At 68.3% G+C, this 56505-nt stretch carries 53 protein-coding genes, 1 tRNA gene and 1 other RNA gene (1 of these 55 only partly in view); 23 read left to right on the forward strand and 32 right to left on the reverse strand.

Annotation, left to right across the window (positions count from 1 at the left end):
* The first annotated feature begins 466 nt into the window (after positions 1–466).
* From E3O32_RS01475 to E3O32_RS01490, 4 genes are all read left to right on the forward strand, one after another.
* Positions 467–718: a hypothetical protein gene (locus tag E3O32_RS01475; RefSeq protein ID WP_134506308.1), complete on the forward strand. Its 252-nt coding sequence runs from the start codon at positions 467–469 to the stop codon at positions 716–718.
* 134 nt (positions 719–852) lie between these two features.
* Positions 853–1050 (forward strand): hypothetical protein, encoded by a 198-nt coding sequence (locus E3O32_RS01480; RefSeq protein WP_134506310.1) that lies wholly within the window; start codon positions 853–855, stop codon positions 1048–1050.
* A 119-nt stretch (positions 1051–1169) separates the two neighbouring features.
* Positions 1170–2945: a putative bifunctional diguanylate cyclase/phosphodiesterase gene (locus tag E3O32_RS01485; RefSeq protein WP_134506312.1), complete on the forward strand. Its 1776-nt coding sequence runs from the start codon at positions 1170–1172 to the stop codon at positions 2943–2945.
* A gap of 530 nt (positions 2946–3475) precedes the next feature.
* Positions 3476–5758: a putative bifunctional diguanylate cyclase/phosphodiesterase gene (locus E3O32_RS01490; protein WP_134506314.1), complete on the forward strand. Its 2283-nt coding sequence runs from the start codon at positions 3476–3478 to the stop codon at positions 5756–5758.
* A 90-nt stretch (positions 5759–5848) separates the two neighbouring features.
* Here E3O32_RS01490 and E3O32_RS01495 read toward each other — a convergent pair whose 3' ends face one another.
* From E3O32_RS01495 to E3O32_RS01550, 12 genes are all read right to left on the reverse strand, one after another.
* Positions 5849–6649 (reverse strand): COG4705 family protein, encoded by an 801-nt coding sequence (locus E3O32_RS01495; protein WP_198417507.1) that lies wholly within the window; start codon positions 6647–6649, stop codon positions 5849–5851.
* Between the two features lie 192 nt (positions 6650–6841).
* Positions 6842–7132 carry a hypothetical protein gene (locus E3O32_RS01500; protein ID WP_134506318.1) on the reverse strand — a complete coding sequence of 97 codons (291 nt, stop codon included), beginning with the start codon at positions 7130–7132 and terminating at the stop codon, positions 6842–6844.
* 75 nt (positions 7133–7207) lie between these two features.
* Positions 7208–7504: a putative quinol monooxygenase gene (locus E3O32_RS01505; protein WP_134506320.1), complete on the reverse strand. Its 297-nt coding sequence runs from the start codon at positions 7502–7504 to the stop codon at positions 7208–7210.
* Positions 7505–7622: 118 nt separating this feature from the next.
* Positions 7623–8774 (reverse strand): XdhC family protein, encoded by a 1152-nt coding sequence (locus E3O32_RS01510; RefSeq protein ID WP_134506322.1) that lies wholly within the window; start codon positions 8772–8774, stop codon positions 7623–7625.
* 18 nt (positions 8775–8792) lie between these two features.
* Positions 8793–9518, reverse strand: a complete 726-nt coding sequence (locus E3O32_RS01515; protein ID WP_134506324.1) for an SRPBCC family protein — start codon at positions 9516–9518, stop codon at positions 8793–8795.
* Positions 9518–10765, reverse strand: a complete 1248-nt coding sequence (locus tag E3O32_RS01520; protein WP_134506326.1) for a vWA domain-containing protein — start codon at positions 10763–10765, stop codon at positions 9518–9520. Before E3O32_RS01520 ends, E3O32_RS01515 begins: the two co-directional genes overlap by 1 nt.
* A complete protein-coding gene (locus E3O32_RS01525) occupies positions 10758–11681 on the reverse strand; it encodes an AAA family ATPase (RefSeq protein ID WP_134506328.1) in 924 nt (307 codons plus the stop codon). The genes E3O32_RS01520 and E3O32_RS01525 overlap by 8 nt, the downstream gene beginning before the upstream one ends.
* A gap of 33 nt (positions 11682–11714) precedes the next feature.
* A complete protein-coding gene (locus E3O32_RS01530) occupies positions 11715–12626 on the reverse strand; it encodes an XdhC family protein (protein ID WP_134506330.1) in 912 nt (303 codons plus the stop codon).
* Position 12627: 1 nt separating this feature from the next.
* Positions 12628–15021 carry an aerobic carbon-monoxide dehydrogenase large subunit gene (locus E3O32_RS01535; protein WP_134506332.1) on the reverse strand — a complete coding sequence of 798 codons (2394 nt, stop codon included), beginning with the start codon at positions 15019–15021 and terminating at the stop codon, positions 12628–12630.
* Positions 15018–15512: a (2Fe-2S)-binding protein gene (locus E3O32_RS01540; RefSeq protein ID WP_134506334.1), complete on the reverse strand. Its 495-nt coding sequence runs from the start codon at positions 15510–15512 to the stop codon at positions 15018–15020. Before E3O32_RS01540 ends, E3O32_RS01535 begins: the two co-directional genes overlap by 4 nt.
* Positions 15513–15517: 5 nt before the next feature.
* Positions 15518–16411: an FAD binding domain-containing protein gene (locus E3O32_RS01545; RefSeq protein WP_134506336.1), complete on the reverse strand. Its 894-nt coding sequence runs from the start codon at positions 16409–16411 to the stop codon at positions 15518–15520.
* Positions 16412–16491: 80 nt separating this feature from the next.
* Positions 16492–16728, reverse strand: coding sequence for a hypothetical protein (locus E3O32_RS01550; protein ID WP_134506338.1), 237 nt, complete (start codon positions 16726–16728; stop codon positions 16492–16494).
* On the opposite strand from E3O32_RS01550, the gene E3O32_RS01555 reads away from it, so the two are divergent.
* Positions 16718–17425 carry a ScyD/ScyE family protein gene (locus E3O32_RS01555; RefSeq protein ID WP_166790746.1) on the forward strand — a complete coding sequence of 236 codons (708 nt, stop codon included), beginning with the start codon at positions 16718–16720 and terminating at the stop codon, positions 17423–17425. The two genes, E3O32_RS01550 and E3O32_RS01555, sit on opposite strands and share 11 nt — an antisense overlap.
* Positions 17426–17446: 21 nt before the next feature.
* Here E3O32_RS01555 and E3O32_RS01560 read toward each other — a convergent pair whose 3' ends face one another.
* From E3O32_RS01560 to E3O32_RS17140, 7 genes are read right to left on the reverse strand one after another with little or no spacing between them, the layout of a single operon-like run.
* Positions 17447–18136 (reverse strand): response regulator, encoded by a 690-nt coding sequence (locus E3O32_RS01560; RefSeq protein WP_134506341.1) that lies wholly within the window; start codon positions 18134–18136, stop codon positions 17447–17449.
* Complete coding sequence (locus E3O32_RS01565; protein WP_134506343.1) at positions 18133–20634, reverse strand: ATP-binding protein; 2502 nt, start codon at positions 20632–20634, stop codon at positions 18133–18135. Before E3O32_RS01565 ends, E3O32_RS01560 begins: the two co-directional genes overlap by 4 nt.
* A gap of 2 nt (positions 20635–20636) precedes the next feature.
* Positions 20637–21245, reverse strand: a complete 609-nt coding sequence (kdpC, locus tag E3O32_RS01570; RefSeq protein ID WP_134506345.1) for a potassium-transporting ATPase subunit KdpC — start codon at positions 21243–21245, stop codon at positions 20637–20639.
* A 43-nt stretch (positions 21246–21288) separates the two neighbouring features.
* Complete coding sequence (gene kdpB, locus E3O32_RS01575) at positions 21289–23451, reverse strand: potassium-transporting ATPase subunit KdpB (protein WP_134506347.1); 2163 nt, start codon at positions 23449–23451, stop codon at positions 21289–21291.
* A 5-nt stretch (positions 23452–23456) separates the two neighbouring features.
* The gene (kdpA, locus tag E3O32_RS01580) at positions 23457–25130 is read right to left on the reverse strand and encodes a potassium-transporting ATPase subunit KdpA (protein ID WP_134506349.1); all 1674 of its coding nucleotides are present in this window, start codon (positions 25128–25130) and stop codon (positions 23457–23459) included.
* Complete coding sequence (gene kdpF / locus E3O32_RS01585; protein WP_134506350.1) at positions 25130–25219, reverse strand: K(+)-transporting ATPase subunit F; 90 nt, start codon at positions 25217–25219, stop codon at positions 25130–25132. The genes kdpA and kdpF overlap by 1 nt, the downstream gene beginning before the upstream one ends.
* Entirely contained in the window at positions 25216–25362 is a 147-nt protein-coding gene (locus E3O32_RS17140; protein ID WP_166790747.1) for a hypothetical protein, read from the reverse strand. The genes kdpF and E3O32_RS17140 overlap by 4 nt, the downstream gene beginning before the upstream one ends.
* A 185-nt stretch (positions 25363–25547) precedes the next feature.
* On the opposite strand from E3O32_RS17140, the gene E3O32_RS01590 reads away from it, so the two are divergent.
* Complete coding sequence (locus E3O32_RS01590) at positions 25548–26084, forward strand: phosphoribosyltransferase (protein WP_134506352.1); 537 nt, start codon at positions 25548–25550, stop codon at positions 26082–26084.
* Between the two features lie 66 nt (positions 26085–26150).
* Positions 26151–27869, forward strand: a complete 1719-nt coding sequence (locus tag E3O32_RS01595; RefSeq protein WP_134506354.1) for a bifunctional 3'-5' exonuclease/DNA polymerase — start codon at positions 26151–26153, stop codon at positions 27867–27869.
* Positions 27870–27902: 33 nt separating this feature from the next.
* Here the strand turns inward: E3O32_RS01595 and E3O32_RS01600 are convergent, their stop codons facing one another.
* Positions 27903–28472, reverse strand: a complete 570-nt coding sequence (locus E3O32_RS01600) for a PadR family transcriptional regulator (RefSeq protein WP_166788601.1) — start codon at positions 28470–28472, stop codon at positions 27903–27905.
* 221 nt (positions 28473–28693) lie between these two features.
* Here E3O32_RS01600 and E3O32_RS01605 point away from each other — a divergent pair, with 221 nt between their 5' ends.
* Positions 28694–29224 (forward strand): DUF3145 domain-containing protein, encoded by a 531-nt coding sequence (locus E3O32_RS01605; RefSeq protein WP_134506357.1) that lies wholly within the window; start codon positions 28694–28696, stop codon positions 29222–29224.
* A 146-nt stretch (positions 29225–29370) separates the two neighbouring features.
* Here the strand turns inward: E3O32_RS01605 and E3O32_RS01610 are convergent, their stop codons facing one another.
* From E3O32_RS01610 to aceE, 6 genes are all read right to left on the reverse strand, one after another.
* The gene (locus E3O32_RS01610; protein WP_134506359.1) at positions 29371–30606 is read right to left on the reverse strand and encodes a beta-ketoacyl-[acyl-carrier-protein] synthase family protein; all 1236 of its coding nucleotides are present in this window, start codon (positions 30604–30606) and stop codon (positions 29371–29373) included.
* Positions 30607–30696: 90 nt separating this feature from the next.
* The gene (locus tag E3O32_RS01615; RefSeq protein WP_134506361.1) at positions 30697–30945 is read right to left on the reverse strand and encodes an acyl carrier protein; all 249 of its coding nucleotides are present in this window, start codon (positions 30943–30945) and stop codon (positions 30697–30699) included.
* A gap of 63 nt (positions 30946–31008) precedes the next feature.
* A complete protein-coding gene (locus tag E3O32_RS01620) occupies positions 31009–32013 on the reverse strand; it encodes a beta-ketoacyl-ACP synthase III (RefSeq protein ID WP_134506363.1) in 1005 nt (334 codons plus the stop codon).
* Between the two features lie 12 nt (positions 32014–32025).
* Complete coding sequence (locus E3O32_RS01625; RefSeq protein ID WP_134506365.1) at positions 32026–32952, reverse strand: ACP S-malonyltransferase; 927 nt, start codon at positions 32950–32952, stop codon at positions 32026–32028.
* Positions 32953–33049: 97 nt separating this feature from the next.
* The gene (locus tag E3O32_RS01630; RefSeq protein WP_134506367.1) at positions 33050–34255 is read right to left on the reverse strand and encodes a PucR family transcriptional regulator; all 1206 of its coding nucleotides are present in this window, start codon (positions 34253–34255) and stop codon (positions 33050–33052) included.
* A 6-nt stretch (positions 34256–34261) separates the two neighbouring features.
* Positions 34262–36988, reverse strand: a complete 2727-nt coding sequence (gene aceE / locus E3O32_RS01635) for a pyruvate dehydrogenase (acetyl-transferring), homodimeric type (RefSeq protein ID WP_134506369.1) — start codon at positions 36986–36988, stop codon at positions 34262–34264.
* A gap of 241 nt (positions 36989–37229) precedes the next feature.
* Between aceE and E3O32_RS01640 the strand changes: the two genes are divergently transcribed.
* The 6 genes from E3O32_RS01640 to E3O32_RS01665 all read left to right on the forward strand — a co-directional run bounded on the left by E3O32_RS01640 (position 37230) and on the right by E3O32_RS01665 (position 41146).
* The gene (locus E3O32_RS01640; protein WP_134506371.1) at positions 37230–37697 is read left to right on the forward strand and encodes a peroxiredoxin; all 468 of its coding nucleotides are present in this window, start codon (positions 37230–37232) and stop codon (positions 37695–37697) included.
* Between the two features lie 91 nt (positions 37698–37788).
* Positions 37789–37861 (forward strand) — tRNA-Val (locus tag E3O32_RS01645).
* 255 nt (positions 37862–38116) lie between these two features.
* Positions 38117–38824, forward strand: coding sequence for a GAF and ANTAR domain-containing protein (locus E3O32_RS01650; protein ID WP_241974505.1), 708 nt, complete (start codon positions 38117–38119; stop codon positions 38822–38824).
* Between the two features lie 29 nt (positions 38825–38853).
* A complete protein-coding gene (locus E3O32_RS01655; protein ID WP_166790748.1) occupies positions 38854–39567 on the forward strand; it encodes an ANTAR domain-containing protein in 714 nt (237 codons plus the stop codon).
* 185 nt (positions 39568–39752) lie between these two features.
* Complete coding sequence (locus tag E3O32_RS01660) at positions 39753–40091, forward strand: hypothetical protein (protein WP_134506377.1); 339 nt, start codon at positions 39753–39755, stop codon at positions 40089–40091.
* Between the two features lie 113 nt (positions 40092–40204).
* The gene (locus E3O32_RS01665; protein ID WP_134506379.1) at positions 40205–41146 is read left to right on the forward strand and encodes a universal stress protein; all 942 of its coding nucleotides are present in this window, start codon (positions 40205–40207) and stop codon (positions 41144–41146) included.
* A gap of 14 nt (positions 41147–41160) precedes the next feature.
* Here the strand turns inward: E3O32_RS01665 and E3O32_RS01670 are convergent, their stop codons facing one another.
* Together E3O32_RS01670 and E3O32_RS01675 are read right to left on the reverse strand one after the other, a co-directional pair.
* Positions 41161–41982 carry a universal stress protein gene (locus tag E3O32_RS01670; RefSeq protein WP_134506381.1) on the reverse strand — a complete coding sequence of 274 codons (822 nt, stop codon included), beginning with the start codon at positions 41980–41982 and terminating at the stop codon, positions 41161–41163.
* Positions 41979–42848 (reverse strand): universal stress protein, encoded by an 870-nt coding sequence (locus E3O32_RS01675; protein ID WP_166790749.1) that lies wholly within the window; start codon positions 42846–42848, stop codon positions 41979–41981. The genes E3O32_RS01670 and E3O32_RS01675 overlap by 4 nt, the downstream gene beginning before the upstream one ends.
* Positions 42849–42981: 133 nt before the next feature.
* On the opposite strand from E3O32_RS01675, the gene E3O32_RS01680 reads away from it, so the two are divergent.
* The 6 genes from E3O32_RS01680 (at position 42982) to rnpB (ending at position 48383) form a co-directional block, all read left to right on the forward strand.
* Positions 42982–44655 carry a sensor histidine kinase gene (locus E3O32_RS01680; RefSeq protein ID WP_166790750.1) on the forward strand — a complete coding sequence of 558 codons (1674 nt, stop codon included), beginning with the start codon at positions 42982–42984 and terminating at the stop codon, positions 44653–44655.
* Positions 44652–45332: a response regulator gene (locus E3O32_RS01685; RefSeq protein ID WP_134506387.1), complete on the forward strand. Its 681-nt coding sequence runs from the start codon at positions 44652–44654 to the stop codon at positions 45330–45332. Before E3O32_RS01680 ends, E3O32_RS01685 begins: the two co-directional genes overlap by 4 nt.
* Positions 45329–45832 (forward strand): DUF427 domain-containing protein, encoded by a 504-nt coding sequence (locus tag E3O32_RS01690; protein ID WP_134506389.1) that lies wholly within the window; start codon positions 45329–45331, stop codon positions 45830–45832. Before E3O32_RS01685 ends, E3O32_RS01690 begins: the two co-directional genes overlap by 4 nt.
* 509 nt (positions 45833–46341) lie before the next feature.
* A complete protein-coding gene (locus E3O32_RS01695; RefSeq protein WP_134506391.1) occupies positions 46342–47163 on the forward strand; it encodes a Nif3-like dinuclear metal center hexameric protein in 822 nt (273 codons plus the stop codon).
* Positions 47164–47233: 70 nt separating this feature from the next.
* Positions 47234–47971: a zinc ribbon domain-containing protein gene (locus E3O32_RS01700; protein ID WP_134506393.1), complete on the forward strand. Its 738-nt coding sequence runs from the start codon at positions 47234–47236 to the stop codon at positions 47969–47971.
* Between the two features lie 35 nt (positions 47972–48006).
* An RNA gene (gene rnpB, locus E3O32_RS01705) (RNase P RNA component class A) lies at positions 48007–48383 on the forward strand.
* Positions 48384–48446: 63 nt separating this feature from the next.
* Here rnpB and ppgK read toward each other — a convergent pair.
* Positions 48447–49211, reverse strand: a complete 765-nt coding sequence (gene ppgK, locus E3O32_RS01710) for a polyphosphate--glucose phosphotransferase (RefSeq protein WP_134506395.1) — start codon at positions 49209–49211, stop codon at positions 48447–48449.
* 16 nt (positions 49212–49227) lie between these two features.
* Positions 49228–50094 (reverse strand): type I methionyl aminopeptidase, encoded by an 867-nt coding sequence (gene map, locus E3O32_RS01715; protein ID WP_134506397.1) that lies wholly within the window; start codon positions 50092–50094, stop codon positions 49228–49230.
* 12 nt (positions 50095–50106) lie between these two features.
* On the opposite strand from map, the gene E3O32_RS01720 reads away from it, so the two are divergent.
* Positions 50107–50295 (forward strand): SPOR domain-containing protein, encoded by a 189-nt coding sequence (locus E3O32_RS01720; protein WP_134506399.1) that lies wholly within the window; start codon positions 50107–50109, stop codon positions 50293–50295.
* Positions 50296–50298: 3 nt separating this feature from the next.
* Here E3O32_RS01720 and panB read toward each other — a convergent pair whose 3' ends face one another.
* Positions 50299–51171 (reverse strand): 3-methyl-2-oxobutanoate hydroxymethyltransferase, encoded by an 873-nt coding sequence (gene panB / locus E3O32_RS01725; protein WP_134506401.1) that lies wholly within the window; start codon positions 51169–51171, stop codon positions 50299–50301.
* A 101-nt stretch (positions 51172–51272) separates the two neighbouring features.
* Between panB and E3O32_RS01730 the strand changes: the two genes are divergently transcribed.
* Entirely contained in the window at positions 51273–52610 is a 1338-nt protein-coding gene (locus E3O32_RS01730) for a glutamine synthetase family protein (protein WP_134506403.1), read from the forward strand.
* A gap of 23 nt (positions 52611–52633) precedes the next feature.
* Entirely contained in the window at positions 52634–55666 is a 3033-nt protein-coding gene (locus tag E3O32_RS01735) for a bifunctional [glutamine synthetase] adenylyltransferase/[glutamine synthetase]-adenylyl-L-tyrosine phosphorylase (protein WP_134506405.1), read from the forward strand.
* Between the two features lie 128 nt (positions 55667–55794).
* Here the strand turns inward: E3O32_RS01735 and glnA are convergent, their stop codons facing one another.
* Positions 55795–56505 carry the end of a type I glutamate--ammonia ligase gene (gene glnA, locus E3O32_RS01740; protein WP_134506407.1) on the reverse strand. It continues 714 nt past the right edge of the window, so 711 of the gene's 1425 nt are visible here — the last part of the coding sequence; its start codon lies off the right edge, out of view; it ends in the stop codon at positions 55795–55797.

Raw genomic sequence — 56505 nt, forward strand, 5'->3', positions numbered from 1 at the left:
CTCGACTACGCCACACCCGCCGAGAAACTGGCCGAACTCACCCTCACAGCCGCATAAAGTGAAACTCCAATAGCTGTCCTGAACAAACGGGTCACCGCAGACCGCAAGCCGAACCCTTGCCGGCGACTATCGAGACTGCGCGGACGTGCTCGGCAACGGCTCCTACCGCGCGTCCGTCACAGCCATTTCGCGAGGACTGGCAACTCCGCCCGATGGCCACGGGCGTTGGTTGTGCGCGGTGGCCACTCACGCGGAAGGCGAGCCCTGTGTGTGGTCTCATTGAGTCGCTCGGACTCGGCCTGGACGTGGAATCCCTGTGGGTGGTGATTTCCCCGGGCGAGATCCAGGAGTCGCTCTGAAGCGAGCACCGACTCGGTGCTGCATTCCAACGAGACCGCCATGGCGCACAACAGATCGTCGGAATGCGAATGTATCCTGCGAGGGGACTTGCAAGAGAGGAATCATCATGATCACTGGTCGATCGCGAACTCGCACCCGAGACGACCTTCACGTGGTCGCTTTGTCCGAGCACGAGTGGAGGATCGGCGACCGCAGGATCGCGACCGACAATGCGCTGTCCCTCGTGGGCTTCATCGACAAGAATCGCGGCGCGTACGAGGTCATGGAATTCGTGGATCCCGTCGAATACGCCCGGTTCACGAGCCTGGAGGCGGCCATCTCGTATTTCGTCACTGCAACTCCGGACGCCCCGTATTGAGCGCATCGCCTTCAACCGTGGTTGCGCACTCTTCATCGTGTGTTCTCCGAATGGACTCTCGTCGCCGGGCTTGAGGGGGATCAGGATTGTGGTGCGGAAGACATCCGCAGGCGCACGGGAGCTGAGGGACATCGATGGATCACGGACAGCTGTTCTCAGTCGTCATGGCGGGCCCTGCCCTGTGGGAAGTCCGTCATGAGGTCACGAATGAATTTGCGGGCATGATCCAGCGCACGCCGCGAGGATTCCTGCTACGGAATGACCAAACGCAGGCGATCGGCAGTTTCGGCTCGATCAGCAGCGCACTCGAGGGCCTGTACGAGGTGGCGTGATTCGTCGACGGCGCGGTGGGGGCTGCCGACGGCGCTGCCCAGGGGTAAGGCGGCTGAACAGTCGGCGAACTCCGGCGCGGGGAATTGGGCCAGGGACCTGAATCGGGTATCGATGAAGCATGAGCACCATTCTTGGCACCGATGTGGGCCGCGACAATCGGGTCGTCTGTCTGGCGGACCTGGCGACGGGCGTCCAGGTGATTTCCGCGGCGACGCCGGTGACTGAGATCGACCGGGTGTTTCGCGCGGACCGTCAGCTTCGTTCGCTCGTCGTGCATGACGACGGCGTTCATTTCCTCTTGTCTCGGGAGCAGGTGGAGTTCACCTTGACCGGGCGGCTGGGCTACGGGCGCGGCCTGCATGCCCGGTCCACGGCCAGGCAGATGGTGCCGGAGAACTCCTTCTTCCTGCCCGGCACGATGTCCCTGGCCACCGCGGCGCAGCGCGTGCTGGAACTGCCCGAGGGCAACCGCTATCGTGACGTGCTCGTGCTGACCGACGATGGCCCACGGGTCGTCTCGGTGTCCCAGATCTTCGAACGGTTGTCGGCGGATTTCCGGTATGCCGCGTTGCACGATTCGCTGACCGGGCTGCCCAATCGACGGCAGTTGGAGGAGCGTGGCAGCACATCGATCGAGGATGCCGGGGACATCACCCGACTCGGGGTGCTCTACATCGACCTCGACGGTTTCAAAGCTATCAACGACACCTTCGGACATCAGACCGGGGACGAGATCCTGGTCGGCTTCGCCGAACGGCTGCGCCACGTCATCCGCCCGACGGATGTGCTCGCCCGCCTGGGCGGCGACGAGTTCGCGGTTCTGCTGGTTGACGTGGATGAAGGGCAGCTTCGCGCCATCGCCGACCGGGTCGTGCTCGGTGCATCGGTCCCGTTCGTCTGCGACGGACACCTGCTGCACGTGTCGGCGTCGGTCGGCATCGCGATGGCCGGTGATGTCGCCGCGGAACAGGAGTTGAGCCCGCTTGATGCGCTGCTGCGCCACGCTGACGGGGCGATGCTCAAGGCCAAGCAGGCCGGCAAGCGCCAGGTCGCGCGTCTCGATGGGCATGGCGAGGCCGCGCCGATCGTGCGGAATGCGCTGATCCGACGTCGGCTGCCGGAGGCGTTCGAGACTCGCGCGTTCAGCTTGCACTATCAGCCCCAGTTGGACCTGGCCAGCGGCGACTGCTCAGCCGTGGAGGCGCTGCTGCGCTGGACCGACCCGGTGCTGGGCGCGGTGTCGCCTGCGGAGTTCATCCCGATCATGGAACTGTCGGGCGACATCCACCGCATCGGACAGCGAGTCATCAACGAGGTCTGCGCCCAGGCCCGGACCTGGCTGGATGCAGGGACCTCGCGCCGGGTCGCGGTCAATGTGTCTCCCCTTCAACTCGCGGCGCGCACCATCGTTCCCGAGCTTTTGGAGGCCCTGACCCGGCATGGTGTTCCCCCCGCACTGATCCAGGTGGAGATCACCGAGGGCGCCGCGATCACCGACCTGCCCCGGGCGATCGGGCAACTTGAACAGCTCCGGGGGGCCGGGATCAGCATCGCCCTGGACGACTACGGCACCGGCTTCTCCTCCCTCGCCCTGCTGCGCAGCCTGCCGCTGACGACGGTGAAGATCGACAAGACCTTCATCGACCACATCGATTCCTCGCCCGCGGACGCCCTGCTCGTTGGCGGGATCATCGACACCGCACACGCCCTCGGGCTCACGGTCACGGCCGAAGGCGTCGAACGCCCCTGCCAACTCCAGTTGTTGCGCGATCTGCGTTGTGACGCGGTGCAGGGCTATCTCATTTCGCGGCCTGTTGCACCGGACGATCTGCCTCCCACCCAGATCTCCGACGCAGCCGCACCGAATGACTTCGGCGGACCGAGACCGGCCTGATCGCCTGAGTCAACCGTCGAATCAGGATGTGCGCAGGAGCATCTGAACCGTTTGGCCGTGAGGCGCGTACTCCGCGTGGATGGCCGCGTATGGAACAGCCATCGTCGGGTATCCCTGCAGGACCTGGCTCAACGGTTGCATCACCAAACCGAGCGTGCGGGCGTGGAGGGAGAACTGCGCGTAGAGAATGCCGGCCCCAGCCGCCCTCGTAGGTCGATCCCTCGTGGAAGGCGCCCGTCCATTCGCGGTGGGTGTCGAGGTCGAGCATGACGTTCCAGACGTGGAACGCTCAACGGCCACTGCAGACCGCCAGGTCTCGGAAAGATCGAGAACGAACGGGGCAAGGATGCTGAGCCGTTCCCCCACTTAGGGGCGATCGCCTCCGATAGACCATTCCTCTTAGCAATCTGCCTCAACGGGCGGGTAGATTATGGGCAGATCTGGGGGGAGAGGGCTATGTTCACGACGCAGTGTGCGTGCGTTAGCGGTGACGCGACTCTCGCCCGGCCCGTCAGTGTCACCCTGGGATTGTGGGTGATGAGGCCATGATGCGTGCGCGGGTTGATGCCGTCCTGGTCTGGACAATGGGCCTGTGTGCGGCGGCCTACCTGGGCGGAGTGGTCTGGCAGGGCGGCGAATCTCATCCGGCGGTGGATCTCTGGTTGTCGTTGTCGACGTCCTGGTTGCCCGCGGTGGTGTGTTGGCTGGCGGTCGCCCGGGCCGTGTCTCGTCGCAGGGAAGTCCTGCTCGCTGCTCTGGCGATGACCTTCCTGGCTGTCGGGGACACCTATTACGCCCCATTGACCAGCGACTGGTCACCCTCGTTCCCCAACCCGGGTGACCTCGGCTACATGCTTTTCTATCTGCTGATGCTGGTCATGCTGGTCCTGCTGGTGCGCCGCGACGTTCGCGGGCAGTCGCGGTCGGTGTGGCTGGATTGTGCCGTGGGCTCGCTCGGGGCGGCCGCAGTGTTGGCAGTTGTGCTCAACCCCGTGATGGCCTCAGCCTTGGCGGGTTCCTGGTCGTTGGCCACGGCCGTGGCGGTCGCCTACCCGCTGATGGACATGTTCCTGATGGCAGCCGTCACGGGGATAGTGGTCGTGCGTGGTTTCCGTGGGGGCGATCGGCTGGTCGTGCTGATCCTAGGGCTGATGCTTTACACACTGGCGGACATTGTCTACGCGTTGCAGGTGACCACGGACACCTACGTGCTCGGAACTCCACTCGACGCCCTCTGGGCGATCGGGATCGCCCTGATCGCGCTGTATGTGCACGGTTCGGCGCACCGAACCGTGTCGAAAGTTTCAGATCTGCCTGCCCCGACCCGTGCGGCGGCCCTGATCATGTCGGGGCTCGCCACCCTCGCTGGGCTCGGGGTACTGGTGATGGGCACTCGGACTTATGTGTCTTCTCTGGCCGTTGTGTTGGCCGGGGCCACGGTTTTCGCGGCGGCAGCTCGCACTCAGGTGGCCTTTCGTCAGATTCTGCGGATGGCGGACTTGCGCCGTCAGGCGACGAGCGACCATCTGACCGGTCTGCCGAACCGGCGGGCGCTGTATGCACAAGCGGGCGCTCGGATGGGGGATCCGGTTAGTGAGCGCTACGCTTTGCTGTTGATGGACCTGGACAGGTTCAAGGAGGTCAACGACAGCCTGGGCCACCAGGCCGGAGACAGGCTGCTGATCCAGGTGGGTGGCCGCCTGAGCGAGCAGTTGCGTTCGGGAGACCTCCTGGTGCGTCTGGGCGGTGATGAGTTCGCGCTCCTGCTCGACGGCGCGGGCGCCGAGCAGGCCACCGCGGTGGCAGCCAAGCTCTGCGCGGCACTGGCCGAGCCGTTCGCCCTGGATGACGTCGCAGTCCATAGCGCGGTGAGCATCGGCTTCGCCTTATTCCCCGGCGACGGCCATGACCTTGACACCCTGCTGCGCAAAGCCGACGTGGCCATGTACAAGGCCAAAGCCTCTGGCGACGGCTTTCACGCCTACGGCGGTGGCGACGACACCGACTTCACCACGCAACTGCGCACGGTCGATGAGCTGCGAGCCGCCCTGACGAGTGGCCAGTTCGTCTTGCACTACCAGCCCAAGATCAACCTGCCCGCCGGCGACGTCCACGATGTGGAAGCCCTGGTGCGCTGGAACCACCCCACACGTGGCCTGCTCTACCCGGACGCTTTCCTGACTCTGGTCGAAGAAGCCGGACTCATGCGGGCCCTGACCCGAGTAGTGCTCCACATCGCCCTGGACCAGGCCGCCGTCTGGCTCGCGGAAGGCCGAAACCTTACGGTTGCTGTGAATCTCTCGGCCAGTTCCATGATCGACACTGACCTGCCCGATGAGGTGGCCGCCATGCTCACCGCCCGGCATCTCCCACCGGGCGTCCTGAAGTTCGAGATCACTGAGGAGTTCCTCATGGCCGACCGTGACCGGGCCCGGGACATCCTGACGCGGCTCCGCCTGCACGGTGTTCAGATCTCCATTGATGACTTCGGCACCGGGTACAGTTCGTTGTCTTACTTGCGGGACCTGCCCATTGACGAACTCAAGCTGGACCGTTCTTTCGTGACCCCCATGGTCGATGATGCCCGCGCCGCAGCCCTGGTCGCCTCGACCATCGGGCTGGCCCACAGTCTGGGCATGCGCATGGTCGCCGAAGGCGTCGAGAGCGCTGGGGCGTACGACGAGCTCGTCTCCCTCGGCTGCGACCAAGCCCAGGGCTATCACATGTCCAGGCCAGTGCCCGCGGACGAATTGAACGTCTGGCTCAACGCCCGGGGCTCCATCGGCGAACTCACCGCCCCCGCCCGCTTCTGAGGATCACGATCGCGAGGGTGAATCCGGCGAACGCGTTGCACGCTTCGCACGCTGAACAGTTGTAGTCCCACGCCGATTTCCCGTGTCCGGCTACTCGCCGCTTGCTGCCTCGGCGGACGCCGGGCGCTTCTGGACTGTCAAGTAGACGACGAGCGCGAGGATCGCGGTGAGGAAGACGGCGCTCGTTCCGACGGTTCCGATCCCGAGGCCGCCATCGTGACGAGGCTGGGAGAGGTAATCGCCCAGGGACGCGCCAAGCGGGCGGGTCAGGATGTAGGCGATCCAGAACGCGAACACGGCGCCGCGCCGGGCGATGATGTGGGAGCCGGCCACGAGCGCGATGGCTCCGGCGAAGATGAGTGCCGACACCCAGTAGCCCAGGTTCAGGCCTTCCGCGATGAGGTCACCGGCAGCGGTGCCCAGGGCGAAGGTGAACAGGATCGTCAGCCAGTAGAAGGCTTCCCGCCTCGTGGAGGTGATGGTGTGGATGGAGAGGGTCTTCTCGCTGGCATACCAGGCGATGAAGGTTGCCAGGAGGGCGGCGGCGAAGACGATGGTCGTGGTTTCGAGGCTGACACCGAAGTTGTCGGTCAGGTTGTCGGTGATCAGGGTGCCGACGACGCTGATCAGCACCACGGCGAGCCAGTAGATGCTCGGCGCGTGCCGGACGGAACGGAACTGGACGACCAGGGCGATGGCGAGGAGGGCGCCCATCACATAGGTCGTGTTGGTCAGGCCCAGGTTCAGGTTGGTGGCGAGGAAATCGGCGAAGGTCTCACCGACCGTGGTCGCCAGGATCTTGATGATCCAGAAGACGAGGGTCGGTTCGGGAACCTTGCTCATGCTCGATGGGCCGCGTGTGGCGACGGTTTCGGCCGTGCTGGTTGTCATGGACATCCTCAGGTCGTTTCGCGAAAGCGCCACCGGAACAGGGCGTGGAGAACAACCGTATGGGGGCGAAGCTGGCAGCAGCCCCGGCAAGTGCCGTGGAAGACGAGAGCATTCACAGAGTCGGGCACCGGCTCGCTGAGCCGGGCGCTGTACTGGCACCTGTGCGGCTCTGTCCGGCTCCGCCGGCGGGCTTCAGTCGCGCGGCTTGGGCATGCCGAACTCGTTGACCGGCCCGTCTGGTGGCTGCGGTTTGTGCTCCGCCGGGCAGTTGAGGACCGCGTTCTGGGTGGAATGGTCAATGGTGTGCTCGGCCATCGGACGGCCGCAGACCGGACACACCGCCTCACCGACACGTTTCACAACCGCGTCGTAGGGGCCCAGGGGAGCCGGACCCATCGCCCGCACGAGTTTTTGATCCAACCAGTCGATGAAGTGCACGTATCGTTCGCTCAGGCCCTGCCCGTGAGTACCGGTGTCATTCATGCCGCCAGCGTAACGCCGCTCCCAGTGCACGGATAGGCGCCGGCCCCGGTCCTCAGGTCAGAGCTCCCGGCAATGTCATTTCACGGCAACGATCTCGATCAATCGGATGTCCGGGTCCTTGGCGAGGAGGGTCGGACCGTGCTCGGCCAGGGCCTTGGGAATCGCGCCGGCGAGGTGCGCCTGCCGGCCCTCTTCGGTCTCGAACGTGTCGAAGATCCCGCAGGTGGCGTTGTCCACCCGGAACGCGTACCAGGTGCGGGTCTCCGGCTCGCCGAGCACGATGTCCCGGCCTCCGTTGAGGAAGTCCCACACGTCCTGTTCCTTGCCGGGCTTCGCTTCGACGAGAGCCAAAACTCCGAATTCAAGTGCCATCGCGGTCTCCTCGCTTTTCGCTTTCGAATGGGCCGACCGCCGGTCATGCCCAGATTCGGTTCTGGCCAGTGTCGGTTCTGCCCCGAGTCTAGGAAGGTGTCCCTGCCGCGGCAAGGGGTCACAATGTCGCGTGCTCGGCCGGCTCGTCGAGGTCGTCGTGGTGGATGCGCTCGTCGAGGGTGCCGAGCGGCTGCCCGGTGCCGCCCCACTGCCCGGCGATGATCTCGGCGGCGATCGACACAGCCGTCTCCTCGGGGGTCCGCGAGCCGAGGTCGAGGCCGATCGGGCTGTGCAGCCGGACCAGGTCGGCGTCGTCGAGTCCGGCCTCCCGGAGCCGGGCCAGACGGTCCAGGTGCGTGCGGCGCGAGCCCATCGCCCCGATGTAGGCCACCTGAGGCGCGCGGAGGGCCAGCTCGAGCAGGGGAACGTCGAACTTGGGGTCATGGGTGAGCACGCAGATGACCGAGCGTGAGTCCACGAGGCCGGCCGCGAACTGCTCGGCCAGGTAGCGGTGCGGCCACGCGACGATCACCTCGTCGGCGTCCGGGAAACGGGCGGGCGTCGCGAACACCTCCCGCGCGTCGCAGACGGTGACGCGGTAGCCGAGGAACGCGGCCAGGCGGGTCAGGGCGGCGGCGAAGTCGATGGCGCCGAACACGAACATCCGTGGCCGGGGCGCCTGACTGTTGACGAACACCCGCATCCCCTCACCCTGCCGTTCACCGTCGGGGCCGTAGGTCAGAGTCGTGTTGCGGCCGGCGGCCAGCAGACCCTGGGTGTCGTCGCTCACGGCTCGGTTCGCCCGGTCAGACCCAAGGTCACCCTCGAACCCGTTCGGCCTGACCACGAGGTGCCGGCCGATCAGGTCGACATCCGGATGCCCGATCACCGTCGCCACCGCCACCGGACGGGAGGCAGCGATATCGGCGCAGACGTCGTCCAGCTGGGCGAATGTGTGCTGCGAGACAGGCTCGACGAACACGTCGAGGATTCCGCCACAGGTCAGCCCGACCGAGAACGCGTCATCGTCGCTGATCCCGTACCGGACGAGGACAGGCCGGCCGTCCGCCGCGACCTGGGTCGCGACGTCGTACACCGCACCCTCCACACACCCGCCCGAGACCGAGCCGGTGACCGCTCCGTCGGGGGTGACCAGCATCGAAGCACCTGCCGGGCGCGGGGCGGACTCAAAGGTGCGCACCACTGTCGCGAGGCCGGCGGTGCCTCCGCTCCGCCAGCCGGGCATCAGGGCGTCGATGATGTCACGCATGGTCGACGGGGGAACGCATCATCGGGAGCTCCTGCGGCCGACCGCGCGGCCGATCCGGTAGGCGAGGAAGGCCACCCCGGTGAGGAGGCCGATCAGTTTCCCCGGGTTGCTGAGCTGGTCGGCCAGCATCCCCTTGGCGAGGTCCAGGGCGTTCAGGCTCGTGGCGGCCGTGCGCGGGGCCTGGTGCTGGAGCGGACGGGACACGGGAGGCGGCGACGTCTGCGACCCGGCCGGCGCCGTGTCCGCCGGGGCCGCGGCCGGTTCGCCGGCGGCCGGAGGCGCGGTGGGTTCCGTTCCGGAACCGGTGACCATGGCCTGCAGGTTGTCTGCGAAGAGCGCCATCATCTGGTCGGTCACGCTGCCGATGATGCTCTTCCCCATGGCAGCGACCTTACCGGAGAGGTCCACCTCTGCGCTGACCGTGCCAGTGGTCGTGCCGTCCGTCTCGACGAGGCACAGGGTGGCGGTGCCCTGGGCTGTGCCCTGCCCGCGGGCCTCCTGGGCGCGGCCCTGGAATACTGCACGGTGCGCGGTCGCATCGCGCTCGATCACGTTCATCAAACCCTTGTACTGCATGGACACGGGGCCGAGTTTCACCTTCATTCCCACCTGGTAGGCGTCGTCGGAGAGTTTGTTGAGCACCTCGGCGCCGGGAACACAGCCGGCGACGCGCTCGAAATCCATCAGGGTCTCCCACACCGTGTCGATCGGGGCCACAACGGTGAATGTGCTGTCGAGTTGCATTATTTCGTCCCTCTGTTCGCGGATTGTGGAATGCGGTCGGCGCGGATCGCCGCCGCCACTTCCGCCAGGGCCGTGTGGCTGTGACCGCTGACGAAGGCGTCGATGTAGGGCAGGGCGGCGGCCATGCCGCCCGCGAGTGGCTGGTAATCCGGCGCCACCTTCCGAGGGTTGACCCAGACGATCCGGAAGGCCAGCCGCCTGAGCCTCGCCATCTGGGCGTCGACCTCTGCCGGGTCGTCCTGAGCCCAACCGTCCGAGATCAGCACGATCACCGCTCCGCGGGCGAGTCCGCGTCGGCCGTGGTCGTCGATGAACCGTCGGATGCTGTCGGCCAGGCGGGTGCCTCCGGCCCAGTCCTCTGTGCCCGCAGCGGCCTGCGCGAGAGCCTGGTCCGGATCCCGCAGTGCCAGCTGCCTGGTGAGCCGGGTCAGCCTGGTTGAGAACACGAACGCCTCGGCCTGCGCGCCGGACACCGCGCCCTGGAGCAGGGACAGGAAGACCCTGGTGTAGGGCTCCATCGAGCCGGAGACGTCGCAGAGCAACACGAGGCGGCGCAGCCGGGGGCGGCGCCGGGCGTAGACGAGACGGGCCGGGTCCCCGCCCGTGCGGCCTGCGGCCCGCACGGTGCGCCGGAGGTCCAGCCGGGCGGTGCTCGTCGCGGAGGCCCGGGTGCGGCGACTCAGGCGCGTCGGCGTTGACAGGGAGATCCGCCGCACGAGGTGGCGCATCCGGGTGATCTCGTCGACGGTCAACTCGGCGAAAGACATGTCGTGCAGCCGTTCCTCGGCCGAGGCCATCATCAGAACCGTCTCCCGCTCCGGGGCGTCCAAGCCGGACGAGTCGCCGCCCGGCACGAGGGCGGGCGGCTGCGGCGCGCGTTCGGCGCTGTCGGCTCCGAGCGGGCGGTCATCAGGCGGGGCCGGCCGGGAGCGGGGTTCGGCGCCGATCGACGGCGGGGCCGTGGTGTCGCCCCGGCTGTCGGCGGGGTCGAGAAGCCCGCCGAAGACCGCCGTGAACACGCCGTCGAAGACGGGCAGCTGGTCCTGGGAGGTGACCAGGACCACCCGGCTCGTCCAGTACAGCGGACCGAGGGCATACGGCGGGACGAGCCGGAGCGCCTCCGCCAGCCGGGCGGCTCGGTCCAGGGACACCGGGAGCCCTGCCCGGCGCAGAGCGGTGCTGAACCCGGCCGCAAGGGCGGCGGCCTCCACCCGGGGTTCACCCCGGACTGCCTGGGTCTCAGCCATGGTCCGCACCGATCAGCCACGCGGTCCCGCGCGAGCGGGCCAGGTCGAGATCGTCGCGATTCTTGAGAATCGATCCCCAGGTGTGGTCGATGCTCGCCGGGCCGAGCCGGTCGACGCCCAGCACGGCCAGCGCCGACACCCAGTCGATCGCCTCCGCGATGCCGGGCGGCTTCGCCAGGTCGAGCGAGCGGAGCGCCGTGATGGCGGTCGCAGCCTGCAGGGCGAGCGGCTCCGCGCTGGACGGCACGCGTCGCCGCACGATCTCCGCGATGCGTTCGGGTGCCGGGTAGTCGATCCAGTGGTACAGGCAGCGCCGGGTGAGCGCGTCGTGCAGGTCGCGGGTGCGATTCGAGGTGAGGATGACGATCGGCGGGTGGCTGGCCCGCACGGTGCCGAGCTCCGGGATGGTCACGGCGGCCTCGGCGAGCAGCTCGAACGTGAACGCCTCGAACTCGGCATCGGCACGGTCGATCTCGTCGAGCAGCAGCACGGCCGGGCGCGGCCCCGGATGCTCGATGGCCGCCAGCAGCGGGCGTCGCAGCAGGTACTCCGGACCGAACAGCTCCGTCTCGGCGAGGGTCAAGTTGCGCGCCTCGGCCAGCCTGATCCCGAGCAACTGGCGAGGATAGTTCCACTCGTAGAGGGCCTCGCCGGCGTCGATTCCCTCGTAGCACTGCAGGCGGAACAGCGGCGTGTCGAGCACGCGGGCGAGCGCCTTCGCGGCCTCGGTCTTGCCGACGCCCGGCTCACCCTCGAGCAGGATCGGCTGCGGCATCCGCACGGCCAGGAACAGCGCGGTGGCCAGTCCGGAGTCCGCCAGATAGTCGATCTCGTCGAGCCTCGCCAACAGGGAATCCACGTCGGGAATGAGCGCCTTCACCTCGTCTTCGGCGCCTGCGCGGGCCGACTGGGTCATCGTGTCCGCCCGAGTGCGTCGGCGACCCTCGCCTCAGGCTGGGCTGGCATACCGCTCCGGATCGGCGAGGAAGGCAGCGCGGCAGCCCGTTGAACAGAAGTAGGTCGTGAGTCCGTCGAGTTCCACGTGGGGGGTGGCATCGACGGCGGCGACGCTCATGCCGCAGACGGGGTCGATCGCGGTCGCCGGAACGGCCACGGCTGCCGCGGTTCCGGGCGATCGCTGCCCGGCACGCTCGGCGACCAGCTGGGCCAGGATCGACAGCGCGACCTCGGCCGGGGTCCTGGCGCCGAGGTCCAGCCCGGCCGGGCTGAACACGCGGGAGCGCAGCCCGTCCTCGACAGTGAGGGAGGCAACCACGGCGGAACCCCGCTTCGCGCTGGCGACGAGGGCCACGTAGGGGACACCCGCACGGAGCGCGGCCTCGAGGGAGGCTTCCTCGTCGTGGCCGTGCGATGCCACGATCAGGGCAGCGTCGTCGGGGTGGGGTTCCGTCGCCGCGCCGTCCGCCAGCTCCATCTCGAACCCGAGCCCGGTGCCCAGCACCGCCAGGGCCCGCGCGACGGGGGTCGCCCCGACCACGACGACGCGGGGCGCCGGCACGGACGGTTCGAGGAAGATCTCGACGGCGCCTCCGCTCAGGCAGGGGTTCGACACCTCGACGGCGCCGTCCTCCCTGCTGTGCGACGGTTCCCCGGCGACGACCCGGAGCAGGAGCGGTTCGCGGGCGGACAGCGCCTGCAAGCCGTATTCCCGGACGGAGGCCTCCACGCAGGCGCCGCCGACGAATCCGTCCAGGTGCCCGTCGGCGTGAAGGAGCGCCGTGTCACCCGCGTGGGCGCTCGTGGGCCGCTGGGCGCGCACCACCGTGGCGCGCACGAACGCTTCGCGCCGACCGGCGAGTTCCTGGGCACGCTGTTCCAGTGCCCCGCCCACGACCGGCATCCTAGATCGGCGGCGTCGCGCGGCCCTGCATGGCGGCCCAGACCCTGGCCGGGGTGCACGGCATGTCCATGTGCGTGACGCCGAGTGGCGAGATGGCGTCCACCACGGCATTCAGGATGGCGGGCGGTGAGCCGACCGTTGCCGACTCGCCCACTCCTTTCGCCCCGATGGGGTGGTGCGGCGACGGAGTCACGGTGAACCCGGTCTCCCAGTTCGGAACCTCCATCGATGTGGGGATGAGGTAGTCCATGAACGACCCGCCGAGGTTGTTTCCGGCCTCGTCGAAGCCGATGAACTGCATCAGCGCCATCCCGACGCCGTCGGTCAGGCCGCCGTGCACCTGGCCTTCGATGATCATCGGGTTGATCCGGGTGCCGCAGTCGTCGACGGCGATGAACCGGCGCACCTTGACGTGGCCGGTTCCCGGGTCGACGTCGACGACGCAGATGTAGGCGCCGAACGGGAAGGTGAGGTTGGGCGGGTCGTAGGTCACCTCGGCGTCCAGGTTGCCGTCGATGCCTTCCGGCAGGGCCACGGTGCCGTGCGCGCCCATGGCTATCTCGGCCATGGTCTTGCCGACGCTCGGGTCACCCTTGACGAACCAGCGTCCCTTCTCCCATTCGAGGTCTTCCGGCCGGGTTTCGAGCATCGCGGCGGCGATGAACTTCGCCTTCTCCCGCACCTTCCGGGCGACGAGGGCGACCGCAGCGCCGCTGACCGGGGTCGACCGGCTCCCGTAGGTGCCCAGGCCGAAGGGGGTCTGGTCGGTGTCGCCGTGCACCACGTCGATGTCCTCCGGGGGGATACCGATCTCCTCGGCCACGATCTGCGCGAATGTGGTCTCGTGGCCCTGGCCCTGGCTCTGCACGGAGATCCGCACGACGGCCTTCCCGGTCGGGTGGATGCGCAACTCGGCGCCGTCCGCCATGCCGAGGCCCACGATGTCCATGTGCTTGCGCGGGCCGGCTCCGACGGTCTCGGTGAAGAACGAGACGCCGATCCCCATCAGCTCGCCGCGGGCACGTTTCTCCTTCTGCTCCCGTCGCAGGTCGTCGTAGCCGGCGATCTCCATCGACAGTCGCAGCGCCCGCTCGTAGTTGCCGGAGTCGTACTCCCAGCCCGTCTTGTTCTTGTACGGGAACTGCTCGGGTTTGATCAGGTTCTTCAGGCGGAGCTCCGCCGGGTCCATCTCCAGTTTCCGGGCGAGCATGTCGACCATCCGCTCCACAAGGAGAACGGCTTCGGTGACCCGGAACGAGCAGGCGTAGGCGACCCCGCCCGGCGCCTTGTTCGTGTACACGCCGGTGACCTTGCAGTGCGCGGCCTGGAGGTCGTAGCTGCCGGTGAAGATGTGGAAGAAGCCGGCCGGGTACTTCGAGGGCTGCGCCGTCGCGTTGAACGCCCCGTGGTCGGCAAGCACGTTCGTGCGGAGGGCGAGGATCTTGCCGTCCTTCGTGGCCGCGATCTCTCCCTGCATGATGTAGTCGCGAGCGAACGACGTCGACATGAGGTTCTCCGAGCGGTCCTCGACCCATTTGACCGGGCGGCCGGTGACGATCGACCCGACGACGGCCAGGATGTAGCCGGGGTAGATGCCGACCTTGTTTCCGAACCCGCCGCCGATGTCGGGGGACACGATCCGGATCTTGTGCTCGGGGATTCCGGACACGATCGCGAACAGGGTGCGGTGCGCGTGCGGGGCCTGGCTGGTCTCGTACAGGGTGAGGGCGCCTTCGATCGGTTCGAAGTCGGCGACCGCCCCGCAGGTTTCCATCGGGGCCGGGTGCGACCGCGGATAGACGATCTCCTGTTTGACGATGACGTCGGCGGAAGCGAAGACCGCGTCGGTCTCGGCGGCGTTGCCGGCCTCCCAGTCGAAGATGTGGTTGTCGGTGCGCCCCTCGATGTCATCCCGGATGACCGGGGCCCCTGGGTCGAGGGCGTGGCGGGCGTCGATCACAGGCGGGAGAACGTCGTAGTCGACGTCGATGAGTTCGAGGGCGTCGCGGGCGGCATACCGGTCCTCGGCGATCACGAACGCGACCTCCTGGCCCTGGAAGCGCACCTTGTCGGTGACGAGCACAGCCTGCACGTCGGCCGACAGGGTCGGCGCCCAGGCCAGCTTGAGCCCGAGCAGGTCCTGGCCCGTGATCACCGCGACGACACCGGGGTGGGCGAGGGCCCGGGTGGTGTCGATGGAGACGAGCCGGGCGTGCGCCACCGGCGACCTGAGGATGGCGCCGTGCAGCATCCCGGGAAGCACGATGTCGTCGACGTAGTGGCCCTTGCCGCGCACGAAACGGGGGTCTTCCTTGCGCTGGATGCGGCCGTAGCCGATCGGGCGATCCGCGTCGCCGGCTGCAGGGTTCGGGGCGTGGGCCTCTGTGATGGTCATGCCGGGACCTCTTCTCCAGCGTTCTCTGTGACTACGGGGTGTTCGGCGGCCCATTTCACCGACCGCACGATCGTGGCGTACCCGGTACAGCGGCAGATCTGCCCGGAGATGGCCTCGCGGATCTCGGTGTCATCCGGGTGCGGATTCCGGTCGAGCAGTGCCCGCGCCGTGAGCATCATTCCCGGCGTGCAAAAGCCGCACTGCAGCCCGTGTTCCTCCATGAAACCCTGCTGCACCGGGTCGAGGGTCGCCCCCGTCGCCAAACCCTCCACCGTCGTGATGGCATGGCCGTCCGCCATCGCCGCGAGCACGGTGCAGGATTTCACCGGGACGCCGTCCATCAGGACCACGCAGGTGCCGCAGTTCGACGTGTCGCAACCCCAATGGGTGCCGGTGAGTCTCAGCTCATCGCGGATGAAGTGGACGAGGAGCACTCGAGGCTCAATCTCACGGGTGATCTCATCGCCGTTCATGGTCATGCTGATCTGCATCGACTTCAGCCTTCCTGCGTTGTCGTGGTCTGGGTTTCGAGAGCTCGCGCACACGCACGACGCAGGACCCTGCGGGTGAGTTCATCGGCAAGGTGCCGTTTGTAGTCGACCGGCCCGCGCTGGTCGGCGACGGGCATCGAGGCCAGTGCGGCGATCCTCCCGGCCTCCTCGAACAGCTCCTCAGAGGGCCGCCGGCCGCGGAGCACTGCCTCCGCCTCCGCGATGGTGCCGTCGAGGCCCACCGCGGTGAGGCCGATGGCCACATCGTCCACGGACCCGTCCTCGGCGAGGTTGACGGCTGCGCCGGCCGCCACGACGGCCCAGTCGCCGACCCGGCGTTCGACCTTCTCGTACGCGCTCCCCGCACGCGGACGGATCGGGAACCGGATCTCGACCAGCAACTCGTTCTGCGCGACCGCCGTCTCGTAGGGCCCCTTGTGGAATTCGTCCATCGTGAGGATGCGCTCGCCCCCGGGGCCGCGCACGACGGCCTGGGCGCGCAGCACGTCGCACACCGTGGCCAGGTCCTCGGCAGGGTCGGCCTGGCAGAGCGACCCGCCGATGGTGCCGCGGTTGCGCACGATGGGATCCGCGATCACCCGCTCGGCATCGATCACGATCGGAAAGAGCCTGGCCACGTCGGCTGATTCCAGGAGCGTCGAGTGACGGGTCAGGGCGCCGATTCGTAGTTGGGTCGCCTCGGGGAGGATGAAATCGAGTTCGTACAGGTCGTTGATATCGATCAGCCACTCCGGCCTGGCAAGCCGCAGTTTCATCATCGGCAGGAGGCTGTGCCCCCCGGCGACGACGCGGGATTCCGGGCCGTGGCGGTCGAGCAGGGCGAGGGCGTCTTCGATCGTGCTCGCCCGTACATAGTCGAATTGAGCCGGAATTTGCACAATGCCTCCCGATCGCGGCGCGCCCGGTCTGATCGATGGGGCGGATTTGAGACTCATAGTGCTCCCGGGGCCACGGGATGTCAATAAGGTGGCAGCGGTTCACAGGTCAGGATCACCGCCAGGAATTCGCACTTCTGCCGGGGTTTTAACTGCGCCGTGCGCAGACTGTCGAACCCACGGGACGGGTCATCGGGTTCGGCGCCGTGATGATTCTCCGCAATCCTCTGGACACCGGCATCCGACGGGCTCGACTCGACCTGTGCTGCCCAGTTCGACCCGGCAGGACCGCCCGCCGAATACTCCGGCGTGGTCGACACCCACTCCTACGCGAGCCTGGCGCTGTCTGATGCCGTGTACGTGGCCGATGCGGGCGGCAACGCCATCCTGCGCGTCGACTACGACGGAACCGTGTCCGCCGTGGCAGTGCTGCCGACCGGAGACCCGATCCTGATCACCGCTGAGATCGCCGCCGCCGCCGGCTTGCCCGCCTGCGCTGCGGACCACGAGTACCGGTTCGAGCCGGTGCCGACGGACGTCGAACTCGGCCCCGACGGCTGGCTCTACGTCACGACGTTGCCGGGCGGGCCTGAGGACGCGAGCCTGGGCGCGCGCGGATCCGTGCACCGGGTCGACCCGGACTCCGGAGACGTCGAACTGGTCGCGACCGGGTTCGTCGGTGCGACCGGGCTGGCGGTGTCCCGCGGGTCCGGCAGGATCTACGTCGCCGAGCACTTCGGCGGGTCGGATGGCACGGGGCAGGTGTCCGTGTTGGAGAGCGGATCGGACACGCCGAGAGTGCTGACCGCGATCTCGTCGCCGGCCGCGATCGAACTGCGGAAGGGTGACCTGTACCTGACCACCGATTCGGTGGTGCCGGATGCGACCGGGGCGCCGCAGCCGATCGGCAAGGTGACCCGAATCGCGCTGGCCGGCGACCGCCACAGCGACGATTCGAGCCAGGACTGGAACCGGGACTCGCGCCACCACTCGACCGATTCCTCCGACGAGGAGTGAGCGCCGGGTTCACGTCATATCTCAGGGGTCGGGGCTGAACCGATAGCCCATTCCGGCCTCGGTCAACAGGTACCGGGGCCGGGAAGGGTCCGGCTCGAGTTTCTTGCGCAGTTGGGCGAGGTACAGCCGCAGGTAGCCGGAATCGGTGCTGTGGTGCGGACCCCAGATGTCGGTGAGCAGGGACTGCCGAGGCACCAGCTTTCCAGGGTTCCGCAGCAGGAACTCGAGGATGCGCCACTCCGTGGGAGTCAGACGAACGGGCTCCGGCCGCCCGAGCCTCTGACGGCTGACGCTCCTGGCCGACAGGTCGACGGTGACGTCGCCGAAGACGATGACGGGTTCGTCGTCGGCCGAGGACACGCGCCGGGTGAGCGCACGGATCCGGGCGAGCAGCTCGTCGATCGAGAAGGGCTTGGTGACGTAGTCGTCGGCCCCGGCGTCCAGGGCGTCGACCTTGTCGGCCGCGCCGCTGCGGCCGGAAACGACGAGGATCGGCACCTGCGTCCAGCCGCGGAGCCCCGCGATCACCCCCAGCCCGTCGAGGTGGGGCATCCCGAGGTCGAGCATCACCAGGTCGGGGTGGTGCTCAATTGCTGCGTTGAGTGCCGCAGTGCCGTCCTGGGCGGTGACGATGTCGTAGCCGCGGGCCGTCAGGGTGATCCGGAGGGCGCGGAGGATCTGCGGGTCGTCGTCCGCGATCAGGATTCTCATTCGGTTCCCTTCGGGGTCGGCGCGCGGTCGAACGCGGGGAGGGACAGCACCATGGTGAGGCCTCCGCCGGGAGTGTCCTCGGCGGAGAGCCTGCCGCCCATCCCCTCGGTGAACCCCTTGGCCAGGGCCAGTCCGAGGCCCAGCCCGGTGAGGTTGTCGGTGTCGCCGAGCCGTTGGAACGGCACGAAGACCTCGTCGCGCCGGTCGACGGGGATGCCGGGGCCCCGATCCACGACTCGGAGCTCGACGCTGCCCGCGAACTGGCTGGCGGAGACCAGCACCCGGGTACCGGGCGGGGAGAACCGGATGGCGTTGGCCAGGAGGTTGACGATCACCCGCTGGAGCAGGCCGGCATCCGCCAGCACCGGCGGGAGGTCGGCGGGAAGGTCAAGTTCGACGCCGGCCGGACCCAGGCCGAGTTCGTCGAGGGCCGGCAGGATGACCTCGGGGGCGTCCACCGGGCCGAGGGAGACGGCGAGAACCCCGGCCTGGAGCCGGCTCACATCGAGCAGGTTCGTGACGAGGGCGGACAGCGCGGCGAGGCTCTCCTCGGCGGTCTCGAAGAGCTCGTCCCGGTCGGAGGGGGACAGGGTGACGTCGGTGGAGCGGAGCCCGCTCACCGCAGCGGTTGCCGCGGCCAACGGCCGACGGAGGTCGTGGCCGACGGCAGCCAGCAGGGCGCTGCGCATCCGGTCCGCTTCGGCCAGGGGGCCGATCGCGCTGGCCGTGCGGGCCAGGTCGCGATGCTCCAGCGCGGCGTCGAGCTGGCTCACGATCACCGCCAGCAGCCGCCGCTCGGAGGCGTCGAGTTCGGCGCCGCGCAGCTCGAGCACCGCCCGGCTGCCCACCGGAACAGTCGAGACCTGATCCTCGTCCCCGGCAGTACCCGCTGCGGCGAGCACCTCGGGGCCGTCGAGGAGCCTCACCCCGGTGAGGTGGAACGCCTCCCTGGTGCGCGTGAGCAACGCCTTGAGCGCGTCTTCGCCACGGAGGACACTCCCGGCGACGGTCGCCAGGAGCTCCGATTCGGCGGCGGCGCGCAGAGCGCTGCGGTTGCGCCTGGCCGCCTGGTCGACGACGTAGCTGACCAGGCCCGCATTGACGAGATAGAGCACGAGGGCGACCGCGTGCAGTGGCTCGGCGATCGTGATCGTGTACAGCGGCGCGACGAAGAAGAAGTCAAGCGTGATCCCTGAAAGGAGGGCCGCGAAAAGCGCCGGCCAGAGACCGCCGACCAGCGCGACCAGGACGACCAGGAGCTGGTAGCTCAGCACCTCGCTCGTGATGGATTCCTCCGTGCGCAGCGCCACGAGCATCCAGGTGATCAGCGGGCCGCCGACAAGCGCCAGGGCGAGCCCGGCCAGGCGACGCTTCGGCGTGAGGGCCCCGCCCAGCCGGGGCAGGGTGATCGTGCCGCCGGCGGCAGAGTGGGTGACGACGTGAACGTCGATGTCCCCGGATTCGCGCACCACGGTCGCCCCGATGCCTGGGCCGCTGAACGCCGCACGCAGGCGGCTGCGGCGACTGGCCCCGACCACGAGCTGGGTGGCGTTCGCCGCGCGCGCGAAGGCGACGAGCGCGGTCGGGATGTCATCGCCGACGAGCTGGTGATAGGTTCCACCGAGCTTCTCGACCAGTGCGCGCTGGGCGGCGAGGGCGCCCGGGTGCGGCGACCGGAGGCCGTCCTGGCTGATCACGTGCACCGCGATCAGTTCGCCGCCCGCGGCGCGACCGGCGATCCTGGCCCCACGCCGAAGGAGGGTCTCACCCTCCGGGCCGCCGGTGAGCGCCACGACGACTCGTTCCCTCGCTTCCCACTTGCTGTCGATCCCGTGTTCGGCGCGATACGCCTGGAGCGCGGTGTCGACCTCATCGGCGAGCCAGAGCAGGGCGAGCTCGCGCAGTGCCGTCAGGTTGCCGAGCCGGAAGTAGTTGGACAGGGCCGCGTCGATCCGCGCCGCCGGGTAGACGTTGCCCTCGGCCAACCTGTCGCGGAGCGCCTGGGGCGCCAGATCGATCACCTCGACCTGGTCCGCGGCACGCAGCACGGCGTCGGGCAGGGTCTCTCGTTGGGGCACGCCGGTGATCTGGTGCACGACGTCGTTGAGGGACTCGATGTGCTGGATGTTCACCGTGGAGATCACATCGATTCCGGCCTCGAGCAGGGCCTGAACGTCCTGCCAGCGTTTCTCGTGGGCCAGGCCGGGCGCGTTGGTGTGGGCAAGTTCGTCCACCAGTGCGATCTGGGGGTTGCGGCGGATGACCGCATCCAGGTCCAGGTCGGTCAACTCGACGTCCCGGTGCCGTACCGTGACCCGGGGCACGATCCCGAGCCCCTCGAGCATCCCGGCGGTGGCCGCGCGGTCGTGGGTCTCCACGACCGCGACCACCACGTCTTTGCCTTCGCCCTGCAGCCGGCGCCCCTCCTCGAGCATGGCGTAGGTCTTGCCGACCCCGGGGGCCGCGCCCAGCAGCACACGAAGCCGACCGCGTTTCATCGTCAGCCTTTCAGCCCCGCCAGGGCGAGATTCAGTTCGAGCACGTTCACCGTCGGTTCGCCCAGATAACCGAGTTCCCGTGCCGCAATCCTAGACTCGACCAGCCGCCGAACCTCCGCCACGGCCACGTGGCGGGCAGCGGCGACCCGGGTCACCTGCAGCCACGCATAGGCCGGGCTGATGTCGGGGTCTAGGCCGGAGGCCGACCGGGTCAGGGCATCGGCCGGGATCCGATCGGGCGCCACCGCGTTGAAGTCGGCGATCGCACGTTTCTGGCGGACGATCTCGGACACCAGGGCGGGATTTTCCGGACCCTGGTTGCTGCCGCCCGACGCCGCGGCGTCATAGCCGGTGCCGGCCGCGGAGGGTCGTGGCTGGAACCATCCGGGGTGTGGCGCGCCGGTTGAATCGGTAAAGGATTGCCCGATCAGCGCAGAACCGACGACGTGCCCTCCCTGCCGGAGCAGAGATCCGTTCGCCTGGCCAGGAATGGCGGTCTGGCCGATCGCGGTCACGACCAGGGGGTAGGCCAGGCCGAGCGCGACGGTCAGAACGATCATGGCGCGGAGGGCGACTCCGAAGTGGCGGGTGTTCGTACGAGGTGAGGCCATGGTGCTGCTATCCGTTTCTTTGGGGCTCAGAACTCGTCGGGCTTCAGAACCCGGGAGCCAGGGCCACGACGAGGTCGACGAGTTTGATGCCGATGAAGGGGGCGATCACTCCGCCGAGGCCGTAGACCAGCAGGTTCCGGCTGAGGATCTGGGACGCGGCCAGGGGCCGGTAGGCGACGCCGCGGAGTGCGAGCGGGATCAACACGATGATGATGACCGCGTTGAAGATGATCGCGGACATGATCGCCGACGCCGGCGAGTGAAGTTGCATCACATTGAGCACCGCGAGGCCGGGGAACACCCCCGCGAACATGGCCGGGATGATTGCGAAGTACTTCGCGAGGTCGTTGGCGATGGAGAACGTGGTCAGGGCGCCGCGGGTGATCAGGAGCTGTTTGCCGATTCGTACGATATCGATCAGTTTGGTCGGATCCGAGTCGAGGTCGACCATGTTGCCTGCCTCTTTTGCGGCGCTGGTCCCGGTGTTCATGGCCACGCCGACGTCGGCCTGGGCCAGAGCGGGTGCGTCATTGGTGCCGTCACCGGTCATGGCGACGAGATTGCCGCCCTCCTGTTCCCGGCGGATCAGGGCGAGCTTCTGCTCCGGCGTCGCCTCCGCCAGGAAATCGTCGACCCCGGCCTCGGCGGCGATGGTCTTCGCGGTGAGTGGGTTGTCCCCGGTCACCATGATGGTCCGGATGCCCATGGCCCGAAGCTCTGCGAAACGCTCGGCGATGCCTTCCTTGACGATGTCCTTGAGGTAGACCACGCCGAGGATGCGCCGGGCTCCGTGGCCGTCGGCCGCCGCCACGACCAGCGGTGTTCCGCCGACCCGGGAGATCCGGGCCACGGCATCATCCAGCTCACGGGACACGGCCGGGTCGAGCTCGGAGGTCTCCTGCACCCACGCGAGCACCGCCGAACCGGCGCCCTTCCTGATCGACGATCCGTCGGCCAGGTCGATTCCGCTCATCCGGGTCTGCGCGGTGAAGGGCACGATCTCACCCTCCAGGCTGCCCTGGTGCCGGAACCCGGTCGTGGCCGCGAGATCCACGATCGACTTCCCCTCCGGGGTCGGGTCGCTGAGCGAGGACAGGGCTCCGGCCCGCACCAGCTCCGACTCGACCACCCCGGCCAGCGGCGAGAACTCGCGCGCCTGCCGGTTGCCGTAGGTGATGGTGCCGGTCTTGTCGAGCAACAGGATGGTCACGTCGCCGGCGGCCTCCACCGCCCGCCCTGACATGGCGAGCACGTTGCGCTGCACAAGCCGGTCCATTCCCGCGATTCCGATAGCCGACAGAAGCGCGCCGATGGTGGTGGGGATGAGGCAGACGAGCAGGGCGACCAGCACAGGCACGCTGACGGCCGCGGCCGAGTACCCGGCGATCGGATTGAGGGTGAGCGTGACGACGAGGAAGACGATGGACAGGCCTGCCAGGAGGATGCCGAGGGCCGTCTCGTTGGGAGTCTTCTGACGAGACGCCCCCTCGACGAGCGCGATCATCCGGTCGACGAACGTCTCGCCGGGGTTGCTGGTGATCCGCACCACGATCCGGTCGGAGAGCACCCGGGTGCCACCGGTGACCGCACTGCGGTCGCCGCCGGACTCCCGCACCACCGGGGCGGACTCGCCCGTGATGGCCGACTCGTCGATGGTGGCGATTCCCCAGACGATGTCGCCGTCGCCGGGGATGAGTTCGCCGGCTACGACGACCACGGTGTCGCCGACCCTGAGGTCGGCGGAGGACAGTGTCACGAGGTCCTGTCCCTCCGCGCCGCCGTGAACGGCGGGGTCGTAGCCGGTCACCCGGTGGGCGCTCGTGCTGGTCCGGGTCTGGCGGAGGCTGTCGGCCTGGGCCTTGCCTCGGCCCTCCGCCACGGATTCGGCCAGGTTGGCGAAAACGACGGTGAGCCAGAGCCAGGCCGCGATGCCCGCGGTGAAGCTCGGCGGCACGGCCGCGCCCCCGGATCGGGCGGGGCCGCCGAGGAACGGTTCGGCGACGGCGAGCACCGTCGTCAGTGCGGCGCCGACCTCGACGATGAACATGACGGGATTGCGCCACATCCGGCGCGGATCGAGCTTGCTGAGGGCGCCGGGGAGGGCCGCGACCAGCTGCCGGGAGCCGATGGCGCCCGGCTTGGCGGTTCGCTTCCGCTCCGGGCCTGACCTCCCGTTCACGTCGGTGGAATCCGTGAGTGTCGTCATGGTGTTCACTGCAGCCCTTCCGCCAGGGGACCCAGCGCGAGTACGGGGAAATAGGTCAGGGCGGTGATGATGATCGTGACTCCGATCAGCAGACCGACGAACTGGGGCCTGTTGGTGGGCAGGGTGCCGCTGGTCTCCGGGACCGGTACCTGGCCGGCCAGCGCGCCGGCCAGGGCGAGGACGAAGACGATCGGGAGGAAACGGCCGAGCAGCATCGCCACGCCGAGCGCGGCGTTGAACCACGGGGTGTCTGCGGTGAGGCCCGCGAACGCGGAGCCGTTGTTGTTCGACGCGGACGTGAAAGCATAGAGAACCTCGGACAGGCCGTGGAGGCCCGGATTCGCGATCGAGGTTGCCTCGACATCCGTTCTCACCGCGGGGATGGCGAAGCTCAGCGCCGTCCCGGCCAGCACCAGGCTCGGCGTGACCAGGATGTAGAGGCTGGCGAGTTTGATCTCGCGCGGTCCGATCTTCTTGCCGAGGTACTCCGGCGTGCGGCCGACGAGGAGGCCGGCGATGAACACGGTGATCACCGCGAGGATGAGCATGCCGTAGAGTCCGCTTCCCACGCCGCCAGGGGCAACCTCGCCCAGCATCATGTTCAGCATCGGCATCATCCCGCCCAGGGCGGTGAATGAGTCGTGCATCGAGTTCACTGCCCCGGTTGAGCTGAGCGTGCTCGCGGTGGCGTAGAGCGCGGAGCCGGCGATCCCGAAACGGGTCTCCTTGCCCTCCATCGCGCCGCCGGCCGATTGCGGGGCCGTGCCGGATCCGGACGACTCGAACACCGTCAGCAGGGTGAGCGAGACGGCGAAGATCGCGGCCATGGCGCCCAGGATCGCGTATCCCTGCCGCCTGTCGCCGACGATGGCGCCGAAGGTGCGCGGCAGGCTGAACGGGATGACCAGCATCAGGAACACCTGGAACAGGCTCGTCCAGGCCGACGGGTTCTCGAACGGGTGGGACGAATTCGCATTGAAGAAGCCGCCCCCGTTCGTGCCGAGTTCCTTGATCGCCTCCTGCGACGCGACCGGCCCGCCCGGAATCGTCTGGGTCCCTCCGCTGAGCGTGGTCAGGTCCGTGAAGCCGTTGAAGTTCTGGATGACCCCGCCGACCATGAGCACGATGGCCGCCACGATCGACAGCGGCAACAGCAGCCGCAGGATGCCGCGGGTCAGGTCGACCCAGAAGTTGCCGATCGTTCCGGTCCGGTGCGCCGCGAAGCCGCGGACCAGGGCGATCGCGACCGCGATGCCCACCGCGGCGGAGACGAAGTTCTGCACGGCGAGTCCCAGGATCTGGATGCTGTAGCCGAGGGTGACCTCAGGCGAGTAGGACTGCCAGTTCGTGTTGGTCACGAACGACGCTGCGGTGTTGAAGGACAGTCCCGCCGGGACGGCAGGCAGGCCGAGCGAGTAGGGCAGGATCGCCTGGGCGCGCTGCAGCGCGTAGAGCGACAGCACCCCGACCAGGGAGAACGCGAGGACGCTGCGCAGGTAGGACTGCCAGGTTTGAGAGGATCGAGGATCCACCCCGATCAGCCGGTAGAAGCCACGCTCGACGCGGAGGTCTTTCTGCGACAGGTAGAGCCTCGCCAGGTAGTCGCCGAGGGGCCGGTGCACCACCGCGAGGAGGAGGGCCAGGGTCAGCGCCTGGAGCACGGCCAGCCACACGACCATCAGAACCGCTCCGGCTTCACGAGGGCGAAGACAAGGTAGCCGACGGCGGCGACGGCAAGAACCGCCGCGATGACGTCGAAGACGATCACAGCCGCTCCACCCCCCGGGCGACGACCCAGAGCAGGGCGAACACGGCGATCACGCCGAGCAGGTAGACGAGGTCCAACACAAGAAATCTCCATCCGGGGCGAACCGTGCCCCTGGTCGGGGCCGGATACGAGTGGTACAGCACGAGTAGACACCGGCACTGACCCAAGAGTCGGAGTCCTTACGATTCCCATGCGCCGCGGGCCGTGAACCTAACGGTTCCCGCTCAGGGACGAACCCCGCCGGCATCGACAAACGGCTCCGCACACGGCAGGATCGACGACGCAGGGCTGCAACCCCGTTGCGAGGGGGAAACCGAGCGGGAGAGCCATGTTCGAGGACAGGAGCGATGCCGGCCGGAGACTGGCCGATCGGCTGGCGGTGCTGGACCTTCACGACCCGGTGGTCTACGCGCTGCCCAGGGGAGGTGTTCCGGTCGCCGTCAGGATCGCCGAACGGCTGCACGCCCCCCTCGACCTCCTCTTCGTCGGCGGTTCCGGAGCCGGCCGGTCAGCACGCCGCGAATCGACCGAACTGGAGCGCCGCCGCATCCGCTACCGCGGCGCCCGGCCGCCGGTGCCCGCGACGGGCCGGGTCGCGCTGGTCGTCGACGACGGCATCGCGACCGGGGCCACGATCAGGAAGGCGCTGGCGGAGCTTCGGAGCCAGGGGGCCGCCCTGGCGGTGGTCGCGGTGCCTGTCGCACCGGCCCGGGTCATCGCCGAGCTCGGGGAGGTCGCGGACCGGGTCGTCGTCCTGGAGTCACCCGAGGACTTCTGGGCGATCGGCCCGTTCTACCAGGATTTCCACCAGCTCTCCGATGACGAGACCGTCGATCTTCTGCGCGAGTTCTGGGCCGGTGCGTGACACCGCCGGCGAAAACACCGGCGCACGCGCGCACACCGCCGTCGGCGGCACCGGGCAGAATGGAACGTGTACCTATTGGCCGGACGGACCGGCAACGGGGAGTTCCTCGTCGTTCCCCTCGACTCCACGGGGCTCGAGATCGCGCCCGCGCGCCGGCTCTCGTTCGCCGAGTTCCTGGGCGAGGTCATCGCGGCCGAAGAGGGGTCGCCCCGCTGGGTCTGGGAAGACACGTCGCGGCTCTACCCGTTGCTCCTCGCCGCGGGGGTGCGGGTGCAACGCGGCCACGACCTGCGCCTCTGCCACGCCATCCTCCGCCAATCGTCCCTGACGGCGACGAGCGACCTTGCCACGGCGGCCCCGAGCCGCTGGGACAACGGGCTCGTCGTTCTGCCGGAGGAACCGTCACCCGGCTCGACCCTGTTCGACCTCGGCTTCGCCGAGGATGGGACCGCTGAGGCCTCATCGGACTCCGACGCGCAGGCAGAGTTCCGGCTGCAGCTCGCCGCAGTGGCCGCCTGCGCGGAGCCCGGTCGGCTCCGCCTCCTCCTGGCCGCCGAATCGGCCGGTGCCCTGATTGCGGCCGAGATGCAGTTCGCCGGGCTGCCCTGGCGCACCGAGGTGCACGACCGGCTCCTCACCCGAGAGCTCGGCCCGCGCGTGGCTCCCGGCCTGCGGCCGGAAAAGCTCGAGAGCCTGGCCCGCCGCATCCGAACCGAACTCGGCGACCCCCAGGTGAACCCGGATTCCCAGCAGGACCTGCTGCGCGCCCTCCAGCGGGTCGGCCTGTCGATGAGTTCCACCCGCGCCTGGGAGCTGCAGAAGCTCGAGCACCCGGTCATCGCGCCGCTGCTCGAGTACAAGAAGCTCGCCCGGCTTCTCAGCGCCAACGGCTGGTTTTGGATGGACACCTGGATCGTCAACGGCCGGTTCCACCCGGAGTACCTTCCCGGCGGGGTGGTGACGGGCCGCTGGGCCACCCGCGGTGGCGGAGCGTTGCAGTTGCCCAAACAGGTGCGCGGAGCCGTCATCGCCGACGACGGCTGGAAACTCGTCGTGGCGGATGCCGCGCAACTGGAACCGCGCATCCTGGCCGCGCTGTCGGCCGACACCGCCATGGCAACGGCGGGCCGGGGCACCGACCTCTATGCCGGGATCGTCGCCAGCGGCGTCGTCGAAACCCGCGACCACGCCAAGGTGGCCATGCTCGGCGCGATGTACGGCGCGACCACGGGGGAGAGCGGGCGCCTGCTGCCCCGCCTGGCCAGGGCCTACCCTCGCGCTCTCGCCCTGACCGAGACGGCCGCCCGGGCCGGCGAACGCGGTGAGACGGTGACGACCAGGCTGGGCCGTTCCTCACCCCGTCCGGGCGAGAGCTGGCTGGCAACGCAGGCGCAGGCCTACCACCCCGGGGCGACGGATGCCGACGAGGGCCGGGCGCGCAGCCAGGCGAGGGACTGGGGCCGATTCACCCGCAACTTCATCGTGCAGGGCAGCGCCGCGGAGTGGGCGCTCTGCTGGATGGCCGAGATCCGCCGGGAACTCCGCCTGCTGCGGGCACCGGAGGGAACCGTTCCGGGAGCCTCCCCGGTCTTCTCCGACGCCCCCCACCTTGTCTTCTTCCTGCACGACGAGGTCATCGTGCACACCCCCACGGGTCTGGTGGAGGAGGTCGAGCGGATCGTGACCCGGGCGGCGGCCACGGCCGGCCGGCACTTGTTCGGCGATTTCCCGGTCGATTTCCTGCTCACCGTCGCCACCGTCGACAGCTACGACCAGGCGAAATGAGCCGGTCCGCCTGAACCGAACCTGCCGAGGGGATCAGGCGACGGGCACGGGGCGCCGGCCGCGGCGCGGCCTCACGGCGCTCAGTCCGCGCTGGAAGGTGGCGGCGCGCGGATCCAGCAGCGACTCCCCGACGGAGTCCAGCCAGGCGACCGCGGCGGAGGCGAGGGCGGTGCGCGCACCGGCCTCCAGCAGCTCCTGTCCGATCGGGGACGCCTGGTTCCCGGAGGGCTCGGCGCTGGCGAGCCAATGCTCGCGGTAGCGCCCGATCAGGGCGAGGGAGTCGACGTGGGGGAGCGAGGAGGCGAGCAGCACCCGGTCGACGAGATCGTTCCACTCCTCGCCGCGCGGGCTCTCGACCGATATGAGCCAGTCCAGCGCCTCCGCCCGGCCCGAGGTCGTGATGCGATACAACGGCAGGCCGTCGGCTGTCGCCCCTCCCGACTCGACGGCCCCCTGCTTGACCAACCGCTCTAGGGTGCCGTAGATCTGGCCGACATTGACCGCGCGGCGACCGGCCGTTCGCGACTCCAGTTCGCCGTGCAATTGGAAACCGTAGGCCGGTCCAATGGTGAGGATCGCCAGCAGGGTGGTGCGAACGGACACAGGGCCTCCGATAGATTCCTCGATAACCATACCGAGTATGCCCAAGGCGATCAGGCAACGCCGCGCAGATCCTTGTGATTTCACGGTCGGCTGAGGCATAATTGCGCTAGCGGCCCAAGGGCCGTACAAGTTCACAGCTTCGCTGCAGTGCGCATCGTTTCAGCAGTGTTTCGTTCAGAGGTCGTTGGGGAAGACGCATCTCACAGAACGGAGAAGAAACGATGGCGGCAACAACGGCAACACAGACTCGCCAGGCACCGTCTGCGCGAGGAGTACTTTTTGTGCACTCATCGCCTCGTGCGCTGAGCCCCCACGTCGAGTGGGCGGTCGGTCGCGCGCTCGGTGAGGCGGTGAACTTCGACTGGTCAGACCAGCCGGTGCTCAAGGGCGCCCAGCGGGCCGAGTTCTACTGGGAGGGCGAGCCGGGAACCGGCGCGACCCTGGCCTCGGCGCTGCGCGGCTGGGAACACCTGCGCTTCGAGGTGACCGAGGATGCCGGGCTCGGCACCGATGGCGGGCGCTGGCTGCACACACCCGACCTGGGCATCTTCTTCAGCCAGACGGATACCGCCGGCAATGTGGTGATCCCGGAGGACCGGGTGCGCAGCGCCATGGAACGCGCCGGGGCGAACGCCCTCGAACTGCACCGGGAACTCCGCCTGGCGCTCGGGCAGGCCTGGGACGACGAACTCGAACCGTTCCGCCACGCAAGCGATTTCAACTCCGTCGTCTGGCTGCACAAGGTCGGCTGAACGACATCGACTCCCCGAGGATGGCGCATGGCGCGTTGACCGGTTGACTCTTCCCGGTGGCGCGTGAGCGAAATACGAGGGATCTCAAAGAAATGACCCCGACCGGAACCCGGTCGGGGTCATTCTGTGCCACAGGGCCGGCGCGGCTACACCGAGCGGAACCCGACGACGGCGTTGTGGCCGCCGAATCCGAACGAGTTGCTGATGGCGAGGAGATCCCCGGCCGGAAGCGCCCGCGGCGTGGTCACCACGTCGAGGGGGATGTTCGGGTCCTGGTTGGCCAGGTTGATGGTCGGCGGCGCGATGCGGTCGGCGAGGGCGAGCACGGTGAACAGCGCTTCGATCGCGCCGGCGCCGCCGAGCAGGTGGCCGGTGGACGCCTTGGTCGCCGAGACGGGGATGCCCTCGAGCAGGTCACCGAAGACGCGGCGCAGCGCGTTGTATTCGGCGATGTCGCCGACCGGGGTGCTGGTGGCGTGCGCGTTTATGTGCGAGACATCCGACAAGGAGGCCCCGGCGTTGTGGATGGCCGTGATCATGGCGCGGGCGGCCGCCGAGCCCTCGGGGTCGGGGGCGGTGATGTGGTACGCGTCGCTGGTGACGGCGCCGCCGACGAGCTCGGCGTAGATGCGTGCCCCACGTGCCTTGGCGTGCTCCTCGGTCTCGACGACGAGCGCGGCGGCGCCCTCGCCCAGCACGAAGCCGTCCCGGGTGATGTCGTAGGGGCGGGACGCGGTCGCCGGGTCGTCGTTGCGCTTGGACAGCGCCTGCATGGCGGCGAAGGACGCAATCGGCAGCGGGTGGATCGCGGCCTCGGACCCGCCGGCGATGACGATGTCGGCGAGCCCGGCCTGAAGCCGGTTGTAGGCGTTGACGAGTGATTCAGTGCTCGAGGCGCACGCGGACACGACAGTGGTGATGCCGGCGCGGGCGTGCAGGTCCATCCCGATCGCCGCTCCGGGGCCGTTCGGCATGAGCATGGGGACGGTCATCGGGAGGACGCGGCGGGGGCCGCGCTCGCGCAGCGTGTCCCAGGCGTCGAGGAGGGTCCAGACCCCGCCGATTCCGGTGGCCCAGTCGACGGCAAGTCGTTCGGGGTCTGCCTCGGGGGAGCCGGCATCCGCCCATGCCTCGCGCCCGGCGATCAGGGCGAACTGGCTGGAGGGGTCGAGGCGTTTGGTCTCGTGGCGGGCGAGCACCTCGCTGGAGGGGACCTTCGCCTGGGCCGCGAACGTCACGGGAAGCTGGGTGCGCTCCACCCATTCATGGTCCAGCGTGCTGGCACCGGATTCGCCATTGAGCAGGGCCGCCCAGCTTTCGGCGGCCGTGCCGCCGAGCGGGGAGGTCGCCCCGATGCCGGTGATAACGATCTTTTTGGTCATGACGAGACTCTCTATCAGCGTGGAAACGGTGGGCCTGACCCACAGATCAGGCCGGACGGCAGCTGCCGGCCGGCCTGTTCCTTGGTGGGGTTAGTCCTGTGCCTTGACGATGAAGTCGACGGCGTCGCCGACGGTCTTGAGGTTCTTGACCTCTTCGTCGGGGATCTTCACGTCGAACTTCTCTTCCGCGTTGACGACGATGGTCATCATCGAGATCGAGTCGATGTCCAGGTCGTCGGTGAACGACTTCCCCAGCTCGACCGTGTCGGCAGCGATGCCCGTCTCGTCATTAATGAGCTCGGCCAGGCCGGCAAGAACTTCTTCGGTGGACAATGCCATTTTTTTCTCCTTGGGGGTGTCTCTCGTATGACCGAGATTCAGTTTAGAGGTCTTGCGGGGGATCTACGGGAGGACGACGACCTGCGCGCCGAAGACCAGGCCGGCTCCGAAGCCGATCTGGAGGGCGAGGCCGCCGCTCAGTTCCGGGTGCTCCTGGAGCAGCCGGTGGGTGGCCAGCGGGATCGACGCCGAGGAGGTGTTGCCGGTGGTGGCCACGTCCCGGGCGATCACGACGGACGCCGGGAGCTTCAGCTGCTTGGCGAATTCGTCGATGATGCGCATGTTGGCCTGGTGCGGGATGAACGCGGCGAGCTGGTCGCTCTCGATTCCGGCGGCCTCGAGGGCCTTCTTGGCGACCTTGGCCATGTCCCACACGGCCCAGCGGAAGACGGTCTGGCCTTCCTGGCGGAGAGTCGGCCACTCGGTCTCGCCCCTGCGGTACTCCTGCAGGGTGCTGTTCATGGTGATCGCGTCGGCTTTCGACCCGTCCGAACCCCAGACCGTGCTGGAGATCCCCGGGTAGTCACTCGGGCCGATGACGACGGCGCCGGCGCCGTCGCCGAGCAGGAACGAGATGCTGCGGTCGGTCGGGTCGACCAGATCAGACAGCTTCTCAGCGCCGACGACGAGGGCGTAGTGCGCCACGCCGGTGCGGATCAGGGCGTCGGCCTGGGCGATCGCGTAGGTGTAGCCGGCGCAGGCGGCGTTCACGTCGTAGGCGGCGGCCGGGTTCGCGCCGACCCGGTCGGCCAGAACGGCGGCCATCGACGGCGTCTGGCGGCCGTTGCTGATGGTCGCCACGATGACGGCGTCGATCAGCTTCGGGTCGATGCCCGACTTCTCGATGGCCTCCCGGGCGGCCTCCGTGGCCAGGTCGACGGCCTGGATGTCCTGGCCGGCCCGGGTACGGCTGATGATCCCGGTGCGCTGCTGGATCCACTCGTCAGAGGAATCGATCGGCCCGATGAGGTCAGCATTGGGAACCGACAGGTCGCCGCGGGCGGCGCCGACGGAGAGAATACGGGTGTACTGGGGACCGTGCGACTGCTGGAGTGTTGGCTTGGTCATGATCTCTTTCGGTCAGGCTTGGTTCTGCTGGTCGATCAGGTCGAACGCTGCGGACAGATCGTCCGGCGTCTTGATCGCGACGCTGGGCACGCCCTTGAGCGCACGCTTGGCAAGGCCGACGAGGGCTCCCGCCGGTGCGACCTCGATGATGCCGGTCACTCCCGCAGCGGCAAAGGACGCCATGCACAGGTCCCACCGTACCGGCGAAGAGACCTGGGCCACCAGCAGCTCGACGAAGCCGGCCCCGCTGGAGACGAGGCTTCCGTCCCGGTTCGACCAGATCGGCAGAGTGGGGTCGTGGGGGGTCAGCCCGGCAGCGACCTGGGCGAGTTGCTCGACCGCAGGCTGCATGTACCGGGTGTGGAAGGCCCCCGCAACCTGGAGCGGGATGACCCTGGCTCGGGCCGGAGGGGAAGCGGCGAGGGCAGCGAGGGCGTCGGGCGAGCCGGCCACGACGATCTGGCCGCCTCCGTTGAAATTCGCCGGTTCGAGCCCGAGTTCGTCGAGGCGGGCCAACAGCTCCGTCTCGTCGGCGCCGATCACGGCGCTCATCCCCGACGGCTCGATGGACGCCGCCCGGGCCATGGCGCTGCCACGGTCGCGCACGAAGCCGACCGCCTCGGCGGGGCTCAGGATGCCGGCTCCGGCGGCGGCCGTGATCTCACCGACGGAGTGACCGGCAATACCGGCGATCTGGCCGCGGCGTCCACCGGCGAGGAGGGCATCGAGGGTCAGCAGTCCCGCCGCGACGATCAGGGGCTGCGCGATCTTCGTGTCGCGGATCGTGTCGGCGTCGCTGATCGTGCCGTGCCGGACGAGGTCGATCCCACAGGCATCCGAGATCTCGTCCAGACCGGCGGCGAAGCCTGCGTCGCGGAGCCACGGCTCGAGGAATCCGGGGGTTTGCGAGCCCTGGCCGGGGCAGACGACAACAATCATGTGACCAGTCTCCCAAGCTCATTTCCTGAACGGGTGTCGAGTGCGCACCAAGTATTCGCGAAACGTTTGTTGATAGTCACCAGATCGGATGTCTCGGTCACCGGCGTCGGGTGGAACCGTCGTGATCGCTGATCGACCCGATAATCAGGGCCGCTTGGAGGATGAGGGCCTCCCGCGCCCCGGTGGCGTCGTAGCCGATCACCTCGGACACCCGCTTGAGCCGGTAGCGCACGGTGTTGGGATGCACGAAGAGTTCTCGGGCCGTCGCCTCCAGCGACCGGCCGTTGTCGAGGTAGCACCAGAGGGTGGTCAGCAGTTCGGTGGAGTGCGCCTGGAGCGGGCGGTAGATGCGGTGGATGAGCGTCGCCCGGGCGAGGGGGTCGCCGGCCAGGGCTCGTTCGGGCAGGAGATCGTCGGCCTGCACGGGGCGCGGGGCATTCCGCCAGGAGCGGGCGACGGCGAACCCGGCCAGCGCTGCCTTGGCGCTCTTCGACGCGTCGACGAGGTTGGGAACCTCGTGGCCGAGCACCAGGTGCCCGGCGCCGAAGCTCGGTTCCAGCTGAACGGCGATCTCCATGAAGCTCAGGGCTGATGCCGTGCCGATGGCCTCCTCGGCTTCGGTCGGTTTCGGGTGGGCCCGGCCGATGACCAGGACCAGCCGGTTGCCCTGCACCCCGATCAGCACGTCCGCGGCCATGTGCCTGGCCGAACGCCGCAGCTGGTCCACGTCGAGCATCTTCGGCGTCGTGCCGACGAGGACGCACACCTCGCCGTGACCGTGCCAACCGAGCGCGGCGATGCGGCTGGGCAGTTCGTCGTCGTACTCGCCGCTGAGGATCGAGTCGACGACGAGGGCCTCGAGGCGCACGTCCCAGAGGCCGCGCGCCTCCGCGGCCCTGGCGTAGACATCCGCGGCCCCGAAGGCGATCTCCCGGGAGTACAGCAGAATGGCCTCCCGGAGGAGTTCGCTGCCGTCCTTCACCCGTTCCTCGACCACCTCGACGGTGACCCGGATCAGCTGCAGTGTCTGCTGAAGGCTGATCGAGCGGAGGAGTTCCCGGGGGGCCGCGCCGAAGACATCCGCCGCGATCCATGGCGTGGACCGCGGGTCGTCGAACCAGGAGATGAATGACGTGATGCCTGCCTGGGCGACCAGCCCGACGGCTGACCGCCGCCCCGGCGGCATGTCGCCGTACCAGGGCAGCGTGTCCTCGAGCCGTTTCAGGGTCGCCGTGGACAGCTCGCCGGAAATCGTGCGCAACCAGCTGAGCGTCTGTTCCTTTGTCTTCGGAGCGGGTGCCACGGGGCCTTAGCTCTCGCCCCCGGCCGAGCCCGTGGTGCCCGCGGTCACATCGTACAGACGGTACTTCGCGATCGCCTGGCCGACGAGACTGCGGTCCACCTCTCCGCGGCGGGAGAGCAGTTCGAGGGTGCGAACGACCATGGAAGGTCCGTCGATCTTGAAGAAGCGCCTCGCGGCCGGCCGGGTGTCGGAGAATCCGAACCCGTCCGCACCGAGCGTTGCGAAGTCGCCGGGCACGAACTGGCGGATCTGGTCGGGTACGGCGTGCATGAAGTCGGTCACGGCGACGAACGGTCCGGCTGCGCCGGCGAGCTTCTCCGTGACGTACGGGGTACGGGGCGTCTCATCGGGGTAGAGGAAGTTGTGCTCCTCCGCGGCGATGCCGTCTCGGCGGAGTTCCGCCCAGGACGTCACCGACCAGACGTCGGCCGACACACCCCAGTCGGCGGCGAGCAGCGCCTGCGCCTCGAGTGCCCACGGCACCGCCACGCCGGAGGCGAGGAGCTGGGCCTTGGGCCCGGTGATCGGCGAGTGGTTGATGCGGTGGATGCCGCGGACGATACCGTCCACGTCCACCTCTTCCGGCTCGGCCGGCTGCACGGCCGGCTCGTTGTACACCGTGACGTAGTACATGACGTTCGGGTCGGGGTGCTGCCCGCCGTACATGCGCTCGAGGCCGGACCGCACGATGTGCCCGATCTCGTAGCCGTAGGCCGGGTCGTAGGACACGACCGCGGGATTGGTCGAGGCCAGCAGGGGAGAGTGGCCGTCGGCGTGCTGGAGACCCTCGCCGGTGAGGGTGGTGCGGCCGGCGGTCGCACCGATCATGAACCCGCGGGCCATCTGGTCACCCGCCGCCCACATGGCATCGCCCGTGCGCTGGAAGCCGAACATCGAGTAAAACACGTAGATCGGGATCAGCGGCTCACCCTGGGTGGCGTAGGAGGTTCCCACGTTGGTGAAGGCTGCCATGGCGCCCGCCTCGTTGATGCCCACGTGCAGGATCTGGCCCTGCGGGCTCTCCTTGTAGGCGAGCAGCTGGGCGTGGTCGACCGAGGTGTACTGCTGGCCGTTCGGGTTGTAGATCTTCGCGTTCGGGAAGAATGCGTCGATGCCGAAGGTGCGGGCCTCGTCGGGGATGATCGGCACGATCCGGTTGCCGAAGTCCTTCGCCCGGAGAAGCTCCTTGAGCAGCCGGACGAAGGCCATCGTGGTCGCGATCTCCTGCGTGCCGGAGCCCTTCTTGGTCGGCGCGTAGGTGGCGTCGCCCGGAAGGTTGATCTGGGTGTACTTGCTGCGGCGTTCCGGCAGGTAGCCGCCGAGCGCGCGGCGGCGCTCGTGCAGGTACTGGATCGCCTCGTCGTTGTCGTCCGGCCGGTAGTACGGCGGAAGGTACGGGTTCTCCTCGAGCTGGGCATCCGTGATCGGGATGCGGGTGCTGTCGCGGAAGGTCTTCAGGTTGTCGAGGGTGAACTTCTTCATCTGGTGGGTCGCGTTCCGGCCCTCGAAGCTCGGGCCGAGCGCGTAGCCCTTGACGGTCTTCGCCAGGATGACGGTGGGCTGGCCCTTGTGTTCGGATGCCGCCTTGAACGCCGCGTACACCTTGCGGTAGTCATGGCCGCCGCGCTTGAGGTTCCAGAGTTCGTCGTCGGTGTAGCCCTCGACGAGCTTGAGCGCGCGCGGGTCGCGACCGAAGAAGTGCTCGCGGACGTACGCGCCACTCTCGGCCTTGTACGTCTGGTAGTCGCCGTCCGGGGTGACGTTCATCAGGTTCAGCAGGGCGCCGTCGACGTCACGCGTGAGCAGGTCGTCCCACTCGCGGCCCCAGACCACCTTGATGACATTCCAGCCGGCGCCGCGGAAGAAGCTCTCCAGTTCCTGGATGATCTTGCCGTTGCCGCGCACGGGTCCGTCGAGGCGCTGCAGGTTGCAGTTGATGATGAAGTTGAGGTTGTCGAGACCCTCGTTCGCGGCAACCTGGAGCTGGCCGCGGCTTTCGACCTCGTCCATTTCGCCGTCGCCGAGGAACGCCCAGACCTGCTGGTCACTGGCGTCCTTGATACCGCGGTTGGTCAGGTACCGGTTGGTCTGCGCCTGGTAGATCGCGTTGATCGGCCCGAGGCCCATCGACACCGTCGGGAACTGCCAGAATTCGGGCATCAGGCGAGGGTGCGGGTAGGAGGAGATGCCGTTCGGGCCGTGGGACTTCTCCTGGCGGAAGCCGTCGAGCTGGTCGTGGGAGAGGCGGCCCTCGAGGAAGGCCCTGGCGTAGGTGCCGGGGGAGGCGTGTCCCTGGATGAAGACCTGGTCGCCGCCGCCCGGGTGGTCCTGGCCGCGGAAGAAGTGGTTGAAACCGACCTCGTACAGGGCGGCGGAGGACGCGTAGGTCGAAATGTGGCCGCCGACGGAGATGCCGGGGCGCTGGGCGCGGTGGACGAGGACCGCGGCGTTCCAGCGGATCCAGGCACGATAGCGGCGCTCGATGTCCTCGTCGCCCGGGAAGTCCGGTTCGTTCCCGGCGGCGATCGTGTTGATGTAGTCGGTTGTCGGCACCATGGGCACGCCCAAGTGCAGTTCCTTGGACCGCTTGAGCAGGCTCAGCATGATCTCCCGGCCGCGCTGGTGTCCCTGCGCGGCGACAAGCGAATCCAGCGATTCAGACCACTCCGCGGTCTCCTGCGGGTCCGCATCCGTGCTGTTCACCGAGTACGGGTCCTGGTCGTTGACAGTCACAATCGACCTCTCTGTCCTGGGCAGACCGTTGTTCTGTTCTGCCGAATTAGGCGTGCCGGATTGCGGTCGGGTGGGACCAATGGCACTTCGCAAGCCTACAGATTCCGGCTGTGGTCCGCGCACGCCGCTCTGCGGGCTCTTCGCGGGGTGCAAGGAGGCATTCTTGGTTCCCACAACCGGCGGGGCTAGGCTGTGTCGCTGCGCTCCACTTCACCGGTGGGCGAGGGAAAGGAAGCGCTCCATGGCTTTGGAAAACGACACGCAGGCACCCGACTTCGAACTGGTCAACCAGTTCGGGCAGCGCATCCAGCTCAGCCAGTTCCGGGGAGAGAAGTCGGTGGCGCTGGTCTTCTTCCCGCTGGCCTTCTCCGGAATCTGCAGCGGTGAGTTGTGCGAGCTGCGCGACAACATCGGGCTCTTCGCCGATAGTGCGGTGGAAGTGATCGGCATCTCGGTCGACTCGAAGCACACCCTGCGCGCCTGGGGCGAGCAGGAGAAGTACACGTTCAACCTCCTCGCTGATTTCTGGCCGCACGGTGCCGTCGCCAAGGAATACGGGGTGTTCCTCGAGGACAAGGGGTTCGCCAATCGGGCAACGTTCCTCGTTGATCGACAGGGCATCATCCGGGCGAGCTTCATCACCGCCCCGGGCGAGCCCCGTTCCCTGGGGGCGTATTGGGCGGCGATCGAGGAACTACAGCCCGCCTGACAGTCGGGTAGGGCCCGTCCTGGAACCGGCACGCGGCATCCGTGCGCGGAATCTGTATAGTGGTGAGCGACCCATCAGGGTCGAAGCGCAGGGGCCTTTAGCTCAGTTGGTAGAGCGCCACGTTTACACCGTGGATGTCATCGGTTCGAGCCCGGTAGGGCCCACCCCTGGACGCCGAATCTCTGCCCCGTTCGCCGGGCGGAACGGGGCTCATGATCGAATGTCCGGCAGCACCACGTTCACTGGCGCTGAGTGCCGCGATACGATGTGAGGAGTGCGGCGATTCGCGTCGCTCCCAGCCAGTACGGAAGCCATTCGCTCCATTGAGGAGCTGAGAGGTCGTGACGGCCCATGTTTCCCTGGCTCCCAGCCTGGATCCTCCACGCGCGTCGTCAGGTCGACGCCGGGGCGGGGGCGTGATGGCGTCCTCTGACCGTCGAGCCTTTGCCGCGGCCGCCCTGGAGCTTTCCGAGGCGGCGGAGGGCAACCCCGATCTCTGCCGGCCGTTCCTCCGTGCCCTCCCGATCACGGGCGCTGCGATTTCGACCCTCGGCGCTCCTTTCGGGACCGAAACCGTCTGCGCGAGCGACGACCGGGCCGCTCAGATCGACGAGTTCCAGTTCGACCTCGGCGAGGGTCCGTGCTGGGAGGCCCTGACGACCCGGCGGCCGGTACTCAGCGCCGACATCCGGCATACGTCGGGTTCCTGGCCGATTTTCGCCCGGGCCATCGCGACAACGGATGTCGGCGGTCTCTTCGCCTTCCCCATGTTCATCGGCTCGCTCAACATCGGCGCGGTAGACCTCTACTCCACCCGGCCCGGCAGCCTGTCCACGTCGCAGATCGACGACGCGACCGTGCTCGTGGACCTGGTCGCACGCCAAGTCCTCCGGCGAGCGTTGCCGGCTCGTCCGGAAGTGCCCGATGTGATCGAGGAAGAGGGATATTCGCGGCGGGTGGTGCACCAGGCAACCGGGATGCTGTTGGCGCAACTTGACCTCCCGGCGGCGGATGCATTGCTCGTGCTTCGCGGCTATGCTTTTTCTCACGGTAGGACGGTGCGTGACGTTGCAACTGATGTAGTGGCACGGAAGATCACTTTTCCGGCAGAATACGACGGCTCCTAGTGCGACGTCCTTCTTAGAATGGGTTCATTGTGACCAAGACACGTGAAGGTCAGCTGGTTGAGACCTTCGTCACTTTGGCGGACACACTCGTCGTCGGCTACGACATCGTCGACCTGTTGCACACGCTCGTCGACAAGTGCGCCCTTTTGTTCGAGGCGTCCGCCGTCGGCATCATCCTCTCCGCCGGCGAAAACGACGAACTCGAGGTTGTCGCCTCGACCAACGAGCGTAGCCGCCTCGTCGAAATCCTTCAGCTTCGGGCCGGGAACGGACCGTGCGTAGAGTGCTACACGACGGGCAGGCCCGTTGCGATCCCCGACCTCGACGTCGTGGCACCCCAATGGCCCAGATTCCGTGCCGGGGCGCTCGAATTGGGCTTCAAATCGATGCATTCCGTTCCCCTCCGCCTGCGTCAGACGACGATCGGCTCCCTCAACCTCTTCTGGGACCGCCTCGGTGGCCTGGGAGCGGACGATCTCCTCACCGTCCAGGCCCTCGCGGACACGGCCACGATCGGCATCCTGCAGGAGCGGGCCCTGCGCGAGAGCGGCGTCGTGCGGGCGCAGTTGCAGCATGCGCTCAACAGCCGGGTACTCATCGAACAGGCCAAGGGCGTCGTGGCGTACACCCGCAACTCGAACATGGAGGAGGCCTTCGACGTGCTGAGGTCCTACGCCCGGGACAAGGGCCTGCCCCTCGTCGAGGTGGCCGAAAGCGTCGTCAATCGCAGGCTGTCGCTCTGAGCCCGCCCGGGTGCCCGATTCCCGGGTGGCCGATTCCCGGGTGGCCGGTGCGAGGTGACTGGTCCTCGCGACTTGCCCCTGAAATGCCCCGGGAACGCTCGCTCGCCGGCAGGGATCGCTTTATACTGAAAGCGCGCCCCAGACCCCGGCAGCACCGCCATTTGGTGAGCTTCGGAGGGACGACCATGAAACGCATTTTTCACCCGGGGGGTTCAGTCGTCACGGGCAGCGATCTTGCTGACGCGGTGATGGAATACGCCGAATCGCTGAGCGGTCGGAGCCAGGTCGACGTGGTCGACATCCCCGTGCTCACCGATTCGGGCCTGCCGGCCCGGGCCCGGTTCCTGATCGGGGCGTCCAGCCAACTGGTGAGTGTGACGAGCGAGCCGATCCTCCGCGAACTCATCGAGTCAGGGACGTCCGAGGACCTGCGCCGCCGAGCGCTCGTCGGCGCGGATACGGCGCTGGTCGGCTGGACGGGCGACGGTCTCGACTCTCCTCAGTTCGACGAGTTCGACTACTGATCGTCTTCCTCTCCCTCGAACGAGCCCGTTTCGTTGCCGGGACCTTGGCCTCTATCCGTCTCTGACCTGGGCGGCGACGATGGTGGCGTTGCCGGGCAGCGGAGGAGCACCTGATGAACAAGCGGATTGTGGTTGGGCTGAGCGGACGGCCGACGGACGAGGGCGCCATGCGGTGGGCCCTCGGGTACGCTGCGCCACGCCGGTTCGAGGTCGATCTCGTGCATGTGGTCGACGAAACCTGGGGAGACATCCCGGCCGGCTTCCGGGGCACTGCCCGGGCCCAGGCCGAGACAGAACTCGCCAGGGAACTGGCCGAAGCGGTCCGCCTGGAACCGAACCTCGACATCCACTCCACAGTGCTGGTCGGGTCCCCGACCGCGGCGCTGGCGAAGAGGGCCGCGGGCGCGGAACTCCTCGTTGTCGGCTCCCACGCCCTCGGCCGGTTCCGTGACTACGTGTTCAGCACTCGCGCCGCCCAGATCGCCGCTCGCGCGCCCGGATCGGTGGTGGTGGTCCCGGACCGCGCGGAGTCGCCGGGTCGCGGCGTTGTAGTGGGGGTGGACGGGTCTGACACCTCGCTGGCGGCCGTGCGGTTCGCCGCCGAGGAGGCCGACCGGCACGATGAGCCGTTGACCGCCGTCTATTGCTGGAGCGCGCCGACCCCATGGACGGCGGAAACCGCGCTGATCGATTGGCCGATGGAGCCGGACGACTCCGACCGCCTCGTGCTGGCCGAGGCCGTTGCCGGGCTGGCCACGCAGTATCCGGACCTCGACCTCGACCTCCGCCTTGAGGTTGGACTTCCCTCAGAAACGTTGGCCAGGGTCGCGGCCGGTGCCAGGCTGCTGGTCGTCGGCAGCCACGGAAGGCACGGCCTGCAGCGCTTCTGGCTCGGCTCGGTCAGTCAGGTGATCGTTCTCACGATGCCCTGCCCGGTGGCGGTGATCAGGCCCGCGCTGAGCGGGTCAGAATCGAGCAGGTCAGAATCGAGCGAGGCCGGACCGGGTGAGGTCGAATCGAGCGAGGCCGGACCGGGTGAGGCCGAATCGTCCTGAATGTACCGGTCGCGTCAGGCTCGGGCGACGAGCACGGGCACCGTGATATTCATCAGCACGTCGTGGGTGACCGAACCGACGACCGACTGGGTCACCGCGTGGGGGTGGGAGACTCCGAGGATCAGGAGCGAGGCGCCGTTCCCGGCGTCGAGGAGAGCCTCCGCTGGTTCCCGGTGCACCAACCGGCGTCGAACCGTGATCAGCGGGGCGGCCTGTGTGGCGCGGTCGGCGGCGTCAGCGAGGAGCCGTTGGGCCGCACCCGTGCTGCCCGCCAGATCAATGGACGGGTGCACATGGCTCACCGGCAAGGCGTGCACCAGCAGCAGGTCCTGGCCCAGACGGGCGGCCTCGCGCGCCCCGCGAACGACGGCGGCGGCGGACGCGTCGAAGCGGTCGATGCCGACAACGACCCCCCGCCTGGTGTCGAAGGTGGTGTCGGGTACGACCGCAACCGAGCAGCGGGCGGCCGCAGCCACCTGAACACTCCGGGAGCCGAGCACGCGCCCGTGCAGAAAACCGGTCTTGTGGGTTCCGACAACCAGGAGATCGTCGGAGGACGGCAGGCCGGCCAGGGTCCACGCCGGGCTGCCGCGCACGATCCTGGCACCCACGTCCACTCCCGGATACCGGCGCCCCGCCTCGGCCAGTTCGACATCCAGCAGTTCCCGGCCCCGCCGCTCGGCCTCGGCGGCATAGCCCGCTCCGAGCAGTCCCCATTCATCGTCAACGACGTGGACGAGGACGACCGGGCTGCTCTCTCCGGCCGCGCGGGCGAGTGCCCAGCGGATTGCTGAGCGACTCGGGCCGGATCCGTCAGCTCCGATATAGGTTGTCACGGCTCCACCGGGTCCGGCACGCGGTCAGGTCGCGGGATCACCGCCACGGGGCACTTGAGGTTGAGCAGCACATCGTGGCTGACCGAACCGAGGAAGAGACTGCCGACCGCGCCACGGCCGTGCGTGCCGACCACGACCAGTTCGGCCTCCCCGGAAACGCCGACAAGGACCATGGCCGCGGGACCCTGTTCGAGAACATCCCTGACCTCCAGCCCGGGGTGGGCGGCGCGCACGCGCCCGGCGGCCTCGGCAAGGATGGCGGAGTGAGCCTCCCTGAGCTCGGCGAACGGGATGACCGCCCCGTATTCGACCGCAATGGTGGCCGGAATCGACCAGGCGTGCACGACGTCGAGCACCCGTCCCCGTCGCACCGCCTCGCCGGCCGCGAAGGCGAGCGCTCCCACGGCTGTGGCATCGTCCGCGAATCCGGCAACGATGCTCCCGGCCTTCGGCTTCCAGGTGGCGGGCACGACGACCACCGGGCAACTCGAGTGTGCGGCAAGGCGCAAGGGTAGGGTTCCATAGACGGCGCCGGCCAGGACCCCTGTCTTGTTCGTGCCGATGACCAGCAGATCAGCGGATTCCGAGGCCCTGACCAATTCATCGGCCGGCACGCCGCGTCGCACGTAGCTCGTCTTCTTGACGTTGGGGGCCTCATGCTCGACCCGCCGGGTCGCGTCGGCGAGAGCCCGTTCATAGACCGGCCGGAAGTCGTCGTCGGGCCTGCCCGCCGGGGCCCAACCCAGTTCGACGACGGTCGTCAGTTCGAGGTTCACGGGCTGGCCCTTCGCCCGTTCGAGGGCCCAGTCGAGGGCGGCCGTGCTGGCCGGGCCCCCGTCGATGGCAACGACCACTCTTTCGACCATGACCGGACTCCGTTTCATCCTGGACAACCGCACCATTCCTCGGTCTCACCAAGGTTCGCAGGGTGAACCCGGTGGGGAAAGGGCCGAACGTCCCACGCGAGTAGAATCCGTGCAAGAGACCGAGAGGCGGACCATGCCCCCTGAACGCATGCTCAGCACCGTCACCGACCGGCTTCCCCTCCTGGCCGCGGCAACCGAGCCGGAGGTGCGCCTGCGCAGCCTGCTCCAGGCCAGCCAGTCCGTGGTCGAGCAGCTGGACCTCTCCGCCGTGCTGCGCCGCATCGTCGACGTCGCGGTCGAACTCGTGGGGGCGCGCTACGGCGCCCTCGGCGTGATCGGGTCGAACGGCGGGCTCGAACAGTTCATCCACGTCGGCATGCCGGATGGTCTGGCCGAACGGATCGGACACCTGCCGGTCGGCCGAGGTCTGCTCGGGGCTTTGATCGATGACCCGCAGCCGATCCGTCTGGCCAGGCTCGGAGACGACGACAGGTCGGTCGGCTTCCCGGAGGGACATCCGCCGATGGACGGTTTCCTGGGTGTTCCGGTGCGAGTTCGCGGAACGGTCTTCGGGAACCTGTATCTGACCGAACCGGCGGCGGGCGCCTTCAGCGGCGAGGACGAGGAACTGCTCAGCGCACTTGCCGCCACCGCCGGGATCGCGATCGAGAACGCACGCCTGTTCGAGGAGACCCAGCGGCACCAGCGGTGGTCGGCCGGCACCGCCGAGATCAGCGCGGCGCTGTTATCGGAACGGGCCGACGACCCGCGGGCGCTGCTCGCCGATCGGCTGGCGGCGATCGCGGATGCCGACCTCGTCTGCGTCGTCGTGCCCGGAAGCTCCGAGACACTCCTGGTCGACACCGCACGAGGCGTGCTCGCCGACCAGGTCCGCGGTCTCGTCTTCCCGGCATCCGCTACGGTGTGCGGGCGGTCGCTGGAAAGCGGCCAGCCGTTCCTGACCTCCGGCGCGGCCGGGCATCCGGACGGGGCGATCCTGATCGGACCGGCAATGGTGATTCCGCTGCGGACGAGCGGTCGGCCCGACGGGGTGCTGACGGCGTCACGCCGGGCGGGGCGACCCGGCTTCTCGCCCAGCGAGCTGGAGATGGCAACCGACTTCGTCGCGCAGGCCGGTGTCGCACTCGAACTGGCCAGAGGCCGGGCGGTGCGGCAGCGGCTGGCCGTACTCGAGGACCGCAGCCGGATAGCACGGGATCTGCACGACCAGGTGATCCAGAGGCTGTTCGCTGCCGGGCTGGGTCTGCAGGCCATTGCCGGCACGGTTGTCGAGCCGGACCTCAGGAATCGGATCCTCGACCAGGTCACGGCCCTCGATGCCGCCGTCTCCGAGATCCGGACGGCCGTCTTCGCCCTCTCGGCCCAGATCCACCCCGACCGGCCGTCGGTTCGGCACCGGATCCTCGACCTGCTCGCCGAACTCGGCCCGCTCTTCGAGAACCCGCCGCGGATCACCTTCTCCGGCCCGATCGACCTGCTCACCCCCGACGCGCTGGCCGACGACCTCGTGGCGGTCCTCCGTGAGGGGCTGACCAATGTGCTCCGTCACGCCGAGGCCAGCGAGTCAACGGTGTCCGTCGGGGTTGCCGGCGACACCATCACGGTCGACATCCGTGATGACGGGGTCGGGCCCCTCGGGGCCGACAGGTCAAGCGGCCTGGCCAATCTGGCGGCGCGTGCCCGGAACTGGCAGGGTGCGCTGTCCCTGACCGCCGTCGACACGGGCGGAAGCCTGCTTCGATGGAGCGGGCAACTCACCGCCGAACGGGAAGGGCAGGCACAATGATCCGCGTCTTCCTGGTCGACGACCACGAGGTCGTGCGCCGAGGCGTCGCCGATCTGATCAACGCGGAAGCCGATCTCGAGGTCGTGGGGGAGGCGTCGACGGCCAGGCAGGCGGTGGCGCGGGTCGCCGCGACGCTGCCGGACGTTGCCGTTCTCGACGTGCGCCTGCCCGACGGCAGCGGGATCGACGTCTGCCGTGCGATCAGGTCGAAGAACCCAACGGTGCAGTGCCTGATCTTCACGGCATTCGACGATGACGAGGCCACCTACGCCGCGGTTCTGGCCGGGGCGTCCGGCTACGTGCTCAAGGACATCCGTGGCCAGCGGCTGATCGAGAGCATCCGGCGGGTCGCCCTGGGCGAGACCCTGGTCACCCGGAAGGTTGCCGCGCACGTGGTCACCGCGCTCGGGACCGATCGGGCCGAACCGGCGGCAACCCTCACCGCCAGGGAACGCCAGGTCCTCGAACTCATCTCGCGGGGCCTGACCAACCGCCAGATCGGCGAACACCTCGACCTCGCGGAGAAGACGGTCAAGAACTACGTCTCAGGGCTGCTCGGAAAACTCGGGATGCAGCGGCGCACCCAGGCCGCCGTCTTCGGCGCCGAACTGCACCACCACGAACCGGCCGCCACGGTCCGGAATCGGTCAGTCGGTCCCGGTACGCTGGCCGAATGAAACCAGAGCGTATTGTGCCGGTCGTTCCCGGCCCCGGGCAGGAGTCGGTCTGGGACTACCCGCGTCCGCCCCGCATCGAGCGGAGCACCGAGCAGGTGGTGGTCCTGCTGGGCGGCACCGTCATCGCGGACACGTCCGACGCCGTGCGGGTTCTCGAAACCAGCCACCCGCCGGTCTACTACCTGCCGCGAACGGCGTTCCGCCCGGGCAGCCTGGTGCCCGCCGACGGGCGGTCGATCTGCGAGTACAAGGGCCAGGCTGCCTACCTGACCGTGATCGCGCCCGGCCGGCGCGAGGAGGCCGCGGCCTGGACCTACCCGTCGCCGTGGAGCGGCTATGAGGAACTCGCCGACCGGGTGGCCGTCTACCCGGGCCGGATGGACTCGTGCACCGTGGACGGTGAGGTCGTGCAAGCGCAACCCGGGGACTTCTACGGCGGCTGGATCACCTCTCGGGTGGTCGGTCCGTTCAAAGGTGCGCCTGGCACGCTCGGCTGGTGAGCTCCCTGACCGGGAACTGCCGGCCGCGGCGCCCGGCGCTCCATTCGCCGAACAGACCTGAGCATTCTTCGATACAATGCGGCCATGCCCGAGTTCGCCTCGCCGGGGCAGGATCCCCTCGCACCTCCCGGCACTGACGGCGCAGGCCCGGATCCGGCCGGCCCTGCACAGCCCGGCCCTGCCCAGCCTTCCCTGGCTGCCGCTGGTGGTCCCAGCGGTGCATCGGGGGAGACCTCGACTGCCGGACCGCCCACAACGGGATCTCATCCCGTGCTCCCGGCCGGCGTGGACGAGGACCTGCCGGACGACGCCGACGATGTGGCGGTCGGGGTCCCGCCGCCGCGAGCCAGTGCACGGGTTGAACCGGAAGAGACCGTGTTCCAGGGCGCGCTGCGCCGGGGGCTTCGCCGCTGGTGGCCGCCGCGTTGAGACGCCGACCTCCCGCCCGGCCGCGCATCGGGCGGCTCAGCCGGAAGGCGGCTGAGCTCGGCCGACGGTAGGCTGGCGACGTGTCATTCTCGCTCGCCGCAGTCACCCGCACCGTCCACGAATTGTGGCCGCTGGCCGGGGCAGAAGGCTGGGACGCGCCCGGCCTGGCCAGCGGTGATCCGGCGCGCGGCATCGACGCCATCCACCTCGCGGTCGACGCCGTGGCGATCACGGTCGACGAGGCCATCGAATCCGGTGCCGACCTGCTCCTGGTTCACCACCCCTTGCTCCTCCGCGGGGTCACATCCGTTGCCGCCGACCGGTACAAGGGAGCACTCCTCAGCCGTCTGATCCGGGCGGATTGTGCGCTGCTCGCCGCGCACACCAACGCGGACGTCGTCGCCGACGGTGTTTCGGACATCCTGGCCCGCCGCCTCGGCCTCGTCGACAGCCGGCCGATCACAGAAGGGTCGACGCCTGGAACGGGCATCGGACGCGTGGGACGGCTGGAACACCCGACCACGCTGGGCGGGCTGGCTCGCCGGGTCGCTGATCTGCTGCCCGCCACCGCCTCGGGCGTGCGGGTGTCCGGCGACTACGGCAGCACGGTGGAGACCGTGTCCGTGTGCGGCGGCGCCGGGGACTCGCTCCTAGGCACCCCTGGAGTGGTCGGAAGCGATGTCTACATCACCGCGGACCTGCGGCACCACCCGGCGTCCGAGGCTCGCGAACAGGCCCTCCTCAACGGAAACACGCCGGCGCTGATGGACGTGTCACACTGGGCCAGCGAATGGCTGTGGCTGGACACCGCGGCAGATGCCCTCCGGGCGAAGCTGCCCGGAGTCCGCGTGACCATCAGCGACCTGCGCACCGATCCGTGGGACTTCGTCATCGTGCAGTAACCTGCCCAGAACTCACCATTCCGTTCCAACTCAATACCGCAAGCCCAATACCCCGAAGGTCAGGACACAAGTGAAGGCATCTCCAGCAGAACAGAAGGAGCTTCTCCGGCTTCAGGCCCTCGACATCAGGCTGCAGCAGGTCGAGCACCAGACGAAGGCGCTTCCACAGCACGCCGAGCTCAAGGAACTCGCCGTCACCGCGGACAAGACGCGGATGACCCTCGGCACCCGCAGCGGCGCCGTGGAAGACATCCGAATCGAACTGCGACGGATCGAGTCGGATGTCGACGTGGTCGAGAAGCGGATCGCACGGGACTCCGACCGGGTTCAGCACACCTCCTCGGTGAAGGACGTGCAGGCGCTCGAGACCGAGCTCACCGCGCTCCGCAAACGTCTCCTGGCGCTCGAGGAGATCGAGATCGCCGTCATGGAACGGCTCGAGGAGGCGGAGGCCGCCGTCGCTGAGGTGGAGGCTGAACGCGACGCGATCGCCGCCCGGGTCGCCGAAGCCGAGCAGGCTCGGGACCTGAGCCTCGCCGACCTGAACCGTCAGCTCGGTGAGTTGCGCCGGGACCGTGCGGCCATCGCCGGCAGCATCACCGACGAGCTGGCGGCGCTCTACGAGAAGCGGTTCGTGTCGGGGCGCGGCAACGCGGCGGCCCTGTTGCGAGCCCGCACCTGCAGCGGTTGCACGATGACCCTGACCGGCAGCGACCTGGATGCCGTCCGCTCCTCGCCGGCCGACGAGGTGCTGTTCTGCCCGGACTGCGGCGCGATCCTCGTGCGCACGGAGGAGTCCGGGATCTGAGTCGCCGTCCGCCCCTGTAGGATTGACTCTCGGAATGGGTCGGCAAGACGGTCGCGACATCCGGTGCCGCAGGGCAACGGATGGCGAGGAACGTCCGGGCTCCACAGAGCAGGGCGGTGGGTAACACCCACCCGGGGCAACCCGCGAGACAGTGCCACAGAAAGTAGACCGCCACCGGCTTCGGCCGGAGGTAAGGGTGAAACGGTGGTGTAAGAGACCACCAGAGGCCAGGGTGACCTGGTCGGCTTGGTAAACCTCGTCCGGAGCAAGGTCAGACAGGAAACGTCAAGGCGGCTCGCCGAGTTTCCGGGTAGACCGCTAGAGGGCTGCGGCAACGTAGTCCCCAGATAGATGACCGTCCATGGTGCTTCGCGCACCGGGACAGAACCCGGCGTATCAGCCGGCCCATTCCCCTACTTCGCCCGGTCTGCAGGGACCAGGCAGGTCCGTCAGCGGCGGAGCCACGGCCTCAGCCTCAGGCGCGGTTCTTGACGGCGAGAGCGGCCGCGCCGAGGATGCCGGCGTTGTTCCGGTGGACCGCGGGGATGATCGGTGTCTTCAGGTTCAGCAGTGGCAGGAACTGCTGGTGGTGCTTGGATACGCCGCCGCCGACGATGAAGAGGTCGGGGGAGAAGAGAGCCTCGAGCGTCGAATAGTACTTCTGCAGGCGGCCGGCCCACTTCTCCCAGCTCAGGTCTTCCCGCTCCTTGGCGGAGTACGCCGCCCTGGTCTCATAGTCGACGCCGTCGATCTGCAGGTGTCCGAGCTCCGTGTTCGGCACCAGGATGCCGTCGTTGAGCAGAGCGGTTCCGACGCCCGTCCCGAGAGTGGTCAGGATGACGACCCCGGGGACGCCCTTGGCGGCTCCGAATTGAGACTCGGCGTAACCGGCGGCATCCGCGTCGTTGACGAAGTGGATGGGGTGGCCGAGTCCCTTCTCGAACAGCTTCTCCGCGGCGAGGCCGATCCACTTGTCGGAGACGTTCGCCGCCGACATGGTGTGGCCGTTCTTGACGATGGCGGGGAAGCAGATCCCGACGGGGAGGTCGGGGGCCGCGGCCTTGTCGGAGACGGTCTTCAGCAGGTCCTTCACCGTGTCGACGATGTCCGCCGGACGACCGCCCTTCGGCGTGGGCAGCTTCACCCGATCGGAGAGGAGCGTGCCGGTCGACAGGTCGACCACCGCACCCTTGATTCCGGTGCCGCCGATGTCGATGCCGATTGCCGTGGTTGAACTCATGGTTAGAACCTACCGGTTAGGGAAGCGTCAGGATCTCGGCACCGGTCTCGGTGACGACGAGGGTGTGCTCGAATTGCGCGGTGATGCTCTTGTCCTTGGTGGTGACGGTCCAGTCGTCGGCCCACATGTCCCAATCGGGCGAACCCAGGGTGAGCATCGGTTCGATCGTGAACACCATGCCGACCTCCATCACGGTGTCATAGACGGGCGCGGAGTCGTAGTGCGGGATGATCAACCCGGAGTGGAAGGCCTCGCCGACGCCGTGTCCCGTGAAATCGCGCACGACGCCGTAATCGAAGCGCTTGGCGTAGGACTCGATGGTGCGGCCGATCACATTGACCTGGCGGCCGGGGGCTACGGCCTTGATGCCGCGCGCGAGGGCCTCGCGAGTGCGTTCGACGAGCAGGGTGACCTCGTCGCTGGCCTGGCCGACGATGAACGTCACGTTCGTGTCCCCGTGCACGCCGTTCTTGAAGGCGGTGATGTCGATGTTGACGAGGTCGCCCTCCTCCAGCACGGTCGTGTCGGGGATGCCGTGGCAGATCACCTCGTTGACTGAACTGCACAGCGACTTCGGGTACCCGCGGTAGCCGAGCGTCGACGGGTAGGCGTCGTGGGCGACCAGGAAGTCGTGGCCGACCGCGTCGAGCTGTTCGGTGGTGACCCCGGGACGGATCGCCCGCCCGACCGCTTCAATCGCCCGGGCCGCGATCCGGCCGGACTCGCGGATGAGTTCGATCTTCTCCGCGGAATAGACGTCCGACCCGGTGAATCGGGCCGGTGATTCCTTCCCGACGTATTCCGGGCGGGTGATGTGGCGGGGCACGGGACGGGTCGGGGACACCGTTCCGGGGAGCAGGTGACCGATGGAATCCTTAGGCATAGGATCAAGCTTATGTCCGAAGATGAGCGAGAGCAGTTCTGGTACAACATGCGCACCGGCGCGGTCGAACAGGGTTTCGAGTCCCCGTCCGTCGACCGGGTCGGCCCGTTCGCGACCCGGGAGGAGGCGTCCCACGCGCTGGAGAAGCTGCGGGCGAACAGCGCCAAGTGGGCCGCCGACGATGCGGCCGAAGGGCGCTAACGCCTATTCGTAGCTGTGCTCAGGGCCCGGGTACGCGCCGGTCTGGACGTCGTCCTTGAACCGGTGCACGGCATCCGTCAGCACGCTGCGCACGTTCGCGTACTGGCGCACGAACCTCGGCACCCGGCCGTCGGTCATTCCGGCGAAGTCGGTCCAGACCAGAAGCTGGCCGTCGACGTCCGGGCCGGCACCGACACCGATGGTCGGGATCTCCAGCCGCGCGGTGACCTTCGCGGCAACGGTCGCCGGAACCATCTCGAGGACCACGGCGAAGGCACCGGCCTCCTGCACGGCCAGAGCGTCCTCGATCAGGCGCTCGGCGTCGTCCCCACGCCCCTGGATGATGTGCCCGCCGAGGCCGTGCTCGCTCTGCGGGGTGAAACCGACATGCCCCATCACCGGGATGCCGCTCGACACGATGCGTTTGATCTGCTTGTAGCTGCGAACCCCGCCTTCCAGCTTCACGGCGTGGGCCTGGGCCTCTTTCATGAAGCGGACGGCCGTGTGCAGCGCCTCGGTTTGGCCGGTCTCGTATGAGCCGAACGGCATGTCCGCGACGACGAGGGCGCGGGTGACGGCGCGAGCCACGGCGCGGGTGAGCGGGATGAGTTCGTCGACTGTCACCGGGAGGGTCGTCTCGTAGCCGAACACGTTGTTGCCCGCGGAGTCGCCGACCAGGAGGAAGTCGATCCCGGCCGCGTCGAAGATCTGCGCCGTGAGCATGTCGTAGCTGGTCAGGCCGGTAATCGGGATGCCCTGTTGCTTGGCGTTGTGGAAGTGCCTGGTTCGCACCCGTTTGGGTCCGGCTGGCGCCGGGACAAACGGGTTCTGCGTGGTGACGGCTGCTGGCACGTCGGACGAGGTCGGCTCTGGCATGCCTCAAGTGTAGTCAGAGCGGCATTCGGGCGGTCGGCGGCCCGTTTCACCCCGGATGCGACGCCAGCCAGTAACCTAGGGAGCAACAAGAAGGGGCGTGAATGGACAAGCAGCGCGATTTCGTTCTTCGGACCATCGAGGAACGGGGCATCAAGTTCATTCGGCTGTGGTTCACCGACGTCGTCGGCACGCTGAAATCGGTCGCCATCGCGCCGGCTGAGGTCGAGGGAGCGTTCGCGGAGGGGCTCGGATTCGACGGGTCCGCGATCGAGGGGCTCACCCGTTCTTTCGAGGCCGACGTGCTGGCCCACCCCGACCCGACCACGTTCCAGATCCTGCCCTGGCGCGGGGAGGTCGACCCGACGGCCCGAATGTTCTGCGACATCACCACGCCGGACGGCCAGCCCGCCGTCGCCGACCCGCGCAACGTGCTCAAGCGCACTCTGGCGAAGGCGGCCGAACGCGGATTCACGTTCTACACACACCCCGAAATCGAGTTCTACCTGCTCAAGTCGTCCAAGTACGGCAAGAACGGGCCCACCCCCGTCGACTCCGCCGGCTACTTCGACAACGTGCCAGGCGGCACGGCGCACGACTTCCGGCGCAGATCGGTCCGGATGCTCGAGGACCTCGGCATCTCGGTGGAATTCAGCCACCACGAGGCCGGCCCGGGGCAGAACGAGATCGACCTGCGCTACGCGGACGCCCTGACCACCGCGGACAACATCATGACCTTCCGCACCGTGATCAAAGAGGTCGCGATCGAGCAGGGCGTGTATGCGACATTCATGCCCAAACCGATGTCCGACCAGCCCGGTTCCGGCATGCACACCCACCTTTCCCTCTTCGAGGGCGACACTAACGCGTTCTACGAGGCGGGTGCCCAGTACCAGCTGTCGAAGACCGGCCGCCAGTTCATCGCAGGCCTGCTCAAGCACGCGCCGGAGATCACGGCCGTGACGAACCAGTTCGTCAACTCCTACAAACGGCTCTGGGGCGGTGACGAAGCGCCCAGCTTCGTCTGCTGGGGACACAACAACCGCTCCGCACTGATCCGGGTGCCGCTCTACAAGCCGAACAAGGGCCAGAGTTCCCGGATCGAGTACCGCGCGATCGACTCCGCCGCGAATCCGTACCTTGCCTACTCCCTCATGCTGGCCGCAGGGCTCAAGGGGATCGAGGAAGGCTACGAGTTGCCGCCGGAGGCAGAGGACAACGTCTGGGGGCTCAGCGACACCGAGCGCCGGGCGCTCGGCTACCGCCAGCTTCCCGCGAGTCTCGACCACGCCATCCAGTTCATGGAGGAATCCGAGCTGGTCGCGGAAACCCTCGGCGAGCACGTCTTCAACTACGTGCTGCTCAACAAACGCCAGGAGTGGAAGGAATACCGTTCCCAGGTGACTCCGTTCGAGCTCGACAAGAACCTGGAGATGCTCTGACCCACGCCGAGGAACGGGACGCAATGAAGCGGGAACCGCTGACTCTGACCGACCTGGCCCGGGTCGGTTTCGCCGAACTCGACGAGGTCAGGGGCCGGCTTGAGGAGGTCGCCGATCTGGGCGGCCCCGAGCCGTCGGTTCTGCTGCCTCTGCTCGCCCGGACGGCGAGCCCGGACGGCGCCCTCGCGGGGATGCTCGCGCTGCTTCGTCAGGCGCCGGACGAGTTGCGGGCACTGCTCGCCCGGCCTGGTGCTCCGTTGCGCCTGCTCAGGGTTCTCGGCGCCTCGACCGGGCTGGCCGAGTTCTTCCTTCGGCATCCCGAGGAACTGGGAGTGCTTGCGGAGTCCCGTGCCGGCCTGCCCGACGGCACGGCGCTGACGGCGGACCTCCTCGATTCGGTGGGCGCCGTCGACGGGTTCGCGGCGCTCGTGGACGACGCCGGCTGGGTGGCCCTGCGGGTGCGGTATCGCAGGCGCCTGGCCGAGCTGGCGGCGTTCGACCTGGAACAGGCCGACCCGGTGGCCGGCCTTGACGGCGTCGCCCGGGCACTCGCCGACCTCGCGGCCGCTGCGCTCGAGGCGTCACTGGCCGTGGCCCGCAGCATGACGAGCGGGCCGGTGGCCGCGCCCGGGGTCTTCCCCGAGGCCGAGGTTCGGGCCACCAGGCTGGCCGTGATCGGAATGGGCAAGGCCGGCGCCGCGGAACTCAACTACGTGAGCGACGTCGACGTCATCTTCGTCGCGGAGGCGGACCCGGCCACGGAACTCGAAGCATCGCGGGCGGTCGACATCGCCACCCGGCTGGCCATCCTGATGATGCGGGGGCTAAACCAGCCGACGATCGAAGCCGAGCTGTGGGAGGTCGATCCGAATCTCCGGCCCGAAGGCAAGTCCGGGGCGCTTGTGCGGTCCCTCGAATCCCATCTTGCCTACTACGAGCGCTGGGCCAAGAGCTGGGAATTCCAGGCCCTGCTCAAGGCCAGGCCCCTCGCCGGCCACCTGGACCTCGGCCACCGCTACATCCAGGCGGTGGCCCCCAAGGTGTGGACCAGCGCGAGCCGCGAGAACTTCGTGGAATCGGTACAACGGATGCGCGAGCGGGTCACCGAGAACATCCCGGACGACGAGGTCGCGGTGCAGCTGAAACTGGGCCCCGGCGGGCTGCGCGACATCGAATTCACCGTGCAGCTGCTGCAACTCGTGCACGGCCAGGCCGACCCCGCCGTGCGCCAGGCCGGCACCCTTCCGGCGCTGTCAGCGCTGGCGGACAGCGGATACGTCGGCCGGGCGGAAGCGGCCGAATTCGCCCAGGATTACCGCATCCTCCGGCTGATGGAGCATCGGCTGCAACTGGAGCGGCTGCGGCGCACCCACCTGATGCCCCGGGACGAGGCGAGCCTGCGCATTCTCGCCCGGGCGACGGGGCTGGCCACGAGCGCCCCGCAACTGACCGTGCGCTGGGCCGAGGTCAAGCGCCGCGTCCGCGGCCTGCACGAACGACTGTTCTACCGTCCGCTGCTCTCGGCCGTGGCCGCGCTTCCTGCGGAGGGACTCAACCTCACGAGTGCCCAGGCCGAGGCGCGGCTTGCCGCGATCGGGTTCCGGAACACCAAGGGAGCCCTCGGCCACATCGCGGCCCTCACCGGCGGGGTGTCCCGCCGGGCGACCATCCAGCGTCACCTGCTCCCGGTGCTCCTGCAATGGTTCTCCGAGGGCGCGGATCCCGACTACGGCCTGCTGTCCTTCCGGCGGCTCAGCGACAGCCTCGGGTCGACCTACTGGTTCCTGCGGATGCTCCGTGACTCGTCCGGCGCGGCCGAACGGCTCACCCGTGTTCTCTCCTCCTCCCGCTTCATCGGGGAACTGCTCGAGACGATCCCGGAGTCCGTGGCCTGGCTGGAGAACGAGGACGATCTGCGCCCCCGGTCGGTTGCCGTTCTCCAGGAGGAGACCCGTGCGGTGCTGGCCAGGCACGAGAGTCCCGACGCGGCGGCATCGATCATGCGCACCGCCAGGCGCCGGGAGGTGCTGCGGCTCGCCTTCTCCGCCATTCTCGGGCGGCTGTCGATCGACGAGCTTGCGGCCGGGCTCACCGATGTGACGGCCATCATCATCCAGGGGGTGACGGCCGCCATCCGCGGGACGAACCTGCTGGGGGAGCCGGACGGCCCCACCGACGGCATCGAATTCGCCGTGATCGGGATGGGCCGATTCGGGGGCGCCGAACTCGGGTTCGGCTCCGACGCCGATGTCATGTACGTCTTCCGGGCCGGCACGCTCGAAGGGACCGCGGCGCATGACCGCGCGAAGTTCATCGTGCGGGAACTGAACCGGCTCACCGACGACAACCGCCTTCCGCTGGACCTGGACATGGGCCTGCGCCCCGAGGGCAAGAACGGGCCGGTGGTCCGTTCCCTCGAATCGTACGAGGCCTACTACCGGCGATGGTCGCTGACCTGGGAGGCCCAGGCTTTGCTGCGTGGCCGCGGTGTCGCCGGCGACACAGCGCTCCTCCGAGACTTCGACCGGGTCGCCGACGCGGTGCGCTACCCGGAGAGCATCGGCGAGCAGGAGGTGCGGGAGGTCAAGCGCATCAAGGCCAGGGTCGAGAGCGAACGGCTCCCTCAAGGTGCCGACCCGAACCGGCACCTCAAGCTGGGGCGCGGCTCGCTCAGCGACGTCGAGTGGTTTGTGCAATTGCTTCAGCTCCAGCATGCGGCGCGTATTCCGGCGCTGCGCACCTCGTCCACCCTCGGCGCGCTCCGGGCCGCCGTGGAGGCAGATCTGGTCAGCGAAGCGGATGCCGAGACGCTCCGGGCGGCCTGGCTGTTCGCCTCCCGGTGCCGTTCCGCGATCACCCTCTGGACGAACCGGACCGCGGACGTGCTCCCCGCCGACCGGATCCAGCTGGAGGGCGTCGCGCGGGTGCTCGAATACCCGCCCGGCTCGGCAAACCGGCTCGAGGAGGACTACCTGGCCGTGACCCGTCGCGCACGGGCAGTCTTCGAACGACGTTTCTACGGCCCCGTCGAACGCGCCGGGCCCTTCGCAGGCTGACCGCGGCCTCCTCTTGTCCGTTGCTCGCGTTCGGCTGAGGCCGGATCACGAGAAGGGCCGCACTCCCGGGGGAGTGCGGCCCTTCTCAGTGTCATCGCTGCGACGACTGGTTCAGCCGCCGGTGCGGTTTAGACCCCGTAGTACAGTTCGTACTCGAACGGGTGCGGGCGCTGGGCCAGCGGCTTGATTTCCTTCTCGCGCTTGAAGTCGATCCAGGTCTCGATCAATTCGGGCGTGAACACGTTCCCGGCCAGCAGGAAGTCGTGGTCCTCCTCGAGGGCCAGCAGCGCGGCCTCGAGGGAAGCGGGAACCTGGGGGATGTTCTTGGCTTCTTCGGGCGGCAGTTCGTAGAGGTCCTTGTCGACCGGCTCGTGCGGCTCGATCCGGTTCTTGATCCCGTCGAGGCCGGCCATCAGCTGGGCGGCGAAGGCGAGGTACGGGTTGCCGGAGGCGTCGGGCGCGCGGAATTCGATCCGCTTGGCCTTCGGGTTCGTGCCCGTGATCGGGATCCGGATGGATGCCGAGCGGTTGCCGGCCGAGTAGACCAGGTTGACGGGAGCTTCGAAGCCGGGGACGAGGCGGTGGTAGGAGTTCACGCTCGGGTTGGTGAACGCGAGCACGGCCGGGGCGTGCTTGAGCAGCCCGCCGATGTACCAGCGCGCGACGTCGGAGAGTCCGCCATAGCCGGCCTCGTCGTAGAACAGCGGCTTGCCGCCGGCCCAGAGGGACTGGTGGGTGTGCATGCCGGAGCCGTTGTCGCCGAAGAGCGGCTTCGGCATGAACGTCGCCGTCTTGCCCCACTCGCTGGCGGTGTTCTTCACGATGTACTTGAACTTGAG

The sequence above is a fragment of the Cryobacterium mannosilyticum genome (genome assembly GCF_004402705.1).
GTDB lineage: Bacteria > Actinomycetota > Actinomycetes > Actinomycetales > Microbacteriaceae > Cryobacterium > Cryobacterium mannosilyticum.

Bases quoted from the DNA above. Each gene is read 5' to 3' on its own strand.
- E3O32_RS01475 (WP_134506308.1), top strand. From the start codon at position 467: ATGATCACTGGTCGATCGCGAACTCGCACCCGAGACGACCTTCACGTG.
- E3O32_RS01480 (WP_134506310.1), top strand. From the start codon at position 853: ATGGATCACGGACAGCTGTTCTCAGTCGTCATGGCGGGCCCTGCCCTG.
- E3O32_RS01485 (WP_134506312.1), top strand. From the start codon at position 1,170: ATGAGCACCATTCTTGGCACCGATGTGGGCCGCGACAATCGGGTCGTC.
- E3O32_RS01495 (WP_198417507.1), bottom strand. From the start codon at position 6,649: ATGACAACCAGCACGGCCGAAACCGTCGCCACACGCGGCCCATCGAGC.
- E3O32_RS01500 (WP_134506318.1), bottom strand. From the start codon at position 7,132: ATGAATGACACCGGTACTCACGGGCAGGGCCTGAGCGAACGATACGTG.
- E3O32_RS01505 (WP_134506320.1), bottom strand. From the start codon at position 7,504: ATGGCACTTGAATTCGGAGTTTTGGCTCTCGTCGAAGCGAAGCCCGGC.
- E3O32_RS01510 (WP_134506322.1), bottom strand. From the start codon at position 8,774: ATGCGTGACATCATCGACGCCCTGATGCCCGGCTGGCGGAGCGGAGGC.
- E3O32_RS01515 (WP_134506324.1), bottom strand. From the start codon at position 9,518: ATGCAACTCGACAGCACATTCACCGTTGTGGCCCCGATCGACACGGTG.
- E3O32_RS01520 (WP_134506326.1), bottom strand. From the start codon at position 10,765: ATGGCTGAGACCCAGGCAGTCCGGGGTGAACCCCGGGTGGAGGCCGCC.
- E3O32_RS01525 (WP_134506328.1), bottom strand. From the start codon at position 11,681: ATGACCCAGTCGGCCCGCGCAGGCGCCGAAGACGAGGTGAAGGCGCTC.
- E3O32_RS01530 (WP_134506330.1), bottom strand. From the start codon at position 12,626: ATGCCGGTCGTGGGCGGGGCACTGGAACAGCGTGCCCAGGAACTCGCC.
- E3O32_RS01535 (WP_134506332.1), bottom strand. From the start codon at position 15,021: ATGACCATCACAGAGGCCCACGCCCCGAACCCTGCAGCCGGCGACGCG.
- E3O32_RS01540 (WP_134506334.1), bottom strand. From the start codon at position 15,512: ATGCAGATCAGCATGACCATGAACGGCGATGAGATCACCCGTGAGATT.
- E3O32_RS01560 (WP_134506341.1), bottom strand. From the start codon at position 18,136: ATGAGAATCCTGATCGCGGACGACGACCCGCAGATCCTCCGCGCCCTC.
- E3O32_RS01565 (WP_134506343.1), bottom strand. From the start codon at position 20,634: ATGAAACGCGGTCGGCTTCGTGTGCTGCTGGGCGCGGCCCCCGGGGTC.
- kdpC (WP_134506345.1), bottom strand. From the start codon at position 21,245: ATGGCCTCACCTCGTACGAACACCCGCCACTTCGGAGTCGCCCTCCGC.
- kdpB (WP_134506347.1), bottom strand. From the start codon at position 23,451: ATGACGACACTCACGGATTCCACCGACGTGAACGGGAGGTCAGGCCCG.
- kdpA (WP_134506349.1), bottom strand. From the start codon at position 25,130: ATGGTCGTGTGGCTGGCCGTGCTCCAGGCGCTGACCCTGGCCCTCCTC.
- E3O32_RS01590 (WP_134506352.1), top strand. From the start codon at position 25,548: ATGTTCGAGGACAGGAGCGATGCCGGCCGGAGACTGGCCGATCGGCTG.
- E3O32_RS01605 (WP_134506357.1), top strand. From the start codon at position 28,694: ATGGCGGCAACAACGGCAACACAGACTCGCCAGGCACCGTCTGCGCGA.
- E3O32_RS01610 (WP_134506359.1), bottom strand. From the start codon at position 30,606: ATGACCAAAAAGATCGTTATCACCGGCATCGGGGCGACCTCCCCGCTC.
- E3O32_RS01615 (WP_134506361.1), bottom strand. From the start codon at position 30,945: ATGGCATTGTCCACCGAAGAAGTTCTTGCCGGCCTGGCCGAGCTCATT.
- E3O32_RS01620 (WP_134506363.1), bottom strand. From the start codon at position 32,013: ATGACCAAGCCAACACTCCAGCAGTCGCACGGTCCCCAGTACACCCGT.
- E3O32_RS01625 (WP_134506365.1), bottom strand. From the start codon at position 32,952: ATGATTGTTGTCGTCTGCCCCGGCCAGGGCTCGCAAACCCCCGGATTC.
- E3O32_RS01640 (WP_134506371.1), top strand. From the start codon at position 37,230: ATGGCTTTGGAAAACGACACGCAGGCACCCGACTTCGAACTGGTCAAC.
- E3O32_RS01650 (WP_241974505.1), top strand. From the start codon at position 38,117: ATGGCGTCCTCTGACCGTCGAGCCTTTGCCGCGGCCGCCCTGGAGCTT.
- E3O32_RS01660 (WP_134506377.1), top strand. From the start codon at position 39,753: ATGAAACGCATTTTTCACCCGGGGGGTTCAGTCGTCACGGGCAGCGAT.
- E3O32_RS01665 (WP_134506379.1), top strand. From the start codon at position 40,205: ATGAACAAGCGGATTGTGGTTGGGCTGAGCGGACGGCCGACGGACGAG.
- E3O32_RS01675 (WP_166790749.1), bottom strand. From the start codon at position 42,848: ATGGTCGAAAGAGTGGTCGTTGCCATCGACGGGGGCCCGGCCAGCACG.
- E3O32_RS01680 (WP_166790750.1), top strand. From the start codon at position 42,982: ATGCCCCCTGAACGCATGCTCAGCACCGTCACCGACCGGCTTCCCCTC.
- E3O32_RS01685 (WP_134506387.1), top strand. From the start codon at position 44,652: ATGATCCGCGTCTTCCTGGTCGACGACCACGAGGTCGTGCGCCGAGGC.
- E3O32_RS01690 (WP_134506389.1), top strand. From the start codon at position 45,329: ATGAAACCAGAGCGTATTGTGCCGGTCGTTCCCGGCCCCGGGCAGGAG.
- ppgK (WP_134506395.1), bottom strand. From the start codon at position 49,211: ATGAGTTCAACCACGGCAATCGGCATCGACATCGGCGGCACCGGAATC.
- map (WP_134506397.1), bottom strand. From the start codon at position 50,094: ATGCCTAAGGATTCCATCGGTCACCTGCTCCCCGGAACGGTGTCCCCG.
- E3O32_RS01720 (WP_134506399.1), top strand. From the start codon at position 50,107: ATGTCCGAAGATGAGCGAGAGCAGTTCTGGTACAACATGCGCACCGGC.
- panB (WP_134506401.1), bottom strand. From the start codon at position 51,171: ATGCCAGAGCCGACCTCGTCCGACGTGCCAGCAGCCGTCACCACGCAG.
- E3O32_RS01730 (WP_134506403.1), top strand. From the start codon at position 51,273: ATGGACAAGCAGCGCGATTTCGTTCTTCGGACCATCGAGGAACGGGGC.
- E3O32_RS01735 (WP_134506405.1), top strand. From the start codon at position 52,634: ATGAAGCGGGAACCGCTGACTCTGACCGACCTGGCCCGGGTCGGTTTC.